Source organism: Streptomyces sp. NPDC050528, assembly GCF_044457795.1.
Lineage (GTDB): Bacteria > Actinomycetota > Actinomycetes > Streptomycetales > Streptomycetaceae > Streptomyces.
In genome coordinates this window covers 224181-279734 of the sequence record NZ_JBITHH010000001.1, presented here as the reverse complement: position 1 = coordinate 279734, position 55554 = coordinate 224181, and the positions used below count along the sequence as shown (strand labels likewise).

Genomic DNA, 55554 nt, shown 5'->3' with positions numbered 1-55554 from the left:
GACCAACCCCGCGCCGCCGCGCAAGTCGCCTGACCAGCCTTGGCGTACCGAGGGCACCCCGGACGAGCCCCCGAAGCCGTCTCCTGGCGGGAAGAAGATGCGCGGCGGCTGGTGGAGCCTGATCCTCACCGCGCTGGTCGTGTACCTGATCGCGAATCTCATCCTGTCGTTCTTCAACGAGGGCGACGAACCGACCATCTCCTACACGGAGTTCAGCAAGCAGGTCGACGCGGGCAACGTCACCAAGATCTACGCCAAGGGCAACGCGATCCAGGGCCAGCTCAAGAAGGAGCAGGAGAAACCGGGCGGCGGTGGCAAGTACACCAAGTTCGACACGGAGCGGCCGACCTTCGCGGACGACAAGCTGTGGGAGGACCTGACCAAGCACGACGTCACCGTCACGGCCGAACCCGTCGTCCAGCACCGCAGCTTTCTGGCCAATCTGCTGATCTCGCTGGCCCCGATGCTGCTCCTGGTCGTGCTGTGGCTCTTCATCGCGCGCCGGATGAGCTCGGGGCTCGGCGGCGCGGGCGGCATGCTCGGCCGCAAGGCCCCGCCGAAACCGGTCGAGCTGGAGCCGGGCAAGCAGCGCACGACCTTCGAGGACGTCGCCGGCATCGACGAGGTCGAGGGCGAGCTGAACGACGTCGTCGACTTCCTGAAGAACCCCGACGCGTATCGCAAGATGGGCGCGAAGATGCCCCGGGGCGTGCTCCTCGCGGGTCCGCCCGGTACCGGAAAGACGCTGCTCGCGCGGGCGGTCGCGGGGGAGGCGGGGGTGCCGTTCTTCTCGGCGTCGGCCTCCGAGTTCATCGAGATGATCGTCGGTGTCGGTGCCTCACGCGTGCGTGAACTGTTCGCGGAGGCCCGCAAGGTGGCCCCCTCGATCATCTTCATCGACGAGATCGACACCATCGGCCGGGCACGCGGCGGCGGCTCCGGGATGGGCGGTCACGACGAGCGCGAGCAGACCCTGAACCAGATCCTCACCGAGATGGACGGCTTCTCCGGCTCCGAGGGCGTCATCGTCATCGCGGCGACCAACCGCGCCGACGTCCTGGACCCGGCGCTGACCCGCCCCGGCCGCTTCGACCGGGTGGTCGTGGTCTCGCCGCCGGACCGGGGTGGCCGCGAGGCGATCCTGGAGATCCACACCCGCGAGATCCCCCTCGCGAAGGACGTGAACCTCGCCCAGGTCGCCCGCACGACCCCGGGCATGACCGGCGCCGAACTCGCCAACCTGGCCAACGAGGCCGCCCTCCTCGCGGTCAAGCGCAAGCAGAGCGAGGTCACCCAGTCCGACCTCTCGGAAGCCCTGGAGAAGGTCCAACTGGGCGCGGAACGCCCCCTGGTGATGCCCGAGGAGGAACGCCGCCGCACCGCCTACCACGAGAGCGGCCACGCCCTCCTCGGCATGCTCCAGCCCGGCGCCGACCCGGTTCGCAAGATCACCATCGTCCCGCGCGGAAGGGCCCTCGGCGTCACGCTCTCGACGCCGGACGCCGACAAGTACGCGTACACCGAGGAGTACCTGCGCGGCCGCATCATCGGCGCCCTCGGCGGCATGGCCGCGGAACAGGTCGTCTACGGCGTGATCACCACCGGCGCCGAGAACGACCTCGAACAGGTCACCAACATCGCGCGCGGGATGGTGGCCCGCTGGGGTATGAGCGAGCGCGTCGGCCGCCTCTCCGCCCTCCCCAGCGACGCCCAGCAGGCCTACGGCCTCTCGGCGGCACCGGGGACCCTGGACGTGATCGACCACGAGATGCGCCGCATCGTCGACGAGTGCTACGACGAGGCCATCCGCAAACTCGGCGACCACCGCGGCCAGTTGGACTCCCTCGCGGCGGCCCTCCTGGAGAACGAGACCCTGGAGGAGACGGACGCGTACCGCATCGCGGGCGTGACGCGCCTCTTCAAGGAAGAGCCGTAGTCATCCTCAGGTCGCACAGGCGATGACTCATCCTCAGGTCGTACGCGCGATCAGATACCGGAAGACGTTCGGCATCCACACCGTCCCGTCCTGCCGACGATACGGATGCAACGCCTCCGCCAACTCCTTGTCCACCTGAGCCTGATCCGTCGCGACGATCGCCGCGTCGAAGAGCCCGGTCGACAGCAGCCCTCGTACGGCGCTCTCGACATCGGCGTACCCGAAGGGGCACGCCACCCGGCCCGAGCCGTCCGGCCTGAGGCCGACGCGGTGGGCGACCACCTCCAGGTCGTCGCGCAGGACCGGACGCGGGCTGCCCGTGCCGCGCAGCGGGTCCGCCAGCCGGGTCGCCACCCGCAGCACGGACGAGGTCGCGCAGCGCTCCGGCGGACCCCAGCCGACCAGCACCACGGGCGTCCCGCGCGCGGCGAGCGGTGTCGCGGCGGCGAGCGCGTCGCCGAGTCCCTCCGAGTCGCCCGCGAGACACCCGATGGGCTCGAAGGCGGTCACCAGGGTGTACGCGGGCGTCTCCGCGTCGGCCGCGTCCCTGGGGGAGCCGTAGACGAGTCGGGTGTGCGCACGCGCGCGTGGGGTCCAGGCGGTCGGCAGCAGTCGCTCGCGGGCGAGGGCCAGGCGTTCGGGGGAGAAGCGCTCGACACCGGTGACCGTCGCACCTCTGGAGGCCGCCATCAGCAGGGCGAGCCCGGAGCCGCAGCCGAGGCCGAGCAGCCGGGTGCCGGGTCCCACTTCCAGTCGCTCGTAGACCGCTTCGTAGAGCGGTACCAGCATCCGCTCCTGGATCTCGGACCAGTCACGCGCGCGTGCACCCAGGTCCACACGGGGCACGGGCCCGGTATGTGGCAGGTACTGCCGCACGAGCGTAGGTGTCATGGAAAGCGCCCCAATCCGCCGAGAGTTGTGGCCGTGCCCGTTTCCGAGGCCCCCGTGATGTGCGCCCGCACTTCCCCCGTATGCCAGCAAACTCCGCACGCGCTACGGCGTCCAGGGGTTGTGGGCCCCGGCTTGTGGCTTGCCTGTGGGAGTGGCGAGAATTCACATGACGGCAACGTGGGCCCGTACGATCTCGCCATGGCCAAGGCACCCGTACTCACGCCCCGGGCGGAAGATTTCCCCCGCTGGTACCAGGATCTGATCAGCAAGGCCGAGCTGGCCGACAACGGCCCGGTGCGCGGCTCCATGGTCATCCGACCGTACGGGTACGGGATTTGGGAGCGGATGCAGGCGGAGATGGACGCCCGCATCAAGGAGACGGGCACCGAGAACGCGTACTTCCCGCTGCTGATCCCGCAGTCCTACCTTGCCCGCGAGGCGGACCATGTCGAGGGCTTCGCGCCCGAGTTGGCCGTGGTCACGCACGGCGGCGGCAAGGAGCTGGAGGAGCCCGCGGTCGTCCGGCCCACCTCCGAGATGATCATCAACGAGTACTTCGCGAAGTGGGTGCAGAGCTACCGCGACCTGCCCCTGCTGATCAACCAGTGGGCGAACGTGGTCCGTTGGGAGCTGCGGCCCCGGCTCTTCCTCCGTACGAGTGAGTTCCTGTGGCAGGAGGGCCACACCGCGCACGCGACCTACGAGGAGGCGCGCGACTTCGCCGCGCACATCCACCGTCAGGTGTACGAGGACTTCATGGTCAACGTCCTCGCGATGGATGTCGTACCGGGCCGCAAGACGGTCAAGGAGCGGTTCGCGGGCGCGATCAACACCCTCACCCTGGAAGGGATGATGGGCGACGGCAAGGCGCTGCAGATGGCGACCAGTCACGAGCTGGGCCAGAACTTCGCGAAGGCCTTCAACACGCAGTACCTGTCCAGGGAAGGCAAGCAGGAGCTCGTCTGGCAGACCTCCTGGGGCTCCACCACGCGCATGATCGGTGCCCTGGTGATGATGCACGGCGACGACGACGGCCTGCGGGTGCCGCCGCGGCTGGCGCAGATCCAGGTCGTCGTCCTCGCGATCAAGGGCGACGAGGCGGTTCTGGCCAAGGTCCGCGAGATCGGGGCCCGGCTGAAGGCGGCGGGCGTCCGCGTCCGCGTCGACGACCGCACGGACGTCCCCTTCGGGCGCCGGGCCGTCGACTGGGAGCTGAAGGGCGTGCCGGTACGGATCGAGGTCGGACCCCGTGACCTGGAGAACGGCACCGCGATGCTGGCCCGCCGCATCCCCGGAGGCAAGGTGCCGGTGGCGATCGACTCCCTCGTAGAGCTGCTTCCCGTAGTCCTGGAGGAGGATCAGGCGCTGCTGCTGAGGCAGTCGCGTGAGCGGCGCGAGTCCCGGACCTCCGAGGTGTCGACGATCGCGGAGGCCGTCGAGGCCGCGACCGTCGGCGGCTGGGCGCGCATCCCGTGGGCGACACTCGGCGAAGAGGGCGAGGCCGCGCTGGCCGAGCACGCGGTGACCGTACGGTGTCTGGTCGCCGAGGACGGGTCGGTGCCGGACGACGACAAGGCGCCCGGTAACGTCGCGGTCGTCGCGCGCGCTTACTGAGGCAGTGCCCTTCCGGCGGGAGAGCGACCGAAACGCCTCTTGCGCAACGGCGGAGTGCGGCTACCCCGGCGTGCGGACACCGTCTACGCGCCGGGTCGTACGTGGGCCTACGCACCACCTTGTGATGAGCTGTGAGGCTTCTCCGCAGATCAGCGCACCCGCCCTCCTCCGGACGCATCAGCGGCAACTGACGGGTACGTGCAAATTATTTGGGATGCCCCGGAATCGGAACACAGGGGCACTCCGGCTCGTTGTCATTACGTGAGCACGACACAGACACCACCTGTTCTCGCCGCAGAGCTGGCAGAGGCGTGGGCCGATATTCAGCGGTACCACCCCGAACTGCCCGATCTGGCCGCGCCCGAGTCCCTGATCGGAGAGTCGTCGTCCGCCTGCGGACACGAGCTCTCCTTCGAGCGACTGCTCCATGAGGCAGTCCATGGCATCGCCGCTTCGCGCGGCGTGCGTGACACGTCCCGCGCCGGCCGCTACCACAACCGCAGATTCCTTGCGATCGCCGAGGAGCTGGGCCTGGACCACCCCGACGAACCGCATCCCAGCAGCGGTTTCTCGCTGGTCCAGCTCAACCCCGAGGCCAAGCGGCGCTACCGGCCGACGATCGAGCGCCTCCAGCGCGCGCTCAAGGCCCACACCGTCGCCACCTCGGCGGACACCTCCCGTACCTTCCGCGGCCCGGCCGCCCGGCACGGCTCGTCCGGTGGCGGCGTCCGCGTCAAGGCGGTGTGCGACTGCGGTCGTAACGTCCGGGTCGTCCCGTCGGTGCTGGCCCAGGCGCCGATCGTGTGCGGGGGCTGCGGCAAGCCCTTCCGCATTCCGGAGGTCGTGGGCGCGGCCTGAGGACGCGGCTGCTCGTGGCAGCCGCATCCCGCAGGCCGGGTTGCGCACACCCGCGCCGGTCACCTCCCGGCGCCGGGTGTCGCTTCCGCATGGGCCGGGGCAGGTGGGGGCCTGCTCCCCGGTCGGGCGGACCGCCAGGGTGTGGCACAATGGCTAGCTGTACTCGACAGCCGCACAGGAACCCTCTCGCCTCCGGCTGACGCGTCCATCGGGCACTCGGGTACCGCAACCCCACGCGGCCGTCTCGCCGTGCCCAACCACGTCAAAACCAGGAGAACCCACTCCCGTGGCAGTCAAGATCAAGCTGAAGCGTCTGGGCAAGATCCGTTCGCCTCACTACCGCATCGTCGTCGCCGACTCCCGTACCCGCCGTGATGGCCGGGCCATCGAGGAGATCGGTCTGTACCACCCGGTGCAGAACCCCTCGCGCATCGAGGTCGACACGGACCGCGCGCAGTACTGGCTGAGTGTCGGCGCGCAGCCGACCGAGCCCGTGCTCGCCATCCTGAAGCTCACCGGCGACTGGCAGAAGTTCAAGGGCCTGCCGGCCCCGGCTCCGCTGCTCGTGGCCGAGCCGAAGGCCGCCCGCCCGGTGTTCGACGCCCTCGGTGGCGACGACTCGGGCAAGGGTGAGGCGATCACCCAGAAGAAGAAGGCCGACAAGAAGGACGAGGCTGCGGCCGAGTCCGAGTCGACCGAGGCCTGAGCATGCTCGAGGAGGCTCTCGAGCACCTCGTGAAGGGCATCGTGGACAACCCCGACGATGTGCAGGTCGCCTCGCGCGACCTGCGTCGCGGGCGCGTGCTGGAGGTCAGGGTGCACCCCGACGACCTCGGCAAGGTGATCGGTCGCAACGGCCGCACCGCTCGCGCTCTGCGCACCGTCGTGGGCGCCATCGGCGGCCGAGGCGTCCGCGTCGACCTTGTCGACGTGGACCACGTCCGCTGACGCTTATCGCACACCGGCTCGGGCCGGGGAGGGCCACTGGCCGTCCCCGGCCCGATCTGCATGAAACAGGAGATGTGGACACGTGCAACTGGTAGTCGCACGGATCGGCCGTGCCCATGGCATCAAGGGCGAGGTCACCGTCGAGGTACGCACCGACGAGCCCGAGCTCAGACTCGCGCCCGGCGCCGTCCTGTTCACGGACCCCGCCCCCACGGGACCGCTCACCATCGAGACGGGCCGCGTCCACAGCGGCCGCCTCATCCTCCGCTTCGTGGGCGTCGCCGACCGCACCGGCGCCGAGGCCCTGCGCAACACCCTCCTGATCGCCGAGGTCGATCCCGAGGAGCTGCCCGAGGAGGAGGACGAGTACTACGACCACCAGCTGATGGACCTCGACGTCGTCACCAAGGACGGCGAGGAGGTCGGCCGGATCACCGAGATCTCGCACCTGCCCTCCCAGGACCTCTTCATCGTGGAGCGCCCCGACGGCAGCGAGGTGATGATCCCCTTCGTCGAGTCGATCGTCATCGAGATCGACCTGGAGGAGCAGCGCGCGGTCATCGACCCGCCGCCCGGGCTGATCGACGACCGCGCGGAGATCGTGTCCTCCAAGGAAGACCCTTCAGGGGAAGCTTCTTCAGAGGACGCCGACGCATGAGGCTCGACGTTGTCACGATCTTCCCCGAGTACCTCGAACCGCTGAACGTCTCCCTCGTCGGCAAGGCACGCGCGCGTGGACAGCTGAATGTGCACGTGCATGATCTGCGCTCCTGGACGTACGACCGCCACAACACGGTCGACGACACCCCTTACGGCGGCGGCCCCGGCATGGTCATGAAGACCGAGCCCTGGGGCGACGCCCTGGACTCCGTCCTGGCCGACGGCTACGAGACGGGCTCCGGTGCGCCGGCGCTCATCGTGCCGACGCCCAGCGGCCGCCCCTTCACCCAGGAACTCGCCGTAGAACTCTCCGAGCGGCCCTGGCTGGTCTTCACGCCCGCCCGCTACGAGGGCATCGACCGGCGCGTGATCGACGAGTACGCGACGCGGATGCCGGTCTACGAGGTGTCCATCGGCGACTATGTGCTCGCCGGCGGCGAGGCGGCCGTCCTGGTCGTCACGGAGGCCGTGGCGCGGCTGCTGCCCGGTGTCCTGGGCAACGCCGAGTCCCACCGCGACGACTCCTTCGCGCCCGGCGCCATGGCCAACCTCCTGGAGGGGCCGATCTACACCAAGCCGCCCCAGTGGCGCGGCCAGGGGATCCCGGACGTGCTGCTCAGCGGCCACCACGGCAAGATCGCCCGCTGGCGGCGCGACGAGGCGCTGAAGCGCACGGCTGCCCACCGCCCGGACCTGATCGAGCGCTGCGAGCCCAAGACCTTCGACAAGAAGGACCGCGAGATGCTCTCGATCCTGGGCTGGTCACCGGACCCGGCGGGGGAGCCGTACGGCCGATTTTGGCGCAGGCCGGACGGCGTGGAAGAATAGGTCGCTGTTGTGCGTCGTCCGGCGTGCGCCCCTGCCACAGGGGGACATGACGCCCGCCCCGACACGGACAGCATCCTTCTTCACACCTATCTCCCGTCGGTGACCTGTGGCATCGATGAAGAAAGCAGACGAAATGTCCCACCTGCTCGACATCGTCGACGGCGCCTCGCTGCGCACCGACATCCCGGCCTTCCGCCCGGGTGACACCGTCAACGTCCACGTCCGCGTCATCGAGGGCAACCGCTCCCGTGTGCAGCAGTTCAAGGGCGTAGTCATCCGTCGCCAGGGCGCCGGTGTCCGCGAGACCTTCACGGTCCGCAAGGTCTCGTTCTCCGTCGGCGTCGAGCGCACCTTCCCGGTGCACACCCCGATCGTCGAGAAGATCGAGCTCGTGACCCGTGGTGACGTCCGTCGCGCGAAGCTGTACTACCTCCGTGACCTGCGCGGCAAGGCCGCGAAGATCAAGGAGAAGCGCGACAACTGAGGTCGCGACGGGGTTCTCATCGGGGCCGGATAACATCTGGCTCCGATGGACACCGAAGCACAGCCTACGGAGCGCGACCGCTCCTCCCGCCCTTCCGACTCCGAGGACACCTCGGACACCGGAGGACCGGAGGACCGGTCGCGTTTCGCGTTGGTGTCGCGGGTCGCCGAGTGGCTGCCCGGCGGCCGGATCACCCTGACCGCCCTGGTCTGTCTCGTGTTCCTGCTGCTGCTCAACACCTTCTTGCTCCAGCCTTTCCAAATTCCCAGCGGATCCATGGAATCCGGATTGAGGATCGGCGACCGCGTTCTCGTAAATAAGTTGGCGTACCGTTTCGGTGCTCATCCGCAGCGCGGCGACATCGTGGTGTTCGACGGAACCGGCTATTTCGGGGACGCCGACTACATCAAGCGCGTTGTGGGTGTGGGGGGAGACCACGTGCTCTGCTGCGACGAGAAGGGGAGGCTCCAGGTGAACGGGCGGTCGGTCGACGAGACGGCGTTCTTGTACCCCGGGGACGCTCCGTCCAGCGTGGCCTTCGACGTGGTCGTGCCCGACGGCACGCTGTTCGTCCTCGGTGACCACCGCGGCGACTCAAGTGACTCCCGGGACCACCTGGGCGACCCGGGCGGAGGCATGATTCCTGTTGGTGACGTCATCGGACGAGCCGATTGGATCGTCTGGCCCGCCGGCCACTGGACCCACCTCGTCCGACCCGACGCCTACGCGCGCGTACCCGCCGCGGACGGCGCCCATGGGTAACCGCGGCAGGCCGCGCGGCGCGACGCCGCCGGGCGGCTCCTTCGGGAACGAGAACCTGCTGCCGACCGGCTTCCGGCGCGCGGGCGCGGGCGCGCTCGCCCCTGCCGGGGGAGCCGGCCGCAGCCGGGCCGAGCGGCGCAAGCTCCAGCGCAAGGTCAAGCGGCGCCGACGGCGCTCCGCGGTCCGGGAGATACCGCTCCTGGTCGGTGTCGCGGTCCTCATAGCGCTCGTCCTGAAGACCTTTCTCCTCCAGGCGTTCGTGATCCCGTCGGGCTCCATGGAGCAGACGATCCGCATCGGCGACCGTGTCCTGGTCGACAAGTTCACCCCGTGGTTCGGCTCCGAGCCCAAGCGCGGCGACGTCGTCGTCTTCCACGACCCGGGCGGCTGGCTCGCGGACGAGCAGACCACCAAGAAGAACGACCCGATCGTGGTCAAGCAGGTCAAGGAAGGCCTGCAGTTCATCGGTCTGCTGCCGTCCGACAACGAGAAGGACCTCATCAAGCGGGTCATCGGCGTCGGCGGCGACCACGTCAAGTGCTGTGACGCGCAAGGGCGGGTGACCGTCAACGGCGTCCCCCTGACCGAGGGCGACTACCTGTATCCCGGGAACGCACCGTCCGAAACGGCGTTCGACATCACCGTCCCCAAGGGACGGCTGTGGGTGATGGGCGACCACCGCGGCAACTCGGCGGACTCCCGCGCACACCAGAACACCAGCTACGGAGGCACGGTCCCGCTCAGTCTGGTGGTGGGACGGGCCAAGGTGATCGCCTGGCCCATGGGCCACTGGACCAGCCTGAACGAACCTAAAACCTTCGCATCGGTTTCCAACTCCGTGTCAGGGACGACCGCCGGTCCCGAACTGTCGCATAGGGTTGCCCCGGTCGATCCGAACGGATCGGTCCAACTCCCGAGCCCTGCGGAACTCCCGCTCGTTATGGGAGTGGTGGGCCTGCGCCGAGGATGGGGCAGGCGGCGGCACAGAGTAAGGAGTTGGCGTGGGGGATGTGGCGGTTGGCGCACGGTCCGGACACGACGGCGAGGAGCACCACGGACGTCCCGTGGAAGCACCCGCCCCGGCCGCGGACAGCGCCGTGACCTCCGGGAGTGACTCCGGAGCGGACGAGGACGGTACGGCGCCGGGCGACGCGACCCGCACCGAGGAGCAGGGGCCGGGCGATCCGACCGCCCGGCCGAGGAAGCCGCGCTCCTTCTGGAAGGAGCTGCCGATCCTGGTCGTCATCGCGCTCGTCCTCGCGTTGCTGATCAAGACGTTCCTGGTGCAGGCGTTCTCCATCCCCTCGGACTCGATGCAGAACACCCTCCAGCAGGGTGACCGCGTCCTGGTCGACAAGCTCACCCCGTGGTTCGGCTCCGAGCCCGAGCGCGGTGAGGTCGTCGTCTTCCACGACCCGGACGACTGGCTGGCGGGTGAGCCGGCGGCCAACCCGAACGCCCTGCAGACGGTGCTCAGCTGGATCGGTCTGATGCCGTCCGCCCAGGAGAAGGACCTGATCAAGCGGGTCATCGGCGTCGGCGGAGACACCGTCTCCTGCAGCGGCACCGGCCCGCTGATGGTCAACGGCAAGGCGCTGAACGAGCCGTACGTCTACCCCGGCAACACCCCGTGCACCAACGACGACCAGGGCGGCCAGTTCACCGTCAAGGTCCCCAAGGGCGACATCTGGGTGATGGGCGACCACCGGCAGAACTCGCGGGACTCGCGCTACAACCAGTCCGACAAGCACCACGGCATGGTCCCGGTGAAGGAGGTCGTCGGCCGCGCGATCGTCAAGGCCTGGCCCATCAACCGCTGGGGCACCCTGCCGATCCCGGACACCTTCGACCAGACGGGCATCAACACCCAGGCCTCGGCCTCCCGGCTCCTGACGGCCGCTCCGGAGGGCCTCGCCCTCGTCGGTGTCCTGCCGTTGGCACTGTGGCGCCGCAGGCGCTCGGCCAAGACCGAGTAAAGGCCTTGTAGAGCTTGTGACCTTGGTCCCGGAGGAAGGGCTGACCACCCTCGGTACCGCCGGGTAGGGTGCGGACCCATGGGTGGCGAGAGCGCAACACGTACGGCCCCGCGTACCGGCGGCGGCACAGGCAAGGGCCCGGTGGGCAGCCGGACCGGACAGCGGTTGTCCGGACTGGCCGTCGCGCTGGGCCTTGTGCTGTTCCTCGGAGGATTCGGCTGGGGAGCGGTCGTCTACCGGCCGTACACGGTGCCGACCGGTTCGATGACGCCGACGATCGACGCGGGCGACCGGGTGCTGGCCCAGCGGGTCGACGGCGGCGAGGTGCGCCGCGGTGACGTCGTGGTCTTCACGGACAAGACCTGGGTGACGAACGCCCCCGTGGTCAAGCGTGTGGTCGCCGTCGGCGGGGACACCGTCTCCTGCTGCACGAACGGCAAGCTGGTCGTCAACGGCAAGCAGATCACCGAGGACTACCTCAAGGGCGGACCGGCCGAGATCAAGACGATCCCCACGGTGAAGGTCCCGAAGGGCCGCCTGTTCCTCCTCGGCGACGAACGCCAGGGCTCCCTGGACTCCAGCGCCCACCTCACGGACGTCGCCGACGGCACCGTCGCGAGCAGCGCCGTGAGCGCCCGCGTGGACGCCGTCGTCTGGCCCATGAAGGGCATGCTGGAGCGCCCCACCGCCTTCGAACCCCTCGGCAGCCTCTCCCACCCCGGCCCGCTGGGCCCGATCCTCGCCGTGATCGTCGCGGGCGCGGTCCTCGTCCTCGGCGGCGGCGCCTACGGCCCGATCGCCAAGCTGGCGGCCGGCCGCCGCGCCCGCACCCGTACGGAGCCCGCCGGTGCCCGCTGAGGCCACCGAGGAGGGCGCGTACGGCGACTCGTACGAGGGCGGCCTGCGCAAGGTCGCCCGGGTCGTCCTGCTCGACCCGCAGGACCGCATCCTGCTCCTCCACGGCCACGAGCCGGACGATCCGTCCGACGACTGGTGGTTCACCCCCGGCGGCGGCCTGGAGGGCGACGAGACCCACGAGGAGGCCGCCCTGCGCGAACTCGCGGAGGAGACCGGCATCACCCAGGTCGAACTCGGCCCGGTCCTGTGGACGCGGACCTGTTCCTTCCCGTTCGCGGGCCGCCGCTGGGACCAGGACGAGTGGTACTACCTGGCCAGGACGTCCGCCACGGCCGAGGGCGTGCCCGGCGCCACGGCCCTCACCGAGCTGGAGCGGCGCAGCGTCTCCGGAGCACGTTGGTGGACGTGCCGGGAACTGGACCGGGCGCATGAGACGGTGTATCCGACCAGACTCGCCGAGCTGCTCCGCAGGCTGCTCGACGAAGGTCCCCCGGCCGGGCCCGTGACCCTTGACACCGAAATCGTCTAGGGGCTGACGGGACTGGCGCACAATGGTGGGATCGCACGGCTGAAGGGGAACATGCCATGAGCGCCGAGGACCTCGAAAAGTACGAGACCGAGATGGAGCTGAAGCTCTACCGGGAGTACCGCGATGTCGTCGGTCTGTTCAAATATGTGATCGAGACCGAACGGCGCTTCTACCTCACCAACGACTACGAGATGCAGGTGCACTCGGTCCAGGGCGAGGTGTTCTTCGAGGTGTCCATGGCGGATGCCTGGGTGTGGGACATGTATCGACCGGCTCGCTTCGTGAAACAGGTCCGCGTGCTCACGTTCAAGGACGTGAACATCGAGGAGCTGAACAAGAGCGACCTGGAGCTGCCGGGCGGCTGACGGCGGCACGGGCGACCGCGGCGCGGGTGACGGTGACTGCCCGCGGGGCGGCCGTCACTCGTGTGGCTGACGGAGTTTTCCACAATCACTGAACGGTCCACCAAGATCCACTTGGTGGACCGTTCCGCGTGACGGTTGGTGCCGGAGGTGGTGCCGACATGAACGCACGCAGTGCACTCGGCAAGTACGGCGAGACGCTCGCCGCACGACGGCTGGCCGCGGCCGGCATGACGGTCCTGGAGCGCAACTGGCGCTGTGGCAGGACCGGAGAGATCGACATCGTGGCGCGCGACGGGGACACCCTCGTCGTCTGCGAGGTCAAGACACGACGGGCCGGTGCCTTCGAGCACCCGATGGCCGCCGTCACACCCGAGAAGGCGGAGCGCCTACGAGGCCTCGCCGCGCGATGGATCCACGCGCACGGCGGAGCCCCACCGGGAGGGGTCCGCATCGACCTGGTGGGCGTCGTCCTGCCCCGGCGCGGCGGGCCCGTGGTCGAGCACGCCCGGGGGGTGGCCTGAGATGGGGTTCGCTCGTACGTGTTCGGTGGCGCTGGTGGGCGTCGAGGGTGTGGTGGTCGAGGTCCAGGCCGACCTCGAACCGGGCGTCGCCGCGTTCACGCTGGTGGGACTGCCCGACAAGAGCCTGACGGAGAGCAAGGACCGGGTACGCGCAGCGGTCGTCAACTCGGGCGCTCCCTGGCCGCAGAAGAAACTCACCGTCGGGCTCAGCCCGGCGTCGGTGCCGAAGAGCGGCAGCGGGTTCGACCTCGCGGTGGCGGCGGCCGTCCTCGGCGCGGCCGAGCGGATCGATCCGCGCGTGCTCGCCGACATCGTGATGATCGGCGAACTGGGCCTGGACGGACGGGTCCGGCCGGTCCGGGGCATCCTGCCCGCCGTACTGGCCGCCGCGGACTCCGGATACGAACAGGTTGTCGTCCCGGAGTGTGCGGCTGCCGAGGCGTCCCTGGTGCCCGGGGTTTCTGTCCTGGGCGTCCGCACCCTGCGGCAGCTGATCGCCGTCCTCGCCGACGAACCCGTCCCCGACGAGGACCCGGACGAACTGGGACGCCCGGACCCGCTGCTCGCCGGACTGCGCATGCCCGGCACGGGCGCCGCCACCGGGATGCACAGCGTGGGCGCGTCCCAGCACGACCCGGGGCACGATCTCGCCGATGTCGTCGGCCAGTACTCGGCGCGGACGGCGGTGGAGGTCTCGGCGGCCGGCGGCCATCATCTGTTCCTCGAAGGCCCGCCGGGGGCCGGGAAGACGATGCTCGCGGAGCGATTGCCCGCCGTCCTGCCCCGGCTCGACCGACAGGAGTCCCTGGAGGTCACCGCGGTGCACTCGGTGGCGGGCCTGCTGCCCCCGGGTAAACCCCTGATCGACGTCGCCCCCTACTGCGCTCCACACCACTCGGCCACGATGCAGGCCCTCGTCGGCGGCGGCCAGGGGATCGCACGGCCCGGCGCGGTGTCGCTGTCCCACCGAGGCGTCCTGTTCCTCGACGAGACCCCCGAGTTCAGCGGCCAGGCCCTGGACGCGCTACGACAGCCGCTGGAGGCCGGGCATGTGGTGATCGCGCGGAGTGCGGGCGTCGTCCGGTTTCCGGCGAGGTTCCTGATGGTGCTCGCGGCCAACCCCTGTCCGTGCGGCCGTTTCTCGCAGACCGACGACCTGTGCGAGTGCGCGCCGATGTCGATCCGGAGGTACCAGGCCAGGCTCTCCGGGCCGCTGCTCGACCGGGTGGACCTGCGGGTGGAGGTGGACCGGGTCACGCGGGACCAGCTCACCGGACGCGGTTCGCGGGGAGAGTCCACGGCGACGGTCGCGGACCGGGTACGGGCCGCCAGGGAGCGGGCGGCGGCCCGGCTCGCGGACACGCCCTGGCGCACCAACAGCGAGGTACCCGGCCGTGAACTGCGCAGCCGCTGGCACGCCGAGCGCGGGGCGATGGACGAGGCCGAGCGCAGCCTGGAGCGCGGCGCGCTCACCGCGCGCGGGCTCGACCGGGTACTGCGCGTCGCCTGGACGGTCGCGGACCTGGTCGGCCACGACCGACCCGGGGCGACCGATGTTGCCCTCGCGCTCCAACTGCGCACGGGAGTACCGCGAGGCGTGCCGATGGCTATCGGGGCGATGACGTGACCCGGGGCGATGACGTGACCTGGGCCGATGACACGGGCGGGGGCGATGGCCGGATGGGAGTAGGTGGCTGGGCCGGGAGTGGTGATCGGGCCGGTGCTGACGGTGCTGACGGTGCTGACGGTGCTGGCGGGGCCAGGGGCCGGGCCCGGATCGAGGGCGTGACCGGGGGCGATGGCTGGGCCGGGATTGGGGGCGCGACCGAGGTCGGTGGCTGGGCCGGGAGTGGGGATCGGGCCGGGGTTGATGACGCGGGCGGGGTCAATGGCGAGTCCGGGATCGAGGACGTGACCGGGGGTGATAGCCGGATGGAGGGCGATGGCTGGGCCGGGAGTCCGGGTCGCGCCGGGATTGATGGCGCGGGTGGGGCCGATGGCCGGACGGGGGTGGAGGGCGTGACCGGGGGTGATGGCCCGATGGGGGTCGGTAGCTGGGCTGGGAGTGCTCATCGGGCCGGGATTGATGGCGCGGGTGGGGCCGATGGCCGGACGGGGATCGATGACGTGACCGGGGGTGATGGCCGGATGGAGGGCGATGGCTGGGCCGGGAGTCCGGGTCGCGCCGGGATTGATAGCGCGGGCGAAACCGATGGCCGGACCGGGACCGATGGCCGGACCGGGTCCGAAGGCTGGGCCGGAAGTCCTGGTCGCGCCGGAGCCGATGATGTGGGCGGGGCCAGGGGCCGCGCCCGGGCCGATGGCGCGACCGGGACCGGTGGATTGAGCGGGGCCGATGGTCGGATCGGGACCACTGGCGCGACCGAGGTCGATGGCCGCGTCCCCGCCGATGGCCGGGGCGGGGCCGGTGATGCGATCGGGGCCGACGACGTGACCTGGGTCGATGATCGGGCCCGGACCGATGATCGGGTCCGGACCGATGGCCGAAACGTGGCCGACGATGTGACCGAGGTTGATGACCGGACCGGTACCCACGACGCGGGTGACGACCTGCTTGCCCGCGTCTTCCTCACCCGGGTTATCGAACCCGGCGACGAGGTCGCCGGCCGGTGGATCCGGGAGCTGGGGGCCGTCGAGGTCGCCCGGCGGCTGCGGAACGGGGGGCCGCAGCTCACCGGGGTGACCGACAAGCGGTGGGCCGGGCTGTGTTCACGGGCCGGACTGGTCGAGCCCGGGCGGGACTTGGCCGTCGCGCGGGATGTCGGCGTCCGGTTCGTGTGTCCCGGGGATGTCGAGTGGCCCGGCCAGCTCGACGATCTCGGGGACGCGCGGCCGATCGGACTGTGGGTGCGCGGGCATCCCAGCCTGCGGGTGTTGGCACTCAAGTCGGTCGCCGTCGTCGGCGCCCGCGCCTGCACCGAGTACGGCGCGCACATGGCGGCCACTCTCGCCGCCGGACTGGCCCAACGCGGCTGGGTAGTCGTGTCCGGCGGAGCCTACGGAGTCGACGGTGCCGCCCATCGTGGCGCCCTCGGCGCGACCGACGTCACCATCGCCGTGCTTGCCTGCGGCGTCGATCGGCCCTACCCGCGCGGGCATGCCGAGTTGATCCGCAGGATCGCCGAACAGGGGCTCGTGGTGGGCGAGTTGGCGCCCGGCGAGCATCCGACGCCGAGCAGGTTCATCCTCCGGAACCGGGTGATCGCCGCGCTCACCCGGGGCACGGTGGTGGTCGAGGCCGCGTACCGGAGCGGGTCGCTCGTCACCGCCCGGGCCGCGCAGAAGTTGGGGCGCCACACGATAGGGGTGCCCGGCCCGGCCACGAGTGCGCTGTCCGCCGGTGTGCACGAACTCCTGCGCGGGGACGCGGTGCTGGTCACCGACGCCGACGAAATCGTCGAACTCGTCGGCGGCATGGGCGAACTGGCCCCCGACCGACGCGGACCGGTGCTCCCGCGCGACCTGTTGGAGCCGGCCGCCCGGCGCGTCCTCGCCGCACTGCCCGGCAACAGGGCAGCCCCACCGCGGGAGATCGCGCGGGGTGCGCAGACCACCGAGGACGACGCGATCGCGAGACTGTACGAACTCCGAGCACTTGGTTACGTCGAACGACACAGCGACGGCTGGAAGTTGACACGCCAGGCGATGATCTCGGTCCGCCCGGATCGGGGGCGCCGCTGACCGAGCGTGTTCGGCCGTCCGGGGGAACCCCGACACCCTTGGGAATTCCCGCAGTTGGCGCATTCCGATGATCACGCAGAGCAATCGGAGCGACCCGTTCCGGCACCCCGCCGAACGCGTCCGTGCCCGGTCCGCGCCCCGCCCTTCGCACACCGCGACACTCCAGTCACGCTACGCTCACGGGGATTCCGGCACAGACCGGCATCTCCCCATCACTCCGACACCTCACCCAGGCACCCCCACTTCACGGCAGAACGGCACAAGGCGACGAATGCCCCAGCACACCTCCGGGTCCGACCGGGCGGCGATCCCCCCAGCCGCCCGCGACGGTGGCAGCGTCCGGCCGCCCGCTCCCTCGACGCTCGACGAGCTGTGGCGGTCGTACAAGACGACGGGCGACGAGCGGCTGCGTGAGCAGCTGATCCTGCACTACTCGCCGCTCGTGAAGTACGTCGCGGGACGGGTGAGCGTCGGGCTGCCGCCCAATGTGGAACAGGCGGACTTCGTGTCGTCGGGGGTGTTCGGACTGATCGACGCGATCGAGAAGTTCGACATCGAGCGGGAGATCAAGTTCGAGACGTACGCGATCACCCGCATCCGGGGCGCGATGATCGATGAACTGCGCGCGCTGGACTGGATCCCGCGCTCGGTCCGGCAGAAGGCGCGGAACGTCGAGCGGGCGTACGCCACGCTGGAGGCGCGGCTGAGGCGCACGCCCAGTGAGGGCGAGGTGGCCGCCGAGATGGGCATCGCGGTGGAGGAACTCCACGCCGTCTTCAGCCAGTTGTCGCTGGCGAACGTGGTCGCGCTGGAGGAGCTGCTGCACGCCGGCGGTGAGGGCGGCGACCGGCTCAGCCTGATGGACACCCTGGAGGACACCGCAGCCGACAACCCGGTGGAGGTGGCCGAGGGGCGGGAGCTGCGACGGTTCCTGGCGCGGGCGATCAACACGTTGCCCGAGCGCGAGAAGACCGTCGTCACGCTGTACTACTACGAGGGTCTGACCCTCGCCGAGATCGGCAACGTGCTCGGGGTGACCGAGAGCCGGGTCAGCCAGATCCACACCAAGTCCGTGCTGCAGCTGCGCGCCAAGCTGGCGAGTTTCGGCCGTTGAGTGGAAGTCGCACGGCTTTTCTGACCTCGCAGAATCGTGCCTGCATGGCCTGGGTCACTCCCGCCGGGGGTGTGCCGTCCGTAGAGTGGTTGACGTGCCAAGGATTCGAGCGGCCTCCGTGGCCGAGCACCGGTCGATGCAGCGAGCCGCCCTGCTGGACGCGGCTCGTTCCCTGCTGTCCGAGGGTGGGACGGAGGCGTTGACGTTCCCGGCCCTCGCCGAGCGGACGGGGCTCGCGCGGTCGTCCGTGTACGAGTACTTCCGCTCTCGGGCCGCTGTCGTCGAGGAGTTGTGCGAGGTCGACTTTCCCGTGTGGGCGGCGGAGGTGTCTTCCGCGATGGAGGGGGCGGGCTCGGCTGAGGGCAAGGTCGGGGCGTATGTGCGGCAGCAGCTTGCGTTGGTCGGGGATCGGCGGCATCGGGCTGTGGTTGCCATCTCCGCGAGTGAGCTTGATGCGGGGGCTCGGGAGAAGATCCGTGCCGCGCATGGGGGGTTGGTGGCGATGATCGTCTCCGCGCTCGGGGACATGGGGCATGCGGAGCCTCGGCTGGCGGCGATGTTGGTTCAGGGGGTTGTCGACGCGGCTGTGCGGCGGATCGAGCTGGGGGCTGCGGAGGATCCCTCGGTCATTACCGAGGCTGCGGTGCGTATGGCTTTGCGGGGCGTTCTCGGTTGAGTTTTGGCTGCCCGGCCGGTGGGGGCTGGTCGCGCAGTTCCCCGCGCCCTGAAAAAGCGGGGTCACAGTACTGGCAACAGGCGGGATGGGCCCCGATTCAGCAGCCATGGGGGCAGCAGCTCCAGCGGGTTCAAGTACGTCTCCCCTCTCAGCAAGCCCCAGTGCACGCACGTTGTTGCGCAGTGGGAGCCGGTGACCTCCACCGTCCCCACCACCTCGCCCGGCTTCACCTCGTCGCCCTTCTTCACAGTTGCTGTCACCGGCTCGTACGTCGTGCGGAGATCTGTCCCCGCCAGCTCCACCGACACCACGCCCCTCCCCGCGACCCGGCCCGCGAAGGACACCCGGCCCGGTGCCACCGCTCGTACGGGAGCGCCGGTCGGGGTCGCCAGGTCCACGCCTCGGTGGCCTCGGGCGTAGACCGTCGCCGGGGGCTCCCAGCCCCGTAGGACCAGAGGGTGGGAGCCGACCGGCCAGGTGGTCGCGATCGCCGGTACGGAGGGGATGGGGGTCCCGGGTGTCGGGGGAGGGGTGTCGTTCGCTCGGGCCGTGCAGGTCAGCAGGGTCAGGAGGAGGGGCAGTAGTAGGGCGAGGCCTGTACGTGCAATTCGGTCATCTCGGCGCATCCGCATGGGGCAAACCGTGCCGTACCCGGGCCGATCATGGCCGGGACCTGTGGACCGGCGTGGGGTTGTGGACAACGGCGTCACCCGGTGCCTCGCGGGTCCCGTACACTTCCTTTGGCGATCCGGGTCACCGGGTCGACTTCGCACGCCCCGGCATCTGGTCCTCCGTCGCAAGACGAAACCGGTGTCAGCGCTCCTCGGTCCTCTGGGCACGCGCACGTGGGCGTCAGGCGCGAGTGCCGTCCGGTGCTCGCGGCACAACCGAGTAAATCAAGGAGAACGGCCATGGCCGTCGTCACGATGCGGGAGCTGCTGGAAAGCGGCGTCCACTTCGGTCACCAGACCCGTCGTTGGAACCCGAAGATGAAGCGCTTCATCTTCACGGAGCGCAACGGCATCTACATCATCGACCTGCTCCAGTCGCTGTCGTACATCGACCGCGCCTACGAGTTCGTCAAGGAGACCGTCGCCCACGGCGGCACGGTCATGTTCGTCGGCACGAAGAAGCAGGCGCAGGAGGCCATCGCCGAGCAGGCCACCCGCGTCGGCATGCCCTACGTCAACCAGCGCTGGCTGGGCGGCATGCTCACCAACTTCTCCACCGTCTACAAGCGTCTGCAGCGCCTCAAGGAGCTCGAGCAGATCGACTTCGAGGACGTCGCCGCGTCCGGTCTCACCAAGAAGGAGCTTCTCGTGCTCTCGCGCGAGAAGGCCAAGCTGGAGAAGACCCTCGGTGGTATCCGCGAGATGTCCAAGGTTCCCAGCGCCGTCTGGATCGTGGACACCAAGAAGGAGCACATCGCGGTCGGTGAGGCCCGGAAGCTCAACATTCCGGTCGTCGCCATCCTCGACACGAACTGCGACCCCGACGAGGTCGACTACAAGATCCCGGGCAACGACGACGCGATCCGCTCCGTCACCCTGCTCACCCGCGTGATCGCCGACGCCGTCGCCGAGGGCCTCATCAGCCGCTCCGGTGTCGCCGCCGAGGCCAAGGGTGACAAGGCCGCCGGCGAGCCGCTCGCCGCGTGGGAGCGCGACCTGCTCGAGGGCGAGAAGAAGGCTGACGAGGCTCCGGCCGCGGACGCCGAGGTCCAGACCTCCGCCGAGACCGAGAAGGTCGCCGACGCCGAGCAGGCCGACGAGGCTCCGGTTGCCGCCGAGGCCGCTGCCGAGGTCGTCGAGGCCCCCGCCGCCGAGGTCGAGGCCGCTCCGGCCGCCGAGGCCGAGCAGGCCTGACCCGGCCAACGGCCTGACCTTCCGGGCCAAAGGGCTGACTGAAGTGACGGCGGGTGGTGCGGACCGCGCCACCCGCCGTTCACTCACAGCCCCTAGATCTTCGTAGCCCGTAGATCTTTGGCGGAAGCCCGCTCACCACGCGGCCGCCGCCGACTTCGAGACTTCGAACTCCGAGAAGAGATTTTCAGATCATGGCGAACTACACCGCCGCCGACGTCAAGAAGCTCCGCGAGCTCACCGGCGCCGGCATGATGGACTGCAAGAAGGCGCTGGACGAGGCCGACGGCAACGTCGAGAAGGCCGTCGAGGCGCTCCGTATCAAGGGCCAGAAGGGCGTCGCCAAGCGCGAGGGCCGCTCCGCCGAGAACGGCGCCGTGGTCTCCGTCATCGCCGAGGACAACACCTCCGGTGTCCTGGTCGAGCTGAAGTGCGAGACGGACTTCGTCGCCAAGGGCGAGAAGTTCCAGGCCGTCGCCAACCAGATCGCCCAGCACGTCGCCGCCTCCGCCCCGGCCGACATCGCGGCGCTCCTCGCGTCCGAGATCGAGCCCGGCAAGACGGTCCAGGCGTTCGTCGACGAGGCCAACGCGAACCTGGGCGAGAAGATCGTCCTGGACCGCTTCGCCCAGTACGCCGACGGCTACGTCTCCGCGTACATGCACCGCACGATGCCCGACCTGCCCCCGCAGATCGGTGTCCTCGTCGAGCTGGACAAGCCGAACGCCGAGGTCGCCCGCGGTGTCGCCCAGCACATCGCCGCCTTCGCGCCGAAGTACCTGGCCAAGGAGGACGTGCCGGCCGAGGTCGTCGAGTCCGAGCGCCGTATCGCCGAGGAGACCACCCGCGCCGAGGGCAAGCCCGAGGCCGCGATCTCCAAGATCGTCGAGGGGCGCGTCAACGGCTTCTTCAAGGACGCGACGCTGCTCGGTCAGCCGTACGCGCTCGACCCCAAGAAGTCCGTCCAGAAGGTTCTGGACGAGGCGGGTGTCACCCTGAAGCGCTTCACGCGCATCAAGGTCGGCATCTGAGTCCGTACCGCGATCGACGCGCGGCGCCCCGCGGAATCCCGCTAGGGTCGTCAGCAGTCGAGCCGGTACGCCGCCGCGCACGCGCGCGTGGCGGACGACAGCAGATCTGACGAGGAGGCCATTGCCGAGCATGGGATGCGACAGACACCCCACCGGCAGTGGCCTTCTTCGTATGTGCGACCACGTAAAAGAGGCGAGAACGTCATGACCACCAAGGCCCAGAAGAGCGACGACGGCAAGGTACGCGGCCGGTTCATGTTGAAGCTGTCCGGGGAAGCCTTCTCCGGCGGTGGGGGCCTGGGCGTCGACCCCGACGTGGTGCACAAGATCGCCCGTGAGATCGCCGCCGTCGTACGGGACGGCGCGGAGGTCGCCGTCGTCATCGGCGGCGGCAACTTCTTCCGCGGCGCCGAACTCCAGCAGCGCGGCATGGACCGGGCCCGCTCCGACTACATGGGCATGCTCGGCACGGTGATGAACTGCCTCGCCCTCCAGGACTTCCTGGAGAAGGAGGGCATCGACAGCCGCGTCCAGACCGCCATCACCATGGGCCAGGTCGCCGAGCCGTACATCCCGCTGCGCGCCGTGCGCCACCTGGAGAAGGGCCGCGTGGTCATCTTCGGCGCCGGTATGGGCATGCCGTACTTCTCCACCGACACCACCGCCGCCCAGCGCGCCCTGGAGATCAACGCCGAGGCGCTGCTGATGGGCAAGAACGGCGTGGACGGGGTCTACGACTCCGACCCGAAGACGAACTCCGAAGCAGTCAAGTTCGATTCGCTCAGCTACGGCGAGGTCATCACCCAGGACCTCAAGGTCGCGGACATGACCGCCATCACGCTGTGCCGCGACAACAAGCTTCCGATCCTGGTCTTCGAGCTTCTGGCGGAGGGCAATATCGCCCGCGCCGTCAAGGGTGAGAAGATCGGCACGCTTGTGGGTGACCAAGGCAGCCAGGGCTGATGACCCTGACCGGGGGATGGACAATGTCCTGCCGGTCGGGAACCGTGCAGGAAGAAGACGCGACGCAGCCGGCCGCCGACGCCGACACAGCACAGCAGCCGGGCCTACTCAAGACACGCAGGAGCAAGTGGTGATCGAAGAGACCCTCCTTGAAGCCGAGGAGAAGATGGAGAAGGCCGTCGTGGTCGCCAAGGAGGACTTCGCCGCGATCCGCACCGGCCGTGCGCACCCGGCGATGTTCAACAAGATCGTGGCCGACTACTACGGCGCGCTGACGCCGATCAACCAGCTGGCCTCGTTCTCCGTACCGGAGCCGCGGATGGCCGTGGTGACCCCGTTCGACAAGACCGCGATGCGGAACATCGAGCAGGCGATCCGCGACTCGGACCTGGGCGTCAATCCCAGCAACGACGGAAACATCATCCGAGTGACGTTCCCCGAACTGACCGAGGAGCGCCGCAAGGACTACATCAAGGTCGCCCGGGCCAAGGCCGAGGACTCCAAGGTGTCCATCCGCGCCGTCCGCCGCAAGGCGAAGGACGCCCTGGACAAGCTCGTCAAGGACAAGGAGTCCGGCGAGGACGAGGTCCGTCGTGCGGAGAAGGAGCTCGACGACACCACGGCGAAGTACGTCGCCCAGGTGGACGAACTCCTCAAGCACAAGGAAGCGGAGCTGCTAGAGGTCTGATGAACGACTCTTCCTGGGGGGCGCCGCCACAAGCCGGGTACTGGGGGCCGTCCGACCAGGGGCCTGTCCAGGGGGCTGCCCCGGCGGGTCCCACGTACGATGCGCCTGAGGCGCAGCAGACTCGCCCCATGCCCATCGTGCCCGACGAGCCCGCATACGGCGGACACCAGGATGACGACCGGGGGGCCGCTCGGCTGAGTGGCCCCTTGTTCCGCGACGAGACGCAGCAACCGCCGTACGACGTACGGCAGTCGCCGCCGTACGACCCGCGGACGCAGCCCTCTGACACGTCGCAGGCGCAGCCCTACGGGGCGGTGCCGCAGAATCCGGAGCCCATGCCCGACGTCCCGCCACCGGCGCCCGCCCCGCAGAAGAAGAGCGCGGGCCGGGACCTGGGTGCGGCCATAGGGGTCGGCGTCGGGCTCGCCGTGGTGATCGTCGCGTCCCTCTTCGTGGTGAAGGCCGCGTTCGTGGGCGTGATAGCGGTCGCGGTCGTGGTCGGTCTGTGGGAGCTCACCTCGCGGCTGCAGGAGCGCAAGGGCATCAAGGCGCCCCTCGTGCCCCTGGCGGTCGGCGGTGCGGCGATGGTCGTCGCCGGGTACGTCCGGGGCCCTGAGGGCGCCTGGGTCGCCATGGCGCTCACGGCGCTCGCCGTCCTCGTATGGCGGATGACGGAGCCGCCCGAGGGCTACCTCAAGGACGTCACGGCGGGCGTCTTCGCGGCGTTCTACGTGCCGTTCCTCGCCACGTTCGTCGCCCTGATGCTCACCGCCGACGACGGCGCCTGGCGGGTGCTGACGTTCCTGCTGCTGACCGTGGTCAGCGACACCGGGGCGTACGCCATCGGCTGGCGCTTCGGCACGCACAAGCTCGCTCCGCGCATCAGCCCCGGAAAGACCCGCGAGGGCCTGTTCGGGGCGGTGTCCTTCGCGATGGTGGCGGGCGCGCTGTGCATGCAGTTCCTGATCGACGACGGCAGCTGGTGGCAGGGCCTCGTCCTGGGCCTCGCGGTCGCCGCCAGCGCCACGCTGGGCGACCTCGGCGAGTCCATGATCAAGCGCGACCTGGGCATCAAGGACATGGGCACGCTGCTGCCGGGCCACGGCGGCATCATGGACCGGCTCGACTCCTTGCTGCCGACCGCTCCGGTGGTGTGGCTGCTGCTGGTGCTGTTCGTGGGCTCCGGCTGAAACATGGTCTGACCTGCGATTCTGTACGTGAGGGGCTCGTTGTCCACAGGGCGGCGAGTCCCTCTTCGTATGTCTGCGACACTGGTAGGGCCATGCCTAAGCCCGGAGAACTTGCAGTGATCCGGCAGCAATCGGCCCCCTACCAGCGCGTTTGTCGCTGGTAGGGGGCCGATTCCGTGTTGCTGGGCCGTCTCTGGGCCGTGAGCCCCGTCCTGAGTTGGCGTCAGAACCTGCTGCGCAGCATTTCCTGGATGACTCGGATGACCGGGCCGACCAGGTGGGGGATAGACCCCGTGGCCTTGAGGACCGATCGAGTAGTAGTTGTGACTATGGTCTGGGTGGAGCCGCCCTCACGGATCGTGATTTTCCGGGCCGGACTCGTTCGCGGTGCCCGCACCGTGATAGTGCGTGCCTGGCGGGCCCTGGACTTCCGGACTGCCTTTGCCCTCGCCTTGGCGATCTGGCTACGTCGGCTCTCTTTGCGGACTGCCTTTGCCCTCGCCTTGGCGATCTCGCTACGTCGGCTCTCTTCGCGATGGGCATCAGCCATCTCGGCTGCTGCGGTGCGAACCTCAGCTTGGTCTGCGGGCGCGATGAACTCGTCAAGGAACTCGTCAGACGTGTTGTACACGCCGTAGCCGTTCATCAAGCGCCAGCCTCCATCGCCTTGAGGTATGCCTCGTACCGAGCATCTGCTAGGGGAATGGCCTCCTCGTACCAGTCTTCCCAGTTGCCAGCCTTGTCACCAGCCACCAAGAGGACCGCTCGGCTCCGTGGATCGAAGATGAACAGGATGCGTACCGCAGACCGTGATCCGGAGTTAGGTCGCAGCTCCTTCATGTTCGTGTAGCGAGAGCGAGCGCGTTTTTTCTTCTTCTCCCTTGACAGGGTATCCGCAAGGGGGCGTCCCAGCCCCGGCCCTACCTCACGTAGGGCCGCGATGGCTGCGGCGACCGTCTTCACTGCATCTTTGTCAGTCCTGCGGAGCGCGTGCAGCCACTCACGCACTTCAGGGGCGATCACGAGGGTGTACCCCGAAGCAGGCGTCGGACTCAAGCGTTGTCCCTTCTCAGTCCTCGGGCAGCGGCATTTTAGTGAGTGGTTGAGGCCTCCGTCTCAGGGTTTGCCGTTCTGGCTGGCTGAGAGCATCTGATCAATCGCTTTCCGCGTACGCTCCTGACTTGCTGGCATCAGGTGCGCGTACACACGGAGGGTCAGCCCCGGATCGGAGTGTCCGAGGTACTGGCTGACGGCCTTGATGTTCTCGCCAGCGTCCAGAAGCGCGGACGCGTAGAAGTGCCTCAGCGCGTGCATGCCGTGCTCGCGCGCGGACGCGTACTTGCCGCCCTTCTCGGCTTCGGAGATCAGGCCCGCAGCCGCGAGTGCGCGCTTCCACTCCTGCACGTTGAAGTTGCTTCGCCAGACGATCCCGTTCGCGGTGTTCGTGAACAGGAGACGAGCCGACACCATCGGGCCGTCCGGCTTCCGCCACGGCAGGGTGATCTCAACGGGCTTGCACGCGTCCATGTGTGCCCGTATGGCTTCGGCCACCGAGGGCGGCAACGGTACGTCCCGCTCCTTGTTGCACTTCGGCGGGGCGAACACGGCCTTCCCCCGGATGAGCTTCACTTGCCGGACCACGTGCAGTGTGGCGCCGTCGGAGTCGAGCGCGTCTTCGGCGAGTCCGATGATCTCCCCCTGACGGAGCCCGCATCCCGCTCCGAGGTTCACCATGGCCCGGTAGCGCTCGGGGAGTGCCGCGCGGACTGCGACCACTTGCGTGGGAAGCCACGGTACGACGCGCCGCTTCTCCACTGCCGGCGGGTGTACGGACTTCGCGCCGCACGGATTCCGGGGCAACAGGCCATCGTCGACAGCCGCGCTGAGCACTGCCCGTACATCGCCGTAGATGTTTCTCGCGTACGAGCCGCTGACAGCGGGGTCCGTCTCCAAGGTGCTTACGAGTTCGCGGATGTGCTCGGGGCGGAACGAGTCCAGCGGGCGGGAGCCGAGTACCGGGAGCGCGTGAAGGCGCAGCCTCTGTTCGGCCACGATCTGACTCGACAGGTCCGCGCTGTGGGTCCTGAGCCACTTCTCGGCGTACGTCTTGAAGGTGATACGGGCGGCTTTCGGGTCGATGTAGTGGCCGCGCGACATGTCGGATGCGGTGTTGGTGAGCCAGTCTTCGGCCAGCCGCTTCTGACGGTCGGGGAAGCTCTTGGACTTCTCGGTGCCGTCGGGGCCGATGTAGCGGGCTCGGTAGCGGAGTCCGGTTCCGTAGCGGTCGGACTTGACGCGCACAGTCTTGCCGTCGGCGGTCGTTTCGGTCTTGAACCAGCGGTCTTGGATGTGGCCTGCCATGCGGGGCTGTTCCCTTCGGGCATGGGAAGGGAGGGCCACGATGTGGCCCTCCCTGGGGTGCTGAGCTATGCGGTTGCGGCTGGGTCAGGCGGCGGTGCGGTCGCGGTTCTTGCGTTCGGTGACATAGGCACGAACGTCGGTGGGGTCGTAGCGGACGTACTTGCCGATGCGGAATCCGGGCGGTCCGGTGTGCTTCTTGCGCCACTGGTAGACGGTCTCTTTGGGGACCTCGAAGATCTCGGCGATGTCGTCGGGGGTGAGGTAGCGGTCCGGGAGGCCTTCCCGGAGGATCGCGCGGGGGTCTGGTCGGTCAGGGGGTTCGGGGAGTTCGAGCAGCTTGGGGCGAGCCACGGTGCGACTCCTTCGGGGCTTCGTTCGCGGGGGCGGGGCGGTGCCTGTCCGAGGTGTGGATTTCTGCGTCATTGCGTCATCAGCGTCATTCGGGCTTCTGACCTGCGGCTTTGCGTGACGCAGGGGGCGGGTCTTGCGTCATGGGTGCGTCATGGGCTGCGTCATCGGTGACGCGGTCCATGACGCAGATGACGCAGGATGACGCAGGCGCGGCCGTCTGCGTCATGCCCGTCATCGCAGGTCAGGGGCCGTTTTCCGGCTCGTATGACGCAGATGACGCAGCGTTTCCCCTCTTAGGACAAAGAAGGGGGTGTCTGTCGTAGTCGGAGTTCTCTCTCAAAGAGCAGAGAAGGGGCCGCTACGCGGCGCGTCCTTGGGGCGGCGCGCTGCGCCGAACAGCAAGAAGAGCACGCCGGCGCATCGCGGGGTGGTGCTCCTCTTGCTTGTCGGGGTGAGCCTGCGGCGCGGTCAGGGCATCCGCTGCTGCTCGAACGGGGGTGGTGCGGCGGGGCGGGCCATTTCGAGGTACCTGCCTTCGCTGGTGCGGCCCGTGTCGACGAGGACACCCCGGGCGGCGAGGGTGGGCTGTAGGCGCTTGAGACGGTCGGAGAGGACTTTGCCGGTGGTCGGCCACCCCTTGGGCAGCGGACGGCAGTCGTCGCCGCTGTAGAGACGGCTCAGGCAGTGCAGCCATTCCGTGGAGGGCATGCGCTGTGCCGTGCCCGGTTCGATGGTGTCGGCGTGCCGGAGGACGGTCTGAGCGAGCAGGTCGCCCTCGATCACGTCGTCGTTGAGGTCATCCAGCCGGGCCCGATACGCGGGGAGCGCCCCGAGCCCGGTAGCCGCATCGAGCTGCGCGCAGAGGTGCGCGAAGTCCGCCATGCGCAGGTCGGTGGGGGTTTCCGCCTGCGCCGCGCGGACCTTGACCGTGAGGTCCAGGAGCGAGCCGAGCACGACGGGCAGTACTTCCGCGTACTCCGCCCACAACTCCGCCTCGGTCCGCCGTACACGGGGCCGCTCCAAACGGAGCGGGAGCAGGCGTTCGGCGAGGTCGGGCCGGATGACTCCCACGTCGATCCCGGTGAGCAGCAGCGGCCGGCGGTAGCCGACGCGGAAGACGTCTCCGTCGGTGAACAGGGCGCGCTTGACGCTTTCGGCGCCGGTGACGATGCAGCACATGGCGTCGGACAGGTCCGGTGTCATGTGGGAGAGGTTGTCCAGGGCGGTGACCCAGCCGGCCGCGACGGCCGCGATCAGGTTTTCTTCGTCCTTCGGGGCCCGGCGCAGGTCACCGCTCATGCCCTCGATGATCCGCACCAGCATCCGGCCGCCGGTCGACTTCCCGGCGCCCTGCGGTCCGGTGAGGAACGGTGCGGGGACGGGGACGGACGGTCCGAGGCAGCCGATCAGCCATGCGACGGCCAGGCACTCGGTCTCCGCGCCGGAGAAGTTGCACAGCCGCATCAGCAGTTCGATGCCCTTGCCGTTGGTGTCCTTGACGGGCAGGGGGAGTTCCCCGGTGAGCTGGGTGCGCCGCCAGCACACTTCCTGAGGGTCGGGAGTGAGGATGTCCCAGCCGGTGGGGTGGATGCGCACGGACTGTCCGTCGTCGCGTCCCAGGTCCAGCCAGGTCGCCCCGTCGAAGCCGGGGGCGACGCGGATGTTCACGGCGTGCGTGTCCTCGTACAGCGCGAGTGCTTCGATCAGGTCCAGCGCCTCTTTGAGCGCGGTCCCGTTGAACACGCCGACCCCGTCCCGGTACATGCCGACGATGAGTTCCTGCCGGTGGCTTCCGGTGGTGCCCTGGGAGCGCATCGGGCGGGCCACGGGGTGGCCGTTGCGCTGCGCGTACACGGTCCCGTCGGCGGTGCGGAAGTAGCGGAAGTGGGATTGCGCGTAGTCCGCGATGATCTCGCGGGCGGGGTTCTTCTCGTCCTCGGACATGGTCACAGTCCCAACGTGGTCAGGGCGTTGGTCCACGCGTCGGTGCAGTGCCGGACCGTTTCGCCCTTGGCCTGCGCGGCGGTGAACAGCCGGGCGACGTGCGTGTCGGTGAGGCAGCCGCACCGCCCGTGGGTGGACAGCACCGCGAGGAACGTCCGGTAGACAGTGGCGTGCACCGCGCTGGACGCCTTCGTGATCCGCTGCTCCGCCATGGCGATCCCACGGTCCAGAAAGGTGGGCGTACGGTGCGGGCACACCCCGCCCTGCCCCCTCAGAGGCGCTGAGACGGCCTGTGGCGCCCTGCGGGCCGTAGGTGGTTGCGTCAATGCCAGAGTGCGCACAGTGTCCGGCAGAGGGGTCATGGAGCCGTTTCCGGTTCCGAGCCAACGGGCGTACGCCATAAGGGACTTGATGTCGACCCCGGGCCGGACCGCGTTCACGGACTGCATGGTGCCCCGGTAGATCCAGTGCTCACCCCGGGTCGTCGCCACGGTCCTCGTGGCGGGCAGTGTCGCGCGGGCCCACGCGATGGCCGCCGCGTTGTCCAGGTCGACGACGGTCAGGCCGGCGCCGCCGGGGTGGTAGGCGACCGCCGCCGCCTGCCGCCATGCCGCCTCCCAGTGGGGGGAGTTGAGGACGTGGGGGTCGGTGGTGGCGGCGGCCCACGCGTGGCAGACACCGGGGCAGGTGCAGGGGCCGGGGGTTTTCATGTTCGGCCGGCCGCCGCACGCGTTCTTCGCGCAGGTGTGGCAGTTGCCGAACGGGGCCTTTCCCGCTCGCAGCGGCAGCGCCGGGATGCCGGCCGCTGCGAGTTCGAGCGCGGAACGCAGGTGGGTGGTTGTGATGCTCATGCGACCGCCCCCAGCGTTCCGGCACGGGCGAGGAACGCGCGGCCGATGAACTCGCTGTAGGCGGGCGGGATGGCTTCGGTGAGTTCCTCGCGGACGTCGGTCCACGTGATGCCCATCGCGGCCTGTAGCTCCGGGATGGACGGTTTGCCGCCGCCGTTGCCGTACGCGGCGACGTACGGGCCGTCGAAGTAGGCGCCGTGCCGCCAGCCGCGCACCCGCCCCCGGTGCTGCACGTGCGCCGGCTGCGCAGCGGTCCAGCGGCCCAACTCGAAGTTGCGGTGCCGGATGACCCCGAGTCCGAACATCTCGCCGCACAGGGTGAGGTCTTTGCGGATCTCCGCGCGGCCGTTGGGCTGCTCGATGACGTACGGCAGGCCGGTGAGTTCGAGCAGTGCGCGGGTCGGGGCGACCAGGTCCACGTGGGTGCCGCCCCATCCCTGGGACTGGTTGGTGCCCACGGTGAGCGTGCACTTGTCCTGGCAGGGCGGGGAGGCGTGCACGAACGCGTACTGGTGGATCTCCTCGGTGGCGATCAGGTGGGCGAGGTAGGTGAGGGCCTCGCCGTGGTGGTACGCGAAGGGGTAGTTGGGCCGGTGGGCGATGTCGCATCCGTCCACGTCGAACCCCGCGCGGTTGTAGCCCGTGGCGGCGCCGCCGGCGCACGAGAACAGGTCGAGCAGGCGCGGCCGTTGGGCGCGCTCTCGCCGGATGTGGGTGGGCTGCGTCATGCTGCCGTGTCCCCGTCCGTCCACAGGCTGAGGACGCGGTCGTTGAAGGCGTCCCCGGCGGCGGCGATCGCTGTCTTGTCGTCGGCGCGGATGGCGGCGAGCAGGGCGGCGGCTTCCGGGGTGGGGCCGGGGGCGGGCACGTCGTGCAGGTCGCGGGCCAGAGTGCAGAGCAGGGAGCGGGTCAGGTACGTGTCGAGGAACATGCGGTGTTCGATCAGAACGAGCGGCGGACCGACAACGAGCAGGGTCAGGACAGTGCTCCCGTCCGGACGGGTCTCGGTGCGCGCGGTGACAACCCGCTCCGTGCCGTCGGGCAGTCGCGGGTGAGTGCTGGGCTCGGGCATGCTGGATGTCTCCAGTTCCTTGATGGGTGACTGGCTGGACAAGGGCGACCCCGACTTCTTGGCGGAATGGGGGGTCGCCCTTGGCGTCACTGCTGGTTGTCGGTCCTGGCCCACACACCGGCGGTCCGGGTGTGGATGTTGCGCTGATCCTGGTAGACCGGGCCGTCGTAGTGGTGGTGGACGTCGGGTGCGGGTTTGGCGCCCTTGAGGAGCCGGGCGAGCGCGAGGACCAGGGCGGTGGGGGCCCCGAAGACGAGCGCGCAGACGAGCGGGTTGGCGTACTGGGAGACGTACATGAGCACCGCCGCCGTGCCGCCGACCATGGTGGTGGCGGTGGCGCCGGCGAGCATGAGGACGCTCGCGTCGGTGGCGCCCTGGCTCATCGGGGGCCGCCCCGGCTGCGCGACGGGCGGGGTGTCCCCCCGGACGGGGACGGGGGTGTCGTCGCGGTATGCGGTGGGCCGGTAGGCATCGGCGATGATCCGGCGGGCCTCGCTTGCGGCTTCCGCGTCGGTCATGGCGACGTCGGTTCGGGTCTGGTCGGGGGTGGTCTCGGGGTGCATGCGGAATCCCTTCCGAGCATGGGTCGGGGAGGCGGGGGCGCCCCCTTGCCGGGGGCGTGTGGAGGGGGTTTCAGGGGGCTGACCTGGGGTGCCTCCCCGTCTCCCCGAAACGATGTTTCCGCTGATCAACGCAGGGATGCGGGGTCAGGGAGGGAGGCGGGGACTCTGCCCCGCCTCCCTGCGCCGGGAGGGTGTGCCTCCCTGTCATCCGGAGACGGAAGCGGAACCCTCGCCATCGCGGTTGGTGAGGGCGCGCTGGACGTGATCGCGGTGGACGACCATGCGCCCGTTGGACTTCTTGGGCTCCTCGCCCTCGGTCTCCAGCACGCGCTTGAGGTCGCCGAACGTCCAGTCGCCGTAGGCGTCCTCGTTGAGCACGGCGAGGCGCTTGAGGATGTCGAGCGTGAGCAGCCGGGGCGCGTCGCCCATCACTCCGAGGATGTCCGCGAGCGGGTCGCGGTCCTCGCCCCGCTCGATCACGGTCAGCGTGGTGACCCCGTCGCGCAGGGCCTTCGCGCGCTCGATGATGGCCACGGCCGCATCGTCATCGACGTAGTGCGTGCGCACCGTGATCGACGACTGCCCCTTCGGAATGTCGATCCCGGAGGACGCGACGACCAGGGTTCCCTGGTCCAGGCCCGGACGCAGCAGGTTGGGTGCGGCGCCGCCGTCAACGGCCTTGTCCCCGAGCGCCATCCGCGCCTGCGACTCCGTGCCCAGCGCGAGGGAGGCGCGGGTGTGGGCGCCTTCGCGGACGAGCTTGGGGAGGTTCTGGTCGGTGGGGTCCTGGGTGCCCTGCCACATCAGCACGTTGACGGCACGGCCCTGGTTGTGGATCTTGCGGACGGCCATGAAGTAGCGGGAGGTGGCCTTGGATCCGCCGTAGAAGCGGCCGTCTTCGTCCTTGAGCGGGCACATGAACGCGACCTGCGCTTCGTCGACCAGCACGATCAGGGCGGGGAAGACGGTGCCGGGTGCGGCCATCAGCCGGCGGTTCATCTCGTCGACCGCGCCTTCGACCATCTCCGTGACCTGGATGACGTGTTCGTCGGTCGGCCCCTGGATCAGGGTGGTGGCCAGGCCGTCGAACATGGCCCAGTCTCCGACGCCCTTGAGGTCGCCCATGAGGAACTGCACCGACTTGTCCAGCGCCAGCCACAGGGCCAGGGAGCGCAGGGCGACGGTCTTGCCCTGGTTCGACAACCCGGTGATCAGCAGGTGGCGCTGATACACGCTCAGCGCTGCGGCGTCCCCGCGCAGGTCCTGCCCCCAAGGGGCCTTGCCCTTGGTGTAGTCGGCGGTCATCGTCTCGTCGGTGACCAGCGGAGACGGCCCGATCGGCTCATCGAGCGCCCCGGAATCGGCGACCCACAGGCGGACCGTGCGGGCCGCCTCCGGGATCGTGATGAACACCTCGTGCTCATGCCGGGACAGGTTCTCCGCGAGCTTCCGGCGCCGCTGCTGAACCTCGTTCGTCGACACCCCCGAGGGCAGGGTGACATCGACTTCCACGCCGCATCCGGCGATCCGGATCGGACCGAGCATGGACGCGCCGGCGTCGCCCATGTCCTTGATGGCGTTGCGCAGCGCGGCAACTCCCAGGTCGCGCAGGGCCTTGACGACGATCGAGGGGGTGATCGGCTCACCCTCCCCGTTGCGGACGTTGGCGGGAAGCGCCCACTGGGGTGCGGCCTGCTGCTTGCTGCCGACCGCCCACAGACCGAGCAGCGCGAACAGCGGACCGAGGATCACAGCGGTGGGCCAGACGACCTGAACGATCCGGATCAGGGTCGCGATGAACTCGATCGTCGCCTTCAACGGTGTGATCACGTCGCGGATGTCGTGGTTGTTGATGGCCAGCACAACCCCGAGCGCGACCAGCACCCCGACGCTCATGGCGGCTCCGACCCCGACGCCCTTGGCGGCCTCCACCGGAGAGTGCAAGAGGTCCATGCGGCGGTGGTGACGTGCCTGACGGAAGCGCTGCAACCGCTCCTCCCACTCCTCCGCCAACTCCAGGTTCCCCGCGGCTTCCGCCGCGCGGATCATGCGCTCGTAGCGGGCCCCGGTCTTGCCGTCCCACGTGCGGCGGGCCACGATCCGCCCGCCGTTGAACGTGTAGAGGCTGTGCCGGGCGACCGCGCGGGCGGCGGCCTTGGTGTTCTCGTGGGTGACCGCAGTCTTCACGGCCCGCCCCGAACGCACCCACAGGGGGACCAGGGGCGCCGGCGGGGCGTCGGGGACCACGGTCAGCACCGTGGGGCTCACGTCCGGCTCAGCACCGGTGAGCGGGGTCTTGACGAGACGTACGACGTTCTCAGACATGCTGGAGGTGCTCCTGACTGTCCTGATGGGGGCGGGAGTTGAAGGAAGGGCGCCGGGGTGGCCGTGTCCGTGGAAAGAGGCGGACACCCCGGCGGTCGTGCGAGGTTCAGCGGTGGTTGCGGGTGCGGTTCTCGGCACGGCTGAGCTGGGACGGCTCACTACGGGGGCCGTCGAACCAGCAGAAGGGGCGGATCGTGTCGGCGGCCTTGAACACGCGGATGGGGGCGCCGGCCGGGGCGTCGGGCAGGGGGTGGACGCGGCCCCCGTCCAGGGAGGCGAGGATGCGGGCGCCGTGGTGCTCGCAGCCGTCCGCGCCGCCCACCGTGTCCAGCACGGTCACGGCGGGCGGGCCGGTGCAGGGGGTGGGGTCCTGCGGGTGGGCGGCAGGGCAACGCTGCTGGTCCACGCTCACCACCACCCCGACGCCTTCTTCTCGGCCTTGGCGCGGGCGGCCTCCGTGATGAGCCGCAGCTTCTCGCCGTGCAGGGCGGTCAGTTCGGCGTTCAGCCGGCCCGTGATGGAGGAGTCGATCGACTCCATCCGGCTCTCGGCACCGCCCGTGCTGCGCCCCTTGTGGACGCTGTGGGCACCACTGGCCAGCGCCCGCGTCATGGAGAGACGCTCACGGGCGGTCAACGGCCACCACTCGCCGCGCTGCACCGCTTCCAGCTTCTTCTGGGTTTTCTGGATCTCGCGGTCCAGGCGGCGGATCTCGGACTTTGACACGCTCAACTCCCTTGTGGAGTAGGGGTGTTGGGGTAGGCGCATAGCACGCAGCAGCCGAGGGAGCGCGGCATGCAGTAGCTGTAGGTGACCTTGCAGATCGGGCACGTCTGACGGGCGAGCATGGCCAGCGCGAGGGCGCCCCACTTCCGCGACGTCATGGGCCGTACAGGCTTGGCCAGGTCGATGAGGTAGAGGTAGGCGACGCGGACCGTGCCGGAGCGGCGGTTGATGCGCATGACCTGCGCCGCGACCGGCTGACCCCCCGGACGCAGCCCCCGCGCCCTCAACTGGCGGCGCGTGGCGTACTGCTCGTCACTGGGGGCGTACTTCCAGGGGAAGGTGGGGATGCCATAGCGGGCGCCGGTCGGGTCGAAGCACTTGCCGTAGGCGGCGGACATCACGGCGTCCCAACAGTGGTACCGGCGCGCTCGGCGAGAAGGGTGTCGCGCAGCTTGCGGGCGTTGGCCGGTGAGGTGTGGATCGCGCGGCGGATGCCCTCTGCGGTCACCTTCGCGTCCGGCAGGTTGGCAGTCGCCGTGCGGGCCGCATCGAGCAACTCGACTTCGGTACGCCTGGGTTGGGGTGAGCGCGCCACGGTGGGAACCCGACCGGTCGCCGCACGCGGACGGACCGACGTGGCTGCCACCGTGCGCTGGGGAGTCGACCCGATCGGCGTGAGTGGGGTCGATCCGATGGCGGGTACGGGCTTGAGCGGGAGAGTCGACTTCAGGAACCCGACCGGCACCGGATCGGGCATCCGGACCAGGTTCACCACGGCGGGCGGGGTGATCGGTTCCGGGGTCGATTCGGGCAGGTCAGCCGTAGACCGTTTCCTTGTGGTCTCGGTGGATTCCTCCACATTCGCGAGCGGGGCGGGAATCGGGGCCGTGGTCGGGGCGGGCTGGTGGTGCAGGACCTTCGCGACGAGATCGGAACCGAAGTAGATCGACCCGACCGGAAGCGACGTGGCCAGCAGCACCAGCGCCCAGTTGGCGGGGTCCCAGTCGGCGAGGCGTCCCCAGTCGACCGTTGCGCCGTGCAGCGCGGGAACGAGGCCGTGGACGTAGTTGAGGACCAGGGAGGCGCCCGTGTAGGTGCCCAGTACCCGCAGCGCGAACTTCCGGTCGTTGCCGGCGAGTACGAGGGTGGCGACCAGGGCCAGGGCCATCAGGCCGTCGACCACGAACGGGTACAGGGTCGCGGCGGTGTGGTCCGCGCCGATCGCGTTCGCGATGTCCCGCAACGCGTTCCACGACACCCGGAACGCCATGGCGACCACCGCGACCAGCGCGAAGACGAGGGCGGCGCGCCCCTTGCGGTTGAGGCTCACCACGCACCTCCCGCCGCGATCAGCAGGGCGAGAACGAGCAGGCCGCCGCCGGCCTGGGTCAGGTCGACCGCGCGGCGCAGGCAGGTGAACTTGGCGACCGCCAGGCGGGACAGACCCGCGATGTCGGCAGCAAGGTCACCGGACACCGCGTCGGCGATCTCCTCGGGGGTGAGGGTGGCCCACAGCGGGAAGCCGTGCCGACCGCTCAGGTTGGGGCGTACCGAGCGCAGCAGCAGCCCCGCTGCCCCGATCAGCAGCCCCATGCCGAGCGCACCGACCACCACGGCGGACGGGGTGAGTGGGAGGGAACTGGCGATGGTCCAGGCACCGGCGAGGACCGCGCCGACGAACGCCAGCAACAGGGCGGTCTTGTTGTCAGTCCGCGCGATCTCCGCCTTCACCTCGGCGTGCGCAGCGGTCAGGTTCTGCTCGGGGGCGCTCATGCGCCCACCCCCGGCATGCCGTCGGCGGTGCGGTTGACCAGCTCGCGACGGACCGTCAGGACCCGGCGCCGGGCGCGCCGGATACGGGTCTGGTCCACCTCGTTCGTCGGGTGGTCCAGGGCGATGATCTGCGCGTCCAACAGGTCGACGTCCGCCAGAATCAGCGGCATCTCGGCGTCGATCGCGTCCAGTTCCGCGTCGGTGGGCTCAAGCCATTCGGCGAACGCGGTAACAGCGTGCTGAACAGTAACGATGTGGTCCATTGGGTCGTGGTTCCTCTCGAAGGTGGAACGGCCCGAACGCGGCTCCCGGGGTGCATCCCGGGAGCCGCTCGCCGTTGGGGGGAAAGAGCCGCGAGACGCGCGGCGTGACCGCTGAACAGCGGCCGGAGTGCCCCGGGCGGGATTCGATCCCGCGCCCTCGCGGCATGGATGCCGGGGCGGTGGTGCAGGGGGTCAGGCGTAGACGTGACGGGCGCCCGCCTCGCGCAGCGCGGTGTGTGCCTGGCGGGCCCGCAGGCCTGCCGCGTCAACCTCGGACGTCGGGACGTCCCCCAGGGCCATCGCGGCATCCACGGCTTCCTGAGCTGTCGCGAGAAGCCCACGCTCCGACGTCGCCATGTGCAGCGTGTCCATGGCGCTGGTGACCGCCGACCGGGCCTCGTAGCGGGCCTGCCGCGACTCGGGGGTGTCGGCCCGTTCCTCGCGCCGGGCGACGATCTTCAGGTACTGCTGTTCGCGGTGCCGGACCAGCGCGGCGAGCAGGGACGGGACCGCCGTGGCCAGTGCTTCCCGGCGCCGCTCAGTCGCGGCCTTCTCTGCCGTGCGGGTGCTGGTCAGGTGCTGCATCAGGCCGGCGACGATGGTCCCGGCGAGCGTGCCCAGTACGGCGACAAGCGTTGCGATCATGCGAACTCCCAAAGGGCGAAGGGGTGTTCCGGCTCCCTGCCACCCCGCCCGTACGGCGAAGAGCCGGACGGGCAGGGGAGGCAACCGGCCGCCGCAACGATCGCGGCGACGAGGTGAGGTGATGCGAATGTCTCCTTCGGGAACACGGGCTCCCGGTTCAGGCGTATGGAGACGTGACCTTTCGGTCTAAGCCCTCCGGACTGCCAAGGGGTCCGGGTCCCTCGCCCCCGCCGAAGCGGGGCCTCATGACCCCTCTCGGGGCCCTTTGCACACCGCGAATCGGAGGCGACTCCGTCATCTGGTGCGCACCAGTAGGTAACCATCTGGTGCGCACCAGGGTCAAGGGTCTTCGTCTGTTCGAGCGGCGATTGCTCGCCTCGGTGCATCTCTAGAAGACCCGTTTGGGAGGGGTGACCGGTAGCCAACAGGCCTTAACTCCCGTCCTGTTAACCCCTGTTGACCTGCGGTGATGTGAGGCATGCTGGGAAGGTCAGTGAATGGACCTATCGCCGGACGGTGGTTGTGAGTACAGGACTGCGGAGCGCGCGAAAGGCGCGAGGCTGGTCTCAGGAGCGACTGGTTCGCGAGATCGAGCAGTACGCCCGGCAGCACGTCATGGACGTTCCGCAGACCGCGAGTTTGCGGGTGTACGTGTCCGAGTGGGAGAACGGCAAGCGCAAGATCTCGGATCGCTACGCCGCTATGTTGCGACAGCTCATGGGCGTCACGGATGCAGAGCTGAGGGGTGGTCCGCTCGCGGTTCCCCCGTTGGTAGCCGACGGGTACGAAGAACTGCTGAGCAGGATCGATTCGGCCAGTAGCGTCAGCCAGTCCATGGTGAAGGCGTTTGAGACGCAGACCGAGCTACTGCGCACCATGGACCGACAGTTGGGCGCGTCCAGTCTTGTGGACCAGATGACAGGGCACCTCGGTGCCCTCGAAGACGCGCTGAACTTCGCGGTCCTCCCGAATGCCCGGCGGCCCGTCGCACTCGCGCTCGCAGGTGCGTCAACGCTCGCGGCATGGCAGGCGATCGACTCAGGAGCAGTCGAAAGGGCCTGGCGACACTACGAACTCGCGAAGCGGGCCGCTCGCGACGCTGAGGCCCCGATGTACCTCGCGCACGCGATGGCAGAGCAGGCGTATGTGCTGTGCGAGGCAGGGAGGCCAGCGCTCGGTGTCGACCTGGTCCGCGACGCCCAACGCATCCTTGGCCAGGCTGGATCACCCCGTCTTCGGGCGTGGCTGAGCGCGGCTGAAGCGGAGCTGTGTGCTCACGCGGACATGCCCGACGACTGCCGGCGGGCCCTTGAAGTGGCCATGGCTACGATTCCGCCGGGTTCTGAGGACCGGGACCCGGACATGCTGAGCATCTTCCTGAATGGTGCTCATCTGGCCCGTTGGCACGGCAACGTGCTTGCCCTGCTTGGCGACGGTGACGCGGTGACCAGCTTGTATGACGCGCTGGACGTGATGGACCCGACCTTTGTCCGGGCACAAGCAGGACTGCATGCCGACCTCGTACAGGCTCACTTGGCGCGAGCCGAGTACGACGACGCGCACACTCACCTGAGGCAGGCGCGACTGCTGGCGAGCCGCACCGGTTCGGTACGGCAGCGCCGCCGTGTCGACCTTCTCAGCGCGAGGTTGTGACCCCCTGCTTGCGCCGGCTCGCAAGGATGTGGAGTAGGGCAACGAGGGTCCCGGAACCCATCAGTTCACCACGAGCCATCAGACCCGGAATGTCTGCCAACGGCACCCATTCGATATGCCCGGCTTCTTCCAGATCGGTGGGGGAGCCGACTTGGTCAGCACCGTGCCCGATATAGATCTCGTGAGGCGAGTCGACCATGCCGACCATGGGCTGATAGGTGACGACGTGTTCCACGGATTTTGGGCGCCACCCCGTCTCTTCCACGACCTCTCGCAGCGCCGTGTCCGCCGGTTCTTCCCCCTCGTCGACGATCCCGCCGGGGAGTTCCCAACCCCACTGCTGCGGAACGAAGCGGTAGCGCCACATCATCAGGACGCGATCATGATCGTCCAGAACCGCAGTGATTGCCACGTGGTGCAGCTTCACGACGTGATGTTCGAAGCGTTCCACTCCGGGTGGTTCCACGTCCCAGACCTGGAGTTTGACCCATGGGTTGTCGTAGACGTCTCGCTCGCCGTGGATGAGCCAAGGTTCCGGCCCGTCGGGCGTCTTCACACTTACGGCGCCAGGCACCCGGTACGAACTCCGTCCTCGAACTTCCAGGGCGCCCTCGGATACAAGTCGTGCCATCACCTGACGCAGTGCGGTACGGCCGATGCCGAGTTCTTCCACCAGCATGCGTTCCGAAGGGAACTTTCCGCCGGGGGCGTACTCGCCGGCGGCAAGTCGTGCGCGAAGCGTCTCGTAGACCTTGGTCGTCTTCGGGCCCATCCGCAGAGCACTCTCCGTTCTGAAGTGGTGCGTACCAGCGTAGCGGGCCTGGAACGCGAATCCTCCAGACGCGGAAGGATTCGTTGGCCTTGAGCCGCTGCGTTAGCTCTTACGGCACGCGCGGTGTCGGTTTAGAAATGCGCTTGACGAAGATGGCCGGGCAATGCTCGTTGATTTGGACCAGTTACTGCTACGGAATCCAATGACTAAGAGGCGTCTTGAAGTTCTCGCCAGCGATCCGCCTTGTATTGGCGTGAGCGATAACGATGGCAGTTGGGGTATTCAAATATGACGACATCCCCAGTTTTCCCCATGTGTCGAAGAATGGTGCCAATGATGGCTCGACTTGCAGCACTTTCCTAAGGATCAAACGATCCTGTTGGATTGTGGTGGTCAAGATTCGATCAGCGATTTGGCTAAGATGTTCTAGATGTTCCCTCTGGATCAGTATTTCAAGGTCAGCTTTAGAAACAACTCGCAAATTATAGCGCCCGATTTTCTCGGCGTGTGGCCTAACCAGCGTTGTCTCTATCAATTCACGACCGTCCGGGAAATCCTGAAGAGTGAAGCCTTCAGAAAACAATCCGGGGTAGTTCATTCCCAAAAAGTGTTCCGGAGGGAGGCTCCCGGAAGCGGAAATTAGACAACCCACGCCTACCAGGTAGTCTGGGTCCAAAGGGCTAGCTTTTAGAAGGTCTTCTTGGAATGGTTCGAGCGCCTCGATCAGCTTTCGAGAAGCGTCTTCCACGGTCTCGACATCAGCGAAAGCTACACGTTGAACAAGGAAGTTACATGTCAGGAGGGAAACTTGCACTCCAGAGATACTCTGCGCAGCCCGTAGAGCTGTTTCAAGGGAAAGCTGAGTGACGTCTCTGGTATCGGATACCACGCGATCTACAAGTATGCCAACCAACATATCTGCTAGTTTCGCGTCCCCTGTTTTCGCATAGGTTGCCTGGGCGTCAAATATCGCCGACTGTACGCCAGGGTCGCCCAGGTTCTTGAACCCTTCAGGCTGCCTGTCCCGCAGTTCGCTGAGGAAGTTCTCGGTCAGCTCCTCGGCGCGATTTACGGCTACGGAAAGTGCATCGTGAGTCAACTTGGTGAAACTGTCCCGGAATACCTCCATGGCTGCATCTTTGGCAACCACTTTGACGTCCTGATAGCTCAAGCCAAAATAAGCATCCCTACCGACATTCAGATTTTTACTGTTGTCCCCCGAGGTCTGCTTCTGAGTACGCCACTTCATTCCTTCTCCTAGACGGCTCGCGAGATTTTTTCAGTGAACCCAGACATTAAGTTCTCCGCCGACTTCATCCCCGATAATTCGCTTTGCGTTCGTGTGCCCGAGAGTCATTCCAATGGTGGTGAGCTGGCAGTTAGCGAGTTTTGTACTCTCCCAAAGAGTAGCCAGCTCGCTTAGGGCGGGATGGATAGATGAAAACTCATTCCTGATCTCATCGTCACTCATCAGACCAATTCTCATCAGGCTATCCAAGCTGCTGGGATTGGCCTTTACGCCACGACCTTCGAGCGTTTCTACGGCTAGTTTTGGCAAAATGGCATCAACCTGTAGCTTGCTTGCATCGCGGATGCATGGGCGCAGGATCGGCTCAACGGAATCAATTACGTCTGCGGGAACCTGATCTTTTGTGAATCCGGTAGTGAAAAGCCCCATATACGTGTTGATTAAAATTTGAGCAATGCTGCTCTTTCCGATTTGAATAGAGAGGCATCCAGTGTACTCCATGTAAGCAATATCGGCATCGCTAAGTGTGAGTCCCTGCGATAGGGGGACGAGGGTCGTTTTGAATTTTTCGTGCAACTCCGATACTGAATGTGCACCGAGGCGAGTTCGAGCTAGAAGCAGTGCGACTCCGAGAGCAGCTAGATGCTTGTCTGCCAGTTTTGGGGCCGTCTTCAAGGCTTCGGTCAAGGCTAGCTGTCGAATGTCTCGTTGCTGGCTGGCTAGCCTTTCCTTCATGAGGCTGAGAAGCACGGTTCCGAGGTATTCTTCACCCGAACAGGCGAATTCTTGCTGTGCTAAAAAAAGGGCTCGCTGAACGTCGGGTTTTCTTAGGGCGTCCAGTGACTCTGGGGGAATGTCTCCTAGTAGATTTTCCGTGAACTCAATTGCTCGCTCTAGTGCGGTATCGTGCGCGGTCTGGGCAAACTTGGTGATGTTCTCATTGAAGACGTCAATGGCGATTTCTTTTGCGTCACGATAGGAGACGCCAGTGTTAATGACCTCCGCTTGATAGTTCGTAGAGTTATCGCCGGATCGCTGTGTCTGTTTCACGGGTTCTTGTTAATGTCTCGGACGTTCAGGTCACGGCCTGCTTGGATGTTGGTGGAGTTTTTCCCACTTCGTTGACTCTGCTTAGCTGAGTCGCTTCTTCGATCAAAAAAGAACCAGCCGACTGCTGCAACGACGATTGCACCGCCGACTCCGCCGAACGCCCATGCGAGCACGCTCACCTTGCCTCCTCCAGAGTTGGAAGCAGGTTAGTGCCTATCTCTGATTTGTGCACCCGTTTCCCGCTGAATGTCAGATCGGTCGGCTTTCGAACTTGGGAGCAGCGTGTCGGGGCCCATGTAGTTGATCGTCGGCGTCGATCGTGTGAGGTCGCTCCGGGGTCGCGTCACTTCTGCGCAACAACAGGAAAGCTCGAACGAGAGAGGGGCTACTCCTCCACTGGTCGCGGCGGGTGCGGTGCCAGCTTCTGTCGCAGCACTCTCGTTGGCGCGCTGGCCTGCGTGAACGTCTATCGAGCTGGGCCGTGTGTGGGCCGTCCAAGGGGAACCAATGACGGACAGAGACGACCAACGACGACCACAGCGCATGGCTAGGGCCCCAGGTCACACGATTCGATCTGCGACACTGGTACAGCCATGCCTAAGCCCGGAGAACTCACATTCGTCGCCCCGCGCGGAGCCCAGAAGCCGCCGCGGCACCTCGCCGACCTCACGCCCGCCGAGCGCAAGGAAGCCGTCGCCGCGGTCGGGGAGAAGCCGTTTCGCGCCAAGCAGCTCTCGCAGCACTACTTCGCGCGGCTCGCGCACGACCCGGCGGAGTGGACCGACATCCCCGCCGGTTCGCGCGCCAAGCTGCAGGAGGCGCTGCTTCCTGAGCTGATGACCGTCGTACGGCATCTGTCGACCGACCAGGACACCACCCGCAAGACGCTGTGGCGGCTGTTCGACGGGACGCTCGTCGAGTCCGTGCTGATGCGGTACCCGGACCGGGTCACCATGTGCATCAGCTCTCAGGCGGGGTGCGGGATGAACTGCCCGTTCTGCGCGACCGGACAGGCCGGCCTGGACCGGAATCTGTCGACCGGCGAGATCGTGCACCAGATCGTCGACGGCATGCGGGCGTTGCGGGACGGCGAGATCCCCGGCGGTCCCGCGCGGCTCTCCAACATCGTCTTCATGGGTATGGGCGAGCCCCTCGCCAACTACAAGCGGGTCGTCCAGTCCATCCGCGCCCTCACCGACCCCGAGCCGGACGGCCTCGCCCTCTCGCAGCGCGGGATCACCGTCTCGACGGTCGGACTGGTCCCGGCGATCCACCGCTTCGCGGACGAGGGCTTCAAGTGCCGCCTCGCGATCTCGCTGCACGCGCCGGACGACGAGCTGCGCGACACCCTGGTCCCCGTGAACACCCGGTGGAAGGTGCGCGAGGTCCTCGACGCGGGCTGGGAGTACGCGGCGAAGTCCGGGCGCCGGCTGTCCATCGAGTACGCGCTGATCCGCGACATCAACGACCAGGCGTGGCGCGGTGACCGGCTCGGCAGGCTCCTCAAGGGCAAGCCCGTGCACGTCAACCTCATCCCGCTGAACCCGACGCCGGGCTCGAAGTGGACCGCCTCCCGTCCCGAGGACGAGAAGGCGTTCGTCGAGGCCATCGCGGCCCACGGGGTGCCGGTCACCGTCCGGGACACCCGTGGCCAGGAGATCGACGGAGCGTGTGGCCAGCTCGCGGCCACCGAGCGGTAATCTTCACCTGTACCACCTGTACGTACACCTTCATATCCGACAGGGGAGCGCGAAGCGCTGAGAGTGCGGCAATCGGGCCGCAGACCCTCTGAACCTCGCCCAGGTCATTCTGGGTAGGAAGTTCGGTCATCACCGTGAACACCAAGAAGTACTGTGCTGTGCTCGTCGGCCTCGGCCTGCTCGCACTCTCCGCGTGCGGGTCGGGGTCGGACGGAAGCAGCGGCTCCGGATCCGACAAGACGGTCACCCTCGTCAGCCACGACTCGTGGGCCGTGTCGAAGAAAGTCCTCAAGGACTTCGAGAAGCAGTCCGGCTACACGGTCAAGGTCCTCAAGGACGGCGACGCCGGCCAGGCCGTCAACAAGGCGATCCTCACCAAGGACAACCCCCAGGGCGACGTCTTCTTCGGCGTCGACAACACCCTGCTCTCCCGCGCCCTCGACAACGGCCTCTTCCAGTCCTACGACGCGAAGGGCTCCGCCACCGTCAAGCCCGCGTACCGCGTCGACCAGACCAAGCACCGGGTCACGCCCATCGACACCGGCGACATCTGCGTCAATTACGACAAGGCCTACTTCAGCAAGCACAAGCTGACCCCGCCGACCTCCTTCGCGGACCTGGTCAAGCCCGAGTACAAGAACCTCCTCGTCACCGAGAACGCGGCCACCTCCTCGCCCGGCCTCGGGTTCCTGCTCGGCAGTGCGGCGCAGTACGGCGACGACGGTTGGCAGGCGTACTGGAAGAAGCTCAAGGCCAACGGCGTCAAGGTCGTCGACGGCTGGGAGCAGGCCTACGACCAGGAGTTCTCCGGTTCCGCCGGCGGCAAGAAGGCGGGCGGCGACCGGCCCCTCGTCGTCTCCTACGCCTCCTCGCCGCCCGCCGAGGTCATCTACGCCGACCCGAAGCCGACCACCGCGCCCACCGGGGTGTCGTACGGCACCTGCTTCCGGCAGACCGAGTACGCGGGGCTGCTCAGCAACGCGCGGAACACCAAGGGCGGCAAGGCGTTCCTGGACTTCCTGCTGACCAAGGAGTTCCAGCAGGACATGCCGCTCAACATGTTCGTCTACCCGGTGATCCAAGGCGCCCAGGTACCGCAGGAGTTCGTGCAGTACGGCCGCCAGGCCCCGGACCCCGAGACCATGGCGCCCGCGAAGATCGCCGCCGACCGGGACCAGTGGGTCAAGTCGTGGACCTCGCTCGTACTGAAGTAGCCGAAGCGGCTGAAGTAGCGGAGGCGGCCCCGCGAAAGTCCCTCAAGAACAGGGGCGGCGCGACGCGGCTCGGGCTCATGGCCCTGCCCGTCGCGTTCTTCGCGGTGTTCTTCGCCTACCCCGTCGCCGCGATCGTCGCGCGCGGCCTCAAGGTCGACGGCGCCTGGCAACTGGGCCGTATCGGGGACGTGTTGGTCCAGTCCGACATCCGGCACGTGCTCTGGTTCACCACCTGGCAGGCGCTCGCGTCCACCGCGCTCACGCTGCTGATCGCGCTCCCCGGCGCATACGTCTTCGCGCGCTTCGACTTCCCGGGGAGACATGTCCTGCGGGCCGTCGTCACCGTCCCCTTCGTGCTGCCGACGGTCGTCGTCGGTACGGCGTTCCTCGCGCTCGTCGGCCGGGGCGGACTCCTCGACGACCTGTGGGGCGTACGGCTGGACACCACCGTGTGGGCCATCCTGCTCGCGCACGTCTTCTTCAACTACGCGGTCGTCGTACGGACGGTGGGCGGCCTCTGGGCCCAGCTCGACCCGCGTCAGGAGGAGGCCGCGCGGATGCTGGGCGCCTCCCGGCTCCGGGCCTGGCGGAAGGTGACGCTGCCCGCGCTCGGGCCCGCCGTGGCCGCCGCCGCGCTGATGGTCTTCCTCTTCACCTTCACGTCCTTCGGCGTGGTCCAGATCCTCGGCGGCCCGACTTTCTCGACCCTCGAAGTCGAGATCTACCGCCAGACTTCGGAGGTCTTCGACCTGTCCACGGCGGCCGTCCTGACGATCGTCCAGTTCGTCGCGGTCGGCGCGATCCTCGCCGTCCACGCCTGGACGGTACGGCGACGGGAGAGCGTCCTACGGCTCGTGGACCCGGCGGTGACCGCACGGCGCCCGCGCGGGGCCGGCCAGTGGACCCTGCTGGCCGGAGTCGTCGCGTCCATCGCCGTACTGCTTCTGCTGCCGCTCGCCGTGCTGGTCCAACGCTCGCTGGACACACCGGACTTCGGGTACTACCGCGCGCTGACCCACGACGACGGCGGCACCTTCCTCGTCCCGCCGATCGCCGCGATCGGCAACTCGCTGGAGTACGCCGTCGCCGCCACCGCCATCGCCGTGGTGATCGGCGGACTCGCAGCCGCTGCCCTGACCCGGCGCGATGCCGGGCGGCTGGTGCGGGGTTTCGACGCGCTGCTGATGCTGCCGCTCGGGGTGTCGGCGGTGACGGTCGGCTTCGGGTTCCTGATCTCGCTCGACAAACCCCCGGTGGATCTGCGGAGTTCATGGATCCTGGTGCCGCTCGCGCAGGCGCTGGTCGGCGTGCCCTTCGTCGTACGGACGATGTTGCCCGTACTGCGGGCGGTGGACGGGCGGCTGCGGGAGGCTGCGGCCGTGCTCGGGGCGTCGCCCTGGCGGGTGTGGCGCGAGGTCGATCTGCCGCTCGTACGGCGGGCGTTGCTGATCGCCGCCGGGTTCGCGTTCGCGGTGTCGCTGGGGGAGTTCGGGGCGACGGTGTTCATCGCGCGGCCCGACAACCCGACCCTGCCGGTCGCGGTGGCCCGGCTGCTGTCCCGGCCCGGTGATCTCAACTACGGCCAGGCGATGGCCCTTTCGACGATTCTGATGGTGGTGTGCGCGGTGGCCCTCCTGGTCCTTGAGCGGCTGCGCACCGACCGGACGGGGGAGTTCTAGATGCCGTCGAACCTGACACCGGACATGCCGCTGGATCTTTCGCCGAGCGTGCCGCAGAACAGGCCGCTGCTCAGCCTTGAGGGCGCGACCGTACGGTTCGGCGGGCGCCCGGTGCTGGACGCCGTCGACCTCGGGGTCGTCGAGCACGAGATCGTGTGTGTCCTCGGCCCCAGCGGCAGCGGCAAGTCGACGCTGCTGCGGGCGGTCGCCGGGCTTCAACCCCTGGACTCCGGGCGGGTGTTGCTCGACGACCGGGACCAGTCGGGCGTGCCCGCGCACAAGCGCGGTGTGGGTCTGATGTTCCAGGACCATCAGCTGTTCCCACAGCGGGACGTGGCCGGCAATGTCGCCTTCGGGTTGCGCATGCACGGGGCGTCGAAGAAGCAACAGGACGCCCGGGTGGGCGAGTTGCTGGACCTTGTAGGCCTGCCGGGAGCGGCCCACCGTGCCGTCGCCGGGCTGTCCGGCGGTGAGCAGCAACGGGTGGCGCTGGCACGGGCGTTGGCGCCCCGCCCTCGTCTCCTCATGCTCGACGAACCGCTCGGCCAGCTCGACCGGTCGCTGCGGGAACGGCTGGTCGTCGAACTCCGGGAACTCTTCGGCACGTTGGGCACGACCGTGCTCGCGGTCACGCACGACCAGGGCGAGGCGTTCGCACTGGCCGACCGGGTGGTGGTGATGCGGGACGGCCGAATCGCCCAGTCCGGTACGCCGCTTGAGGTCTGGCAGCACCCCGCCGACGAGTTCGTGGCCCGCTTCCTCGGCTTCGACAACGTGGTCGAGGCCACGGTCGTAGGAGAGGCCGCAGACACCCCCTGGGGCAAGGTCCCGGTCCCCGAGAACGCCCCGCAGGGCACCCACCCGCTCCTCGTACGCCCCGCCGGCGTACGGCTGTTGGCGGCCGACGAGGGCCTGCGCTGCACGGTCGCCGCCCGCACCTTCAAGGGCACCCATGTCGCCGTACAGCTCCAGCCGGAGGGTGCGCCGCGTCTGGAGGCGGCCTGTGCGCTGCGGGAGGCGCCGGAGGTCGGGAGCGCGGTCGGGGTGGAGTTCGACGCGGCCGAGATCGTCGTACTCGGCGGCTAGCGCGCACGGGTGTGCCCGTGCACCGGACATGTGTGTGGCCCGTCCCCACGAACCGGACGGGCCACAACAGCGGGTCGTTCAGCGGCTGTTGATCAGCTGCCGTTGCTCGCACCGCGACGGCGCATGCCGAAGTAGACGGCTCCGCCGCCCACGACGACGAGGGCGCCCGCGATACCGGCGATCATGCCGGTGTTGGAGTTGGCACCGGTCTCGGCGAGGTTCGAGGAACCGGCCGCCGGGGACGGCGCGTTGTCGGTCGTCGTCGCGGGAGCGGTGCTGCTGCTCTCCGTGGCCGACGGGGTCGGGGTGTCGGACTCGGCCGGGGGCGTGGCGGAGTCCGAGGGGGCCGGAGAGGACTCGCTCGGGGTCGGGCTGGGCGACTCCGTCTCGCAGGCCTTGGACGGGGTGGTCAGGTTCGGCGTGATGTCCTTGTCGACCTGGTTGCCCGCCTTGACGTGGATGCGGTACGTGGCGTTCGCTTCCCAGTTCTCGGTGAAGGAGACGGTTTCGCCCTGGGCCGAGCCCTTGACGGTCTGCGCCTCGCCGATCTGCTTGGCGTCGGAACCGTTGTTCTCCAGGAACACCGTGATGGTCGCCTCGGTGGCCGAGGCGTCCTTGTCGGTGACGGTGATGACACCGTTGGCTCCGTCACACGTGGCTGTGGCGGAGAACTCGCTGATGTTGCAAGCGAGCGCGTTGCCCGCGAATCCGAGCGCGAGCGCGGCCGAAGCGGACGCGACACCGAGGATGCGTACGGAACGTCGAGATATGGACACGTTTGCCCTTCACGGGATGTGCAACTGCGGGGGGTTTAGGGGGAGATGGAGCGGCAATGAGGTGAGGCACCACTGCCCCCAGGCGTCTCACTGGTCTATAAGTGCTGCGTAAGCAGTGTCAATGCATATGCGGTGTACAGCAGTTGCCTTTACCCGCACTTTAATCAGTAAGGCGTTTCAGCGCCTCCGGAGCCTCCTCGATCCGGTCAACGAGGGCGATACGGGCCTCCATTGGCCGTTCCCGGGCAAGTGCACGCAGCAGCGGCCAGGTCGGCAGCCGCTCCGTCCAGTGCTCCCGGTTCACGAGCACCATCGGCGTGGGCTCGCCGCGCGACTCGTAGTAGTTCGGCGTCGCGTTGTCGAAGATCTCCTGTACGGTGCCGGCCGCGCCCGGCAGAAACACCACGCCCGCGTTCGAGCGGGCCAACAACCCGTCCTCGCGGGTGGCGTTGGCGAAGTACTTGGCGATGTGCGACGCGAACGCGTTCGGCGGCTCATGGCCGTAGAACCACGTCGGGATGCCGATCGAGTGGTTGCCCTTCGGCCAGCGGGTGCGGACCTCGAAGGCGCCCTGGGCCCAATTCGTGATCGAGGGGCTGAACGACGGTGATCCGGCGAGGAGTTGGCACGCCTCCTCCAGCATGTCGTCCTCGTACGGCGCCGCGTACGCGCCCAGGTTCGCCGCCTCCATCGCACCGGGGCCGCCGCCGGTCGCCACCGTGAAGCCGGCGCGGCTCAGCTCGCGGCCCAGGCGCGCGGCACCGCCGTAGGCCTCCGTGCCGCGGGCCATCGCGTGGCCGCCCATGACGCCCACCACCCGTGCGCCGCGCAGGAGTTCGTCGAGGGCGTCGGAGATGGAGTCGTCGTGGACGGCGCGCAGCATCGACGCGTATATGTCGCCGTCGGCCTTGGTCCGCTGGAACCAGGTGTACGCGAGCGCGTCCGGCGTCTGCTCGTAGCCCTTGTCGAGCGAGGTGAACAGCTCGTCCGGCGTGTAGAGATGGCCGCGGTAGGGGTTGAACGGGAGATGCGGGATGGGCGGGAAGACCAGGGCGCCGTCGGCGCGGACCTTCGCGGCCGCCTCGTCGCGCATCGGGCAGCCGAGGAAGACGGCGCCCGAGGTGTCCGTGGTGAGCAACTCCCGCGTACGGTCCGTCAGATCGACGCCCTGGACGCGGTGTCCGGCGAGGGTGCCGCGGGACGAGACGGTCGCGTCGAAGTCCTCGACCGTCTCGATCTCGCGTTCGTCGTGGTGGGCCGCATGGGCCGGGCTCGTCTGCACGCGCCCATGCTAGGCACCCGACCGCTCAGCCCTGGACGGCCGCCGGGTCCATCCACACGATTTCCCAGGAGTGGTTGTCGAGGTCCTCGAAGGAGCGGCCGTACATGAAACCCTGGTCCTGGACGTCGTCGTTGGCGGTGCCGCCCGCCGCGACCGCCTTGTTGATCAGCTCGTCGACCTTCTCGCGGCTCTCGGCGCTCAGACACAGCAGCACCTCGCTGGTCTTGGCCGAGTCGGCGATCTCCTTCTTGGTGAAGTCGCTGTAGCGCTTCTTCTCCAGGAGCATCGCGATGATCGTCTCGCTGATCACGACACAGGTGGTGTCGTCGGTGCTGAACTGGGGGTTGATCGAGAAACCCAGCTCGGTGAAGAACTTCTTCGACGCGGTGGCGTCGTTCACGGCCAGGTTCACGAAGATCATCTGCTGGTACATGTCGGGGCCTCTCCCATCGGGCGTGCGTGCTGTTCGGTGGGTAGACCGGCACTCCGCGAAAAACTCATCGGTGGGCGAGCGGAAGCGCCGCGAGTTCGGCGATCACGACGGTCAGCGGCACGAACAGCGCGAGCAGCGCACCCGCGCGCAGAGCTGCCGCGCTGCGCAGCACGGTGGCCGGGGCGCCGAGCCGTACCAGCGCGGCCGTGGTGTCGGCGCGGGCCTGCCGGGCCTCGACGGCGGCGGTGAGCAGGGTCGCCACCGTGCAGCCGGCCACCAGCAGCGTGCCGAGGGTGGTCAGCGGGCCGACGGCCGCGTCCGTGTCGTAGAGCGCGGTCATCGCGTACGCGCCCGACGCCACCGCGCAGACCACGCCCAGCGGGCGGCCGATGCGGGTCGCCTCCTCCATGAGGACCCGGCCCGCGAGGAGCCGGAGGGCGCCCGGGCGCACGGCCTGGAGGAGCCGTCCACACAGATGGGTGAGGCCGGGGCCCGCCAGGGCGAGACCGACCGCGGTCAGCACCCAGCCGGCCAGCACGCCCGCGGGGCCGCCCGCGTGACCGCCGGGCATCGACAGCCCGTCGGTGTCCGCCGTCCGGTTCGCGTACGCCTCTACGGCGAGACCGGCGGCGAGGACGGCCACGCCCCAGGGGAGGCCCTTGGGGACCTCGCGCGGGGCCGGGGGGCGGGTGGGGTCGAGGTCGACGGGGCCCGTGACGGTGGCGGTCGGTTCGGCGTCGGCCGCGGGCTCGGCGTGCGGTGCCGGTTCGGGCGCCGGGGTGGACGAGTCGTCAACTGCCGCCGTACGGCTGCCTGTTCGCAGGTGGGCGCCGAATCTGCCGTACGCGCCGAAGGTCTCGCGGGTGCCCGACTTGCCGTAGGCGCCGAAGCGGCCGTAGGACCTCGGGGTGCTCTTTGGTGAGGTGTCCTTCGGGCGGAGGGTGAAGGCCACCGCGACGGAGGCGGTCACGGGGACGATGGCGAGGAGGGTGAGGGCGGCGGGGAGGGGGAGGGGGGTGTCCGAGGCGAGGAACTCCGCTGCCGCTCCGTCGAAGGGCATGCCCGTGAGGTCGCCGCGGAGGTGGAGGAAGAAGAGCAGGGCGAGCATGGAGCCGAGGGTGCAGGCCAACGCGGTCGTCGTTGCCGAGATCGCCATCAGGCGGCCCGGGCCGAGGCCGATCGCGGAGAGGCCGGGGCGGGGTTTCGTCGCCGGGTCGGTGCGGGCGACGGCTACGGCGAAGTACACGGTGGCGGCCAGCGGGGTCGCGCACCAGGCGAGGCGGAGGGCCGCCGCGGCGGCGGAGTCGGGGTGGCTCATCGCGTAGCCGAGGGTGCAGAGGAGGAGGAAGCCCGTGCCCGCCGAGGCCACCGCGACCAGCAGACGGCGCAGTTGAACGGCGGGGTGCGAGCCGCGGGTCAGACGGAGAGCGAGCACGCGGCCCGGCCTTCCGACTCGGCGACCGGGGGGAGGTGAACCGTGTTCACACGGCGTCCGTCGAGCAGCGACACCGTGCGGTCCGCGAGGGCCGCGGTCTCCGCCTCGTGGGTCGCGAGGACGACCGTGATGCCGTGCGAGCGGGCGGCCGTCGTGAGCGTGCGCAGGACCTGGGCGCGGTCCGCGCGGTGCAGCGGGGCCGTCGGTTCGTCGGCGAACAGGACCGTGGGCGCCGGGGCCAGCGCGCGGGCGATCGAGACGCGCTGGCGTTCCGCCTGGCGCAGCTCGTGCGGGCGCTTGCGGGCGTGGTCGCCGATGTCGAGGCGGTCCAGCCACTCCAGGGCGGCGGTCTTGGCGCGCCGACGGCTGGTGCCGCGCAGCATCAGGGGGAGGGCCGCGTTCTCCCAGACGTTCAGCTCCGGGACGAGCACGGGGGCCGGGTCGATCCAGCCGAAGCGGTCGCGGCGCAGCCGTTCCCGGGTGAGCGGGCCCATGGTGTGCACGGGCACGCTGTTGAACCAGACCTCGCCGCGACCCGGGCGCTCCAGGCCGGAGAGACAGCGCAGCAGGGTCGTCTTGCCGCTGCCGCGCGGGCCCGTGACGGCGAGGATCTCGCCCTCGCGGACACCGAGCGAGACGCCGCCGAGCGCGGGCGTGCCGTCGTGGTGCTGGAAGTGCAGGGCACGTGCCCAGAGCACGTCGTTGTCCGGCGGGGCCACCATGCGCGTACACCTCGTTCTGATCCGTTTTCCGTACCGCGTCCCCCTTGCGGGGGAACGAGGACGGGGCCGATCGGTTACCAGGCACGCTAAGGAGGTTGGGGCCGTGACCCCGGACAGCACACGGCCCGGGGTGCACCCTTCTCACTCGTACGGGTGCACCCCGGGCCGTATAAACCGCTGAACTGCCGGAGGCTGGAGCCTCGCCGGAGGCTAGAGCTTCGTCCAGGCCTCGGTCAGCACCTGGCGGACGATGCCCTCGATCTCGTCGAAGGTCGACTGGTCGGAGATCAGCGGCGGCGACAGCTGGATGACCGGGTCACCGCGGTCGTCGGCGCGGCAGTAGAGGCCGTACTCGAAGAGCTTCTTGGAGACGAAGCCGTAGAGCACGCGCTCCGACTCCTCGTCCGTGAAGGTCTCCTTGGTGGCCTTGTCCTTGACGAGCTCGATGCCGTAGAAGAAGCCGTTGCCGCGGACGTCGCCGACGATCGGGAGGTCGTGCAGCTTCTGGAGCGTCTGGAGGAAGTTGGCCTCGTTGTCGAGGACGTGCTGGTTGAGGCCCTCGCGCTCGAAGATGTCGAGGTTGGCGAGGCCGACCGCCGCGGAGACCGGGTGGCCGCCGAAGGTGTAGCCGTGCAGGAAGGTGTTGTCGCCCTTGTAGAACGGCTCGGCCAGGCGGTCGGAGATGATGCACGCGCCGATCGGGGAGTAGCCCGAGGTCATGCCCTTGGCGCAGGTGATCATGTCCGGCACGTAGTCGAACTTGTCGCAGGCGAACATCGTGCCGAGGCGGCCGAACGCGCAGATGACCTCGTCGGAGACCAGGAGTACGTCGTACTGGTCGCAGATCTCGCGGACCCGCTGGAAGTAGCCGGGCGGGGGCGGGAAGCAGCCGCCGGCGTTCTGCACGGGCTCCAGGAAGACCGCGGCGACCGTCTCCGGGCCCTCGAAGAGGATCTGCTGCTCGATCTGGTCGGCGGCCCAGCGGCCGAAGGCCTCCGGGTCGTCGCCGAAGAGCGGGGCGCGGTAGATGTTGGTGTTCGGCACCTTGTGCGCGCCCGGGACGAGCGGCTCGAACGGGGCCTTCAGCGCCGGGAGTCCGGTGATGGACAGGGCGCCCTGCGGGGTGCCGTGGTAAGCGACCGCGCGGGAGATGACCTTGTACTTGGTGGGCTTGCCCTGGAGCTTGAAGTACTGCTTGGCGAGCTTCCAGGCGGTCTCGACGGCCTCGCCGCCGCCGGTGGTGAAGAAGACCTTGTTCAGGTCGCCCGGCGCGTAGTGGGCGAGACGCTCCGCCAGTTCTACGGCCTTCGGGTGGGCGTACGACCAGATGGGGAAGAACGCCAGCTCCTGCGCCTGCTTGGCGGCGGTCTCGGCCAGCTCGGCGCGGCCGTGACCGGCCTGGACCACGAACAGACCCGCGAGACCGTCGAGGTAGCGCTTGCCCTTGTCGTCGTAGATGTAGGTGCCCTCGCCACGGACGATCGTGGGAACGGGCGCGTTCTCGTACGAGGACATGCGGGTGAAGTGCATCCACAGGTGGTCGTACGCGGTGCGGCTGAGGTCCTTGCTCACGGTTATCGGGTTCCCCACATGTAGGTCTGCTTCTTGAGCTTCAGATAAACGAAGCTCTCGGTGGAGCGCACGCCGGGAAGAGCCCGGATGCGTTTGTTGATGACGTCCAGCAGGTGGTCGTCGTCCTCGCAGACGATCTCGGCGAGGAGGTCGTACGAGCCCGCGGTCATCACCACGTACTCCACTTCCGGCATGGCCGTCAGCGCGTCGGCGACGTTCTCCACGTCACCTTCGACGTTCACCCCGACCATCGCCTGTCTGCGGAAGCCCACGGTGAGCGGGTCCGTGACGGCGACGATCTGCATGACGCCCTGGTCGAGCAGCTTCTGGACGCGCTGGCGCACGGCCGCCTCGGACAGGCCGACGGCCTTGCCGATCGCGGCGTACGGCCGGCGGCCGTCCTCCTGGAGCTGCTCGATGATGGCGAGGGAGACGGCGTCCAGGTGAGGAGTGCTGCCGTTCCTGGACTCGCGGGAGTCCCTCTGTTCTGCGCTGCGACTGGCCACGGCTTCACTGTGCACGACGTCTCGACCGTTCCGCAAGGCCGCTTCGATGAAATTCGTTGTTTACGTGGTCGAGACTTGCGGATTTCGTAGCCTTGGCGCGATCGGGGGTGTTGAAAACGTGGGCCGGGCGATTAGGGTGGGTGTCTCAGTGAATGGACACACTCAGAACTCCCAGAACAGTCAGAGCACCCACTCAGAACACCCAGACCTTGGAGGGCCGGCAGTGAGCACCGAGCTGCGTCGTCTGCGCAATTACATCGACGGTGAGTTCCGGGACGCCGCCGACGGACGGACCACCGAGGTGGTCAACCCGGCGACCGGTGAGGCGTACGCGACCGCGCCGCTGTCCGGAGCGGCGGATGTGGACGCCGCGATGGCGGCCGCCGCCGCTGCCTTCCCGGCCTGGCGGGACGAGACCCCGGCCAAGCGGCAGAAGTTCCTGCTGGACATCGCCAGCGCGTTCGAGGAGCGCGCGGAGGAGCTGATCGCGGCCGAGGTGGAGAACACCGGCAAGCCGATCGGGCTCACCCGCTCCGAGGAAATCCCGCCGATGGTCGACCAGATCCGCTTCTTCGCGGGCGCGGCCCGGATGCTCGAAGGCCGCTCGGCCGGCGAGTACATGGAGGGCATGACCTCCATCATCCGCCGCGAGCCGATCGGCGTCTGCGCGCAGGTCGCGCCGTGGAACTACCCGATGATGATGGCGGTGTGGAAGTTCGCGCCCGCGCTGGCCGCCGGCAACACGGTCGTCCTGAAGCCCTCGGACACCACCCCCGCCTCCACCGTCCTGATCGCCGAGATCATCGGCTCGATCGTGCCCAAGGGCGTCTTCAACGTCGTGTGCGGCGACCGGGACACCGGCCGCGCGATGGTCGAGCACCACACGCCGGCGATGGCCTCCATCACCGGTTCGGTGCGGGCCGGTATGTCCGTCGCCGAGTCCGCGGCCAAGGACCTCAAGCGGGTCCACCTGGAGCTGGGCGGCAAGGCCCCCGTCGTGGTCTTCGAGGACACCGACATCGCCAAGGCCGTCGAGGACATCTCGGTGGCGGGCTTCTTCAACGCGGGGCAGGACTGTACGGCGGCGACGCGTGT

At 68.6% G+C, this 55554-nt stretch carries 60 protein-coding genes and 1 riboswitch (2 of these 61 running past the window's edge); of the genes, 30 read left to right on the top strand and 30 right to left on the bottom strand.

The annotated features are described in order from the left end of the window. Positions 1 to 1936: the 3' portion of an ATP-dependent zinc metalloprotease FtsH gene (gene ftsH, locus ACIBK4_RS01380; protein ID WP_398991023.1), read on the top strand. Its footprint begins 2 nt before the window's first position; only the last 1936 of its 1938 coding nucleotides appear in the window; the start codon is cut by the window's left edge — 1 of its three bases falls inside, at position 1; it ends in the stop codon at positions 1934 to 1936. Between the two features lie 33 nt (positions 1937 to 1969). Here ftsH and ACIBK4_RS01375 read toward each other — a convergent pair whose 3' ends face one another. Beyond that, positions 1970 to 2827 carry an SAM-dependent methyltransferase gene (locus tag ACIBK4_RS01375; RefSeq protein ID WP_398991021.1) on the bottom strand — a complete coding sequence of 286 codons (858 nt, stop codon included), beginning with the start codon at positions 2825 to 2827 and terminating at the stop codon, positions 1970 to 1972. 198 nt (positions 2828 to 3025) lie between these two features. On the opposite strand from ACIBK4_RS01375, the gene proS reads away from it, so the two are divergent. From proS to ACIBK4_RS01285, 18 genes are all read left to right on the top strand, one after another. After that, positions 3026 to 4441 (top strand): proline--tRNA ligase, encoded by a 1416-nt coding sequence (gene proS / locus ACIBK4_RS01370; protein WP_398991019.1) that lies wholly within the window; start codon positions 3026 to 3028, stop codon positions 4439 to 4441. A 261-nt stretch (positions 4442 to 4702) separates the two neighbouring features. Next, entirely contained in the window at positions 4703 to 5299 is a 597-nt protein-coding gene (locus ACIBK4_RS01365; RefSeq protein WP_019058697.1) for a hypothetical protein, read from the top strand. A 286-nt stretch (positions 5300 to 5585) separates the two neighbouring features. Beyond that, the gene (rpsP, locus tag ACIBK4_RS01360) at positions 5586 to 6005 is read left to right on the top strand and encodes a 30S ribosomal protein S16 (protein ID WP_019058698.1); all 420 of its coding nucleotides are present in this window, start codon (positions 5586 to 5588) and stop codon (positions 6003 to 6005) included. Positions 6006 to 6007: 2 nt separating this feature from the next. Beyond that, positions 6008 to 6247, top strand: coding sequence for an RNA-binding protein (locus ACIBK4_RS01355; protein WP_005479813.1), 240 nt, complete (start codon positions 6008 to 6010; stop codon positions 6245 to 6247). Between the two features lie 82 nt (positions 6248 to 6329). Continuing rightward, positions 6330 to 6905, top strand: coding sequence for a ribosome maturation factor RimM (rimM, locus tag ACIBK4_RS01350; protein WP_398991016.1), 576 nt, complete (start codon positions 6330 to 6332; stop codon positions 6903 to 6905). Continuing rightward, on the top strand, positions 6902 to 7735 hold the full coding sequence (trmD, locus tag ACIBK4_RS01345; protein ID WP_019058700.1) for a tRNA (guanosine(37)-N1)-methyltransferase TrmD: 834 nt from the start codon (positions 6902 to 6904) through the stop codon (positions 7733 to 7735). Before rimM ends, trmD begins: the two co-directional genes overlap by 4 nt. Before the next feature lie 133 nt (positions 7736 to 7868). Then, positions 7869 to 8219 (top strand): 50S ribosomal protein L19, encoded by a 351-nt coding sequence (gene rplS / locus ACIBK4_RS01340; protein ID WP_019058701.1) that lies wholly within the window; start codon positions 7869 to 7871, stop codon positions 8217 to 8219. Positions 8220 to 8264: 45 nt separating this feature from the next. Then, positions 8265 to 8981 (top strand): signal peptidase I, encoded by a 717-nt coding sequence (lepB, locus tag ACIBK4_RS01335; RefSeq protein WP_398991013.1) that lies wholly within the window; start codon positions 8265 to 8267, stop codon positions 8979 to 8981. Then, positions 8974 to 10095, top strand: coding sequence for a signal peptidase I (gene lepB / locus ACIBK4_RS01330; protein ID WP_398991011.1), 1122 nt, complete (start codon positions 8974 to 8976; stop codon positions 10093 to 10095). Before lepB (ACIBK4_RS01335) ends, lepB (ACIBK4_RS01330) begins: the two co-directional genes overlap by 8 nt. Beyond that, a complete protein-coding gene (lepB, locus tag ACIBK4_RS01325; RefSeq protein WP_398991009.1) occupies positions 9983 to 10957 on the top strand; it encodes a signal peptidase I in 975 nt (324 codons plus the stop codon). Before lepB (ACIBK4_RS01330) ends, lepB (ACIBK4_RS01325) begins: the two co-directional genes overlap by 113 nt. Before the next feature lie 78 nt (positions 10958 to 11035). Further along, a complete protein-coding gene (gene lepB / locus ACIBK4_RS01320) occupies positions 11036 to 11815 on the top strand; it encodes a signal peptidase I (RefSeq protein WP_366434055.1) in 780 nt (259 codons plus the stop codon). Then, positions 11805 to 12344 carry an NUDIX hydrolase gene (locus tag ACIBK4_RS01315; RefSeq protein ID WP_398991007.1) on the top strand — a complete coding sequence of 180 codons (540 nt, stop codon included), beginning with the start codon at positions 11805 to 11807 and terminating at the stop codon, positions 12342 to 12344. The genes lepB (ACIBK4_RS01320) and ACIBK4_RS01315 overlap by 11 nt, the downstream gene beginning before the upstream one ends. A 56-nt stretch (positions 12345 to 12400) precedes the next feature. After that, positions 12401 to 12709, top strand: a complete 309-nt coding sequence (locus ACIBK4_RS01310) for a DUF2469 domain-containing protein (RefSeq protein WP_003965949.1) — start codon at positions 12401 to 12403, stop codon at positions 12707 to 12709. A gap of 158 nt (positions 12710 to 12867) precedes the next feature. After that, on the top strand, positions 12868 to 13230 hold the full coding sequence (locus tag ACIBK4_RS01305) for a YraN family protein (protein ID WP_366434053.1): 363 nt from the start codon (positions 12868 to 12870) through the stop codon (positions 13228 to 13230). A 1-nt stretch (position 13231) separates the two neighbouring features. Next, complete coding sequence (locus ACIBK4_RS01300; RefSeq protein WP_398991004.1) at positions 13232 to 14857, top strand: YifB family Mg chelatase-like AAA ATPase; 1626 nt, start codon at positions 13232 to 13234, stop codon at positions 14855 to 14857. 884 nt (positions 14858 to 15741) lie between these two features. Further along, positions 15742 to 16932 (top strand): DNA-processing protein DprA, encoded by a 1191-nt coding sequence (gene dprA, locus ACIBK4_RS01295; protein WP_398991002.1) that lies wholly within the window; start codon positions 15742 to 15744, stop codon positions 16930 to 16932. Positions 16933 to 17203: 271 nt separating this feature from the next. Then, on the top strand, positions 17204 to 18046 hold the full coding sequence (gene whiG / locus ACIBK4_RS01290; RefSeq protein ID WP_019058710.1) for an RNA polymerase sigma factor WhiG: 843 nt from the start codon (positions 17204 to 17206) through the stop codon (positions 18044 to 18046). Positions 18047 to 18164: 118 nt separating this feature from the next. After that, on the top strand, positions 18165 to 18722 hold the full coding sequence (locus tag ACIBK4_RS01285; RefSeq protein ID WP_398992896.1) for a TetR/AcrR family transcriptional regulator: 558 nt from the start codon (positions 18165 to 18167) through the stop codon (positions 18720 to 18722). Between the two features lie 62 nt (positions 18723 to 18784). On the opposite strand, the gene ACIBK4_RS01280 is transcribed toward ACIBK4_RS01285, so the two are convergent. Further along, on the bottom strand, positions 18785 to 19348 hold the full coding sequence (locus ACIBK4_RS01280) for a murein hydrolase activator EnvC family protein (RefSeq protein WP_398992894.1): 564 nt from the start codon (positions 19346 to 19348) through the stop codon (positions 18785 to 18787). 285 nt (positions 19349 to 19633) lie between these two features. Between ACIBK4_RS01280 and rpsB the strand changes: the two genes are divergently transcribed. From rpsB to ACIBK4_RS01255, 5 genes are all read left to right on the top strand, one after another. Beyond that, positions 19634 to 20587, top strand: coding sequence for a 30S ribosomal protein S2 (rpsB, locus tag ACIBK4_RS01275; RefSeq protein WP_366434048.1), 954 nt, complete (start codon positions 19634 to 19636; stop codon positions 20585 to 20587). Positions 20588 to 20778: 191 nt separating this feature from the next. Beyond that, positions 20779 to 21615 carry a translation elongation factor Ts gene (gene tsf, locus ACIBK4_RS01270; protein ID WP_398990998.1) on the top strand — a complete coding sequence of 279 codons (837 nt, stop codon included), beginning with the start codon at positions 20779 to 20781 and terminating at the stop codon, positions 21613 to 21615. A gap of 204 nt (positions 21616 to 21819) precedes the next feature. Beyond that, a complete protein-coding gene (gene pyrH, locus ACIBK4_RS01265; RefSeq protein ID WP_329258404.1) occupies positions 21820 to 22578 on the top strand; it encodes a UMP kinase in 759 nt (252 codons plus the stop codon). Positions 22579 to 22708: 130 nt separating this feature from the next. After that, positions 22709 to 23266, top strand: a complete 558-nt coding sequence (gene frr, locus ACIBK4_RS01260) for a ribosome recycling factor (protein ID WP_327401013.1) — start codon at positions 22709 to 22711, stop codon at positions 23264 to 23266. Further along, on the top strand, positions 23266 to 24456 hold the full coding sequence (locus ACIBK4_RS01255) for a phosphatidate cytidylyltransferase (RefSeq protein WP_398990996.1): 1191 nt from the start codon (positions 23266 to 23268) through the stop codon (positions 24454 to 24456). Before frr ends, ACIBK4_RS01255 begins: the two co-directional genes overlap by 1 nt. 223 nt (positions 24457 to 24679) lie before the next feature. Here the strand turns inward: ACIBK4_RS01255 and ACIBK4_RS01250 are convergent, their stop codons facing one another. The 17 genes from ACIBK4_RS01250 to ACIBK4_RS01170 all read right to left on the bottom strand — a co-directional run bounded on the left by ACIBK4_RS01250 (position 24680) and on the right by ACIBK4_RS01170 (position 37330). Beyond that, positions 24680 to 25102 (bottom strand): hypothetical protein, encoded by a 423-nt coding sequence (locus ACIBK4_RS01250; protein ID WP_398990994.1) that lies wholly within the window; start codon positions 25100 to 25102, stop codon positions 24680 to 24682. Then, positions 25102 to 25479 carry a type II toxin-antitoxin system RelE/ParE family toxin gene (locus tag ACIBK4_RS01245; protein ID WP_398990992.1) on the bottom strand — a complete coding sequence of 126 codons (378 nt, stop codon included), beginning with the start codon at positions 25477 to 25479 and terminating at the stop codon, positions 25102 to 25104. The genes ACIBK4_RS01250 and ACIBK4_RS01245 overlap by 1 nt, the downstream gene beginning before the upstream one ends. A gap of 93 nt (positions 25480 to 25572) precedes the next feature. Continuing rightward, complete coding sequence (locus tag ACIBK4_RS01240) at positions 25573 to 26817, bottom strand: tyrosine-type recombinase/integrase (RefSeq protein WP_398990990.1); 1245 nt, start codon at positions 26815 to 26817, stop codon at positions 25573 to 25575. Between the two features lie 84 nt (positions 26818 to 26901). Further along, positions 26902 to 27168, bottom strand: coding sequence for a helix-turn-helix transcriptional regulator (locus ACIBK4_RS01235; protein ID WP_398990989.1), 267 nt, complete (start codon positions 27166 to 27168; stop codon positions 26902 to 26904). 468 nt (positions 27169 to 27636) lie between these two features. Then, complete coding sequence (locus ACIBK4_RS01230; protein WP_398990987.1) at positions 27637 to 29112, bottom strand: ATP-binding protein; 1476 nt, start codon at positions 29110 to 29112, stop codon at positions 27637 to 27639. 2 nt (positions 29113 to 29114) lie between these two features. Then, positions 29115 to 29963, bottom strand: coding sequence for a DNA primase (locus tag ACIBK4_RS01225; RefSeq protein WP_398990985.1), 849 nt, complete (start codon positions 29961 to 29963; stop codon positions 29115 to 29117). Then, complete coding sequence (locus ACIBK4_RS01220; RefSeq protein WP_398990983.1) at positions 29960 to 30691, bottom strand: DNA methylase; 732 nt, start codon at positions 30689 to 30691, stop codon at positions 29960 to 29962. Before ACIBK4_RS01220 ends, ACIBK4_RS01225 begins: the two co-directional genes overlap by 4 nt. Then, positions 30688 to 31035 (bottom strand): hypothetical protein, encoded by a 348-nt coding sequence (locus tag ACIBK4_RS01215; protein WP_398990981.1) that lies wholly within the window; start codon positions 31033 to 31035, stop codon positions 30688 to 30690. The genes ACIBK4_RS01220 and ACIBK4_RS01215 overlap by 4 nt, the downstream gene beginning before the upstream one ends. 86 nt (positions 31036 to 31121) lie before the next feature. Next, positions 31122 to 31598 (bottom strand): hypothetical protein, encoded by a 477-nt coding sequence (locus ACIBK4_RS01210; protein ID WP_398990979.1) that lies wholly within the window; start codon positions 31596 to 31598, stop codon positions 31122 to 31124. 204 nt (positions 31599 to 31802) lie between these two features. Continuing rightward, a complete protein-coding gene (locus tag ACIBK4_RS01205) occupies positions 31803 to 33923 on the bottom strand; it encodes an FtsK/SpoIIIE domain-containing protein (protein WP_398990977.1) in 2121 nt (706 codons plus the stop codon). 106 nt (positions 33924 to 34029) lie between these two features. Next, on the bottom strand, positions 34030 to 34329 hold the full coding sequence (locus tag ACIBK4_RS01200; RefSeq protein ID WP_398990975.1) for a hypothetical protein: 300 nt from the start codon (positions 34327 to 34329) through the stop codon (positions 34030 to 34032). A gap of 2 nt (positions 34330 to 34331) precedes the next feature. Continuing rightward, complete coding sequence (locus ACIBK4_RS01195) at positions 34332 to 34649, bottom strand: hypothetical protein (protein WP_398990973.1); 318 nt, start codon at positions 34647 to 34649, stop codon at positions 34332 to 34334. A 2-nt stretch (positions 34650 to 34651) separates the two neighbouring features. Next, positions 34652 to 35047: an RRQRL motif-containing zinc-binding protein gene (locus ACIBK4_RS01190; protein ID WP_398990971.1), complete on the bottom strand. Its 396-nt coding sequence runs from the start codon at positions 35045 to 35047 to the stop codon at positions 34652 to 34654. Then, on the bottom strand, positions 35047 to 35979 hold the full coding sequence (locus tag ACIBK4_RS01185) for a DUF2637 domain-containing protein (RefSeq protein ID WP_398990969.1): 933 nt from the start codon (positions 35977 to 35979) through the stop codon (positions 35047 to 35049). The genes ACIBK4_RS01190 and ACIBK4_RS01185 overlap by 1 nt, the downstream gene beginning before the upstream one ends. Next, positions 35976 to 36422, bottom strand: a complete 447-nt coding sequence (locus ACIBK4_RS01180) for a Pycsar system effector family protein (protein ID WP_398990967.1) — start codon at positions 36420 to 36422, stop codon at positions 35976 to 35978. The genes ACIBK4_RS01185 and ACIBK4_RS01180 overlap by 4 nt, the downstream gene beginning before the upstream one ends. Continuing rightward, on the bottom strand, positions 36419 to 36685 hold the full coding sequence (locus ACIBK4_RS01175; protein WP_398990965.1) for a DUF6284 family protein: 267 nt from the start codon (positions 36683 to 36685) through the stop codon (positions 36419 to 36421). The genes ACIBK4_RS01180 and ACIBK4_RS01175 overlap by 4 nt, the downstream gene beginning before the upstream one ends. Positions 36686 to 36877: 192 nt before the next feature. Then, positions 36878 to 37330 (bottom strand): hypothetical protein, encoded by a 453-nt coding sequence (locus ACIBK4_RS01170; protein ID WP_398990963.1) that lies wholly within the window; start codon positions 37328 to 37330, stop codon positions 36878 to 36880. A 615-nt stretch (positions 37331 to 37945) separates the two neighbouring features. Between ACIBK4_RS01170 and ACIBK4_RS01165 the strand changes: the two genes are divergently transcribed. Next, on the top strand, positions 37946 to 38983 hold the full coding sequence (locus tag ACIBK4_RS01165) for an XRE family transcriptional regulator (RefSeq protein ID WP_398990961.1): 1038 nt from the start codon (positions 37946 to 37948) through the stop codon (positions 38981 to 38983). Here the strand turns inward: ACIBK4_RS01165 and ACIBK4_RS01160 are convergent. The 4 genes from ACIBK4_RS01160 to ACIBK4_RS01145 all read right to left on the bottom strand — a co-directional run bounded on the left by ACIBK4_RS01160 (position 38967) and on the right by ACIBK4_RS01145 (position 42233). After that, positions 38967 to 39755: an NUDIX domain-containing protein gene (locus ACIBK4_RS01160; RefSeq protein WP_398990959.1), complete on the bottom strand. Its 789-nt coding sequence runs from the start codon at positions 39753 to 39755 to the stop codon at positions 38967 to 38969. The genes ACIBK4_RS01165 and ACIBK4_RS01160 overlap by 17 nt on opposite strands. Positions 39756 to 39945: 190 nt before the next feature. Then, positions 39946 to 41004, bottom strand: coding sequence for an LPO_1073/Vpar_1526 family protein (locus tag ACIBK4_RS01155; RefSeq protein WP_398990957.1), 1059 nt, complete (start codon positions 41002 to 41004; stop codon positions 39946 to 39948). A gap of 30 nt (positions 41005 to 41034) precedes the next feature. After that, a complete protein-coding gene (locus ACIBK4_RS01150) occupies positions 41035 to 42054 on the bottom strand; it encodes an LPO_1073/Vpar_1526 family protein (protein ID WP_398990955.1) in 1020 nt (339 codons plus the stop codon). After that, positions 42051 to 42233, bottom strand: coding sequence for a hypothetical protein (locus tag ACIBK4_RS01145; RefSeq protein ID WP_398990953.1), 183 nt, complete (start codon positions 42231 to 42233; stop codon positions 42051 to 42053). Before ACIBK4_RS01145 ends, ACIBK4_RS01150 begins: the two co-directional genes overlap by 4 nt. A 414-nt stretch (positions 42234 to 42647) precedes the next feature. Here ACIBK4_RS01145 and rlmN point away from each other — a divergent pair, with 414 nt between their 5' ends. The 4 genes from rlmN (at position 42648) to ACIBK4_RS01125 (ending at position 47733) form a co-directional block, all read left to right on the top strand. Further along, entirely contained in the window at positions 42648 to 43754 is a 1107-nt protein-coding gene (gene rlmN / locus ACIBK4_RS01140; protein WP_398990951.1) for a 23S rRNA (adenine(2503)-C(2))-methyltransferase RlmN, read from the top strand. Positions 43755 to 43785: 31 nt separating this feature from the next. Beyond that, positions 43786 to 43892: riboswitch (TPP riboswitch) on the top strand. Next, entirely contained in the window at positions 43889 to 44968 is a 1080-nt protein-coding gene (locus ACIBK4_RS01135; protein ID WP_398990949.1) for a thiamine ABC transporter substrate binding subunit, read from the top strand. It overlaps the preceding riboswitch by 4 nt. Before the next feature lie 77 nt (positions 44969 to 45045). Next, positions 45046 to 46647 (top strand): ABC transporter permease, encoded by a 1602-nt coding sequence (locus tag ACIBK4_RS01130; RefSeq protein WP_398990947.1) that lies wholly within the window; start codon positions 45046 to 45048, stop codon positions 46645 to 46647. Positions 46648 to 46671: 24 nt separating this feature from the next. Beyond that, a complete protein-coding gene (locus ACIBK4_RS01125; protein WP_398992892.1) occupies positions 46672 to 47733 on the top strand; it encodes an ABC transporter ATP-binding protein in 1062 nt (353 codons plus the stop codon). A 92-nt stretch (positions 47734 to 47825) separates the two neighbouring features. Here the strand turns inward: ACIBK4_RS01125 and ACIBK4_RS01120 are convergent, their stop codons facing one another. The 7 genes from ACIBK4_RS01120 to ACIBK4_RS01090 form a co-directional block, all read right to left on the bottom strand. Next, on the bottom strand, positions 47826 to 48509 hold the full coding sequence (locus ACIBK4_RS01120) for an LAETG motif-containing sortase-dependent surface protein (protein WP_398990945.1): 684 nt from the start codon (positions 48507 to 48509) through the stop codon (positions 47826 to 47828). 160 nt (positions 48510 to 48669) lie between these two features. Then, positions 48670 to 49791, bottom strand: coding sequence for an LOG family protein (locus tag ACIBK4_RS01115; RefSeq protein ID WP_398990943.1), 1122 nt, complete (start codon positions 49789 to 49791; stop codon positions 48670 to 48672). 25 nt (positions 49792 to 49816) lie between these two features. Further along, a complete protein-coding gene (locus ACIBK4_RS01110; protein ID WP_398990941.1) occupies positions 49817 to 50224 on the bottom strand; it encodes a VOC family protein in 408 nt (135 codons plus the stop codon). Positions 50225 to 50288: 64 nt separating this feature from the next. Beyond that, positions 50289 to 51659, bottom strand: a complete 1371-nt coding sequence (locus ACIBK4_RS01105) for a hypothetical protein (RefSeq protein WP_398990939.1) — start codon at positions 51657 to 51659, stop codon at positions 50289 to 50291. Further along, a complete protein-coding gene (locus ACIBK4_RS01100; RefSeq protein WP_033282632.1) occupies positions 51641 to 52381 on the bottom strand; it encodes an ABC transporter ATP-binding protein in 741 nt (246 codons plus the stop codon). Before ACIBK4_RS01100 ends, ACIBK4_RS01105 begins: the two co-directional genes overlap by 19 nt. 210 nt (positions 52382 to 52591) lie before the next feature. Continuing rightward, entirely contained in the window at positions 52592 to 53971 is a 1380-nt protein-coding gene (locus ACIBK4_RS01095; RefSeq protein WP_366434037.1) for an aspartate aminotransferase family protein, read from the bottom strand. Continuing rightward, on the bottom strand, positions 53956 to 54474 hold the full coding sequence (locus ACIBK4_RS01090) for an Lrp/AsnC family transcriptional regulator (RefSeq protein ID WP_033282630.1): 519 nt from the start codon (positions 54472 to 54474) through the stop codon (positions 53956 to 53958). Before ACIBK4_RS01090 ends, ACIBK4_RS01095 begins: the two co-directional genes overlap by 16 nt. Before the next feature lie 208 nt (positions 54475 to 54682). Between ACIBK4_RS01090 and ACIBK4_RS01085 the strand changes: the two genes are divergently transcribed. After that, positions 54683 to 55554, top strand: partial view of a gamma-aminobutyraldehyde dehydrogenase gene (locus ACIBK4_RS01085; protein ID WP_366434036.1) — the 5' portion only. Its footprint extends 568 nt past the window's final position; only the first 872 of its 1440 coding nucleotides appear in the window; it begins with the start codon at positions 54683 to 54685; the stop codon falls past the right edge of the window.

Coding starts and splice junctions, on each gene's coding strand:
- pyrH (WP_329258404.1), top strand. CDS start 21,820: ATGACCACCAAGGCCCAGAAGAGCGACGACGGCAAGGTACGCGGCCGG.
- ACIBK4_RS01220 (WP_398990983.1), bottom strand. CDS start 30,691: ATGACGCAGCCCACCCACATCCGGCGAGAGCGCGCCCAACGGCCGCGC.
- ACIBK4_RS01280 (WP_398992894.1), bottom strand. CDS start 19,348: ATGCGCCGAGATGACCGAATTGCACGTACAGGCCTCGCCCTACTACTG.
- ACIBK4_RS01110 (WP_398990941.1), bottom strand. CDS start 50,224: ATGTACCAGCAGATGATCTTCGTGAACCTGGCCGTGAACGACGCCACC.
- ACIBK4_RS01240 (WP_398990990.1), bottom strand. CDS start 26,817: ATGGCAGGCCACATCCAAGACCGCTGGTTCAAGACCGAAACGACCGCC.
- ACIBK4_RS01355 (WP_005479813.1), top strand. CDS start 6,008: ATGCTCGAGGAGGCTCTCGAGCACCTCGTGAAGGGCATCGTGGACAAC.
- ACIBK4_RS01180 (WP_398990967.1), bottom strand. CDS start 36,422: ATGAGCGCCCCCGAGCAGAACCTGACCGCTGCGCACGCCGAGGTGAAG.
- rpsB (WP_366434048.1), top strand. CDS start 19,634: ATGGCCGTCGTCACGATGCGGGAGCTGCTGGAAAGCGGCGTCCACTTC.
- ACIBK4_RS01165 (WP_398990961.1), top strand. CDS start 37,946: ATGGACGTTCCGCAGACCGCGAGTTTGCGGGTGTACGTGTCCGAGTGG.
- ACIBK4_RS01160 (WP_398990959.1), bottom strand. CDS start 39,755: ATGGGCCCGAAGACGACCAAGGTCTACGAGACGCTTCGCGCACGACTT.
- trmD (WP_019058700.1), top strand. CDS start 6,902: ATGAGGCTCGACGTTGTCACGATCTTCCCCGAGTACCTCGAACCGCTG.
- ACIBK4_RS01130 (WP_398990947.1), top strand. CDS start 45,046: ATGGCCCTGCCCGTCGCGTTCTTCGCGGTGTTCTTCGCCTACCCCGTC.
- ACIBK4_RS01215 (WP_398990981.1), bottom strand. CDS start 31,035: ATGCCCGAGCCCAGCACTCACCCGCGACTGCCCGACGGCACGGAGCGG.
- ACIBK4_RS01305 (WP_366434053.1), top strand. CDS start 12,868: ATGAACGCACGCAGTGCACTCGGCAAGTACGGCGAGACGCTCGCCGCA.
- ACIBK4_RS01155 (WP_398990957.1), bottom strand. CDS start 41,004: ATGAAGTGGCGTACTCAGAAGCAGACCTCGGGGGACAACAGTAAAAAT.
- rplS (WP_019058701.1), top strand. CDS start 7,869: ATGTCCCACCTGCTCGACATCGTCGACGGCGCCTCGCTGCGCACCGAC.
- ACIBK4_RS01190 (WP_398990971.1), bottom strand. CDS start 35,047: ATGTCCGCCGCCTACGGCAAGTGCTTCGACCCGACCGGCGCCCGCTAT.
- lepB (WP_398991013.1), top strand. CDS start 8,265: ATGGACACCGAAGCACAGCCTACGGAGCGCGACCGCTCCTCCCGCCCT.
- proS (WP_398991019.1), top strand. CDS start 3,026: ATGGCCAAGGCACCCGTACTCACGCCCCGGGCGGAAGATTTCCCCCGC.
- ACIBK4_RS01100 (WP_033282632.1), bottom strand. CDS start 52,381: ATGGTGGCCCCGCCGGACAACGACGTGCTCTGGGCACGTGCCCTGCAC.
- lepB (WP_366434055.1), top strand. CDS start 11,036: ATGGGTGGCGAGAGCGCAACACGTACGGCCCCGCGTACCGGCGGCGGC.
- ACIBK4_RS01175 (WP_398990965.1), bottom strand. CDS start 36,685: ATGGACCACATCGTTACTGTTCAGCACGCTGTTACCGCGTTCGCCGAA.
- lepB (WP_398991011.1), top strand. CDS start 8,974: ATGGGTAACCGCGGCAGGCCGCGCGGCGCGACGCCGCCGGGCGGCTCC.
- ACIBK4_RS01210 (WP_398990979.1), bottom strand. CDS start 31,598: ATGCACCCCGAGACCACCCCCGACCAGACCCGAACCGACGTCGCCATG.
- ACIBK4_RS01125 (WP_398992892.1), top strand. CDS start 46,672: ATGCCGCTGGATCTTTCGCCGAGCGTGCCGCAGAACAGGCCGCTGCTC.
- ACIBK4_RS01250 (WP_398990994.1), bottom strand. CDS start 25,102: ATGAACGGCTACGGCGTGTACAACACGTCTGACGAGTTCCTTGACGAG.
- ACIBK4_RS01300 (WP_398991004.1), top strand. CDS start 13,232: ATGGGGTTCGCTCGTACGTGTTCGGTGGCGCTGGTGGGCGTCGAGGGT.
- rlmN (WP_398990951.1), top strand. CDS start 42,648: ATGCCTAAGCCCGGAGAACTCACATTCGTCGCCCCGCGCGGAGCCCAG.
- ACIBK4_RS01170 (WP_398990963.1), bottom strand. CDS start 37,330: ATGATCGCAACGCTTGTCGCCGTACTGGGCACGCTCGCCGGGACCATC.
- ACIBK4_RS01225 (WP_398990985.1), bottom strand. CDS start 29,963: ATGAGCATCACAACCACCCACCTGCGTTCCGCGCTCGAACTCGCAGCG.
- tsf (WP_398990998.1), top strand. CDS start 20,779: ATGGCGAACTACACCGCCGCCGACGTCAAGAAGCTCCGCGAGCTCACC.
- ACIBK4_RS01230 (WP_398990987.1), bottom strand. CDS start 29,112: ATGTCCGAGGACGAGAAGAACCCCGCCCGCGAGATCATCGCGGACTAC.
- ACIBK4_RS01310 (WP_003965949.1), top strand. CDS start 12,401: ATGAGCGCCGAGGACCTCGAAAAGTACGAGACCGAGATGGAGCTGAAG.
- ACIBK4_RS01255 (WP_398990996.1), top strand. CDS start 23,266: ATGAACGACTCTTCCTGGGGGGCGCCGCCACAAGCCGGGTACTGGGGG.
- ACIBK4_RS01375 (WP_398991021.1), bottom strand. CDS start 2,827: ATGACACCTACGCTCGTGCGGCAGTACCTGCCACATACCGGGCCCGTG.
- whiG (WP_019058710.1), top strand. CDS start 17,204: ATGCCCCAGCACACCTCCGGGTCCGACCGGGCGGCGATCCCCCCAGCC.
- ACIBK4_RS01205 (WP_398990977.1), bottom strand. CDS start 33,923: ATGTCTGAGAACGTCGTACGTCTCGTCAAGACCCCGCTCACCGGTGCT.